The organism is Streptomyces sp. NPDC057271, assembly GCF_042668715.1.
Taxonomy (GTDB): domain Bacteria; phylum Actinomycetota; class Actinomycetes; order Streptomycetales; family Streptomycetaceae; genus Streptomyces.
On record NZ_JBHUYJ010000069.1, the window covers coordinates 1 to 41,784 of the forward strand.

The window sequence follows — 41,784 nt, forward strand, 5'->3', positions numbered from 1 at the left end:
CTTTCGCCCTGGGGGCGAAAGACCGCTCACTGCCCCGCTCCGCAGGGGTTTCGTTTCCTCCCCCACCTGAAGGTGGGGGTATCCACGAAAGGACTCAGATGAAGAGGGGGCTCCTCGTCAGGATTTGTGGGGGGGTTGAGCCTCCGGAAGGAAACTCTCCGGCGGCTGCCTCGAAACCCTTGCTCATTGACGAGTGCAAATCAAGACCTTCATGCATCTGTGATTTACTCAACAAGTCTTCGTAATAATCAATGGGGCGTCTCGTCTCAACTCGGCGCACACGTAAGGCCCCTGGGGCATTCCCAGGGGCCTTGAGCAGGACGCGTCAGGGTAGTTCGGCCTCGATCAGCTCCACCGCTCGCGACGTTCCGCCCTCGTTCGCCATTCGCTCCTGGATCTCCCGCGCGCGGAGGGCCACTTGGGGATCGCCCACGAGGGCGAGGACGGCCTCGCGCAGGCGTTCGGGGGTCACCTCCTCCATCGGCAGACGCCGCGCCACGCCCAGGGACTGGAGCATGTCGGCGTTGGCGAACTGGTCGGTGGCGAGCGGAACGGCGACCATCGGGGTGGCGGTGGCCAGCCCCTCCTGGCTGCCACCCGCCCCGGCGTGGGTGATGAAGGCGTCCGCCTGCCTCAGGATCGCCAACTGGGGCACCCAGGAGTGCACTTCGACGTTGGCGGGGAGCTCGCCCAGCTCGGCCGGGTCGACGAACGCGCCGATCTGGAGCACGACGTGCCAGCCGCGCAGGTCGCCGAACGCGGCGACGCACGCCCGGTAGAAGTCCGGCTGCTTGGTGAAGGCCGAGCCCAGCGAGACCAGGAGGACCTTCTCCGCGCCCGCCGGCCGCCGCCACTCCCCCTGGTCGGCCCGGTCGCCCTGGCAGGCCCCGACGAAGGTGAAGACGGACTCGTCGACCCGGTCGGCGTGCGGCTGGAGGGCGCGCGGGATGAGCACGATCGCCCGGCGGGGGCGGGCGATGAGCCGGTCGGGGTGGGTGTCGACACCGTGCTCGGCCAGCCAGTTCTCGAAGCGGTCGTAGTACGCCTTGCCCCGCTCGGAGGCCTTGAGCTCGGCGAACATGGGCTCGGCCACCTCCTCCTCGTACCCCGTCCACGGAACGAGATTCGGCCAGAGTCCCACGACGGGCACACCCCACCCGTGTGCGAGGACGGGTGCCGGGTAGGCGGTGATGTCGTGGAGGACGAGGTCCGGCCGGTCGTCGCCGAAGGCGGCGGCGAGCTGGGGCAGCGCCTGGATCGCGTCACGGAGGAAGGGCTCGACGTTGTCGATGAGTTCGGTGCCCCATGCCTCCGGGTCCTCGTCGGTGGGGAGCGTGGAGGTGTAGACGACGGGGGTGGCCCCGGTGGCGGCGACCTTGTCGGCGAAGGAGGCGGGGATGGCGTAACTGACGCGGTGCCCGCGGGCGACGAGCTCGCGGATCACTTCGAGGCTCGGGTTCACATGGCCGTGGGCGGCGATGGAGAACATGGCGATGTGGGCGGGGCGCGGGGTCGTGGTCATGCCCCCACCCTAAGCGAGACGAGACGTCTCGTCCACCTCATTGGGCGCGCGAGGGCACCCGGGGGCCCGGGTGGCTCGAAGAGGACCCCTGGGACCCGAGAGTGGCTCAATCGCGCTGGTAGCGGGCGAGGACGAGGTTGCCGTCCCTCTCCAGGCGCCCGCGCAGCTCCGCCGCGTCGATCGCCCCGCTGTAGTACTCCTGGCAGGCCGGGGTGGCGACCTTGTCCTTCCACTCCGGATAGCCGCGGACCGACTGCGCGGGCACGGAGCGCAGATGCTCCGCCACGGCGGCGCCGGTCGCCCAGCCGTCCTTCGGGGTGTGGAGCGAGGGGTCCGCGAGGGCCGCGGTCCCGGTGGGCAGCATCCAGTCGCCCCGGGCGAGGCGGACCATGTTCGCCGGCTGGAGGAAGAAGTCGAGGAACCGCGCCGCCTCCTTCTTGTGCGGGCTGTCCTCGGCGAGGGAGAGCGTCTGCGGGCTGACGCCCTGCGCGAGTCCGTTCGCGCCGGCGGGCGCCGTTCCGCCGGACCGCTTCACCGCGGTCGCCACACTCACGGATCGACCCCTTATGCTCCTTTTGCCACGCTGCACCTGCCTCCGTCGTGGTCCTGACAGGCCGTCGGTCCGTCAAGACAGCCTGCCGGGATGCGAGACTTTGGCCGGTTCGCACACGCATCGGGGACGGCTGGGAGAGAGACGGATGGACGAGGCGCGGGCACGGGAGATCCTGGCCGCCGCGGGGCTGTCGACGGGCGGGGCGGATGGCGGGGCGGACGGCGGCGCGGGCCGGTCGGACGCGCGGCTCCTCGCGCTCGGTGAGAACGCGGTCTTCGCCCTGGGCGGGCTCGTGGTGAAGATCGGCCGGGACGCCGACCTGCTCCCCCGCGCCGAGCGGGAACTCGCGCTCGCGGACTGGCTGGCCGAGACGAACATCCCGGCCGTACGGGCGGCGGAGCCGAAGCCCCGCCTGGTCGACGGCCACCCGGTCACCCTCTGGCACCGCCTCCCCGAGGCCGTGCGCCCCGCCGAACCGCGGGACCTGGCCCCCCTGCTGCGGCGGATCCACGCCCTGCCGGAGCCGGAGGGCCTCACGCTCCCGCGCCGCGACCTGCTGGGCGGGGTCGAGCGGTGGCTGCGGCTCGCGGGCGACGCCGTCGACCCGGCCGACGCGGCGTTCCTGCGCGAGCGGCGGGACGCCTTCGCCCCCGCGGCCGCCGCGCTCACCCCGCACCTCACGCCCGGCCCGATCCACGGCGACGCCCTCCCCCGCAATGTGCATGTCGGCCCGGACGGACCGGTCCTGGTCGACCTGGAGACCTTCTCATCCGATCTGCGCGAGCACGATCTGGTGGTGCTCGCGCTCTCCCGCGACCGGTACGGACTCGACCCCGCCGCGCACGACGCCTTCACCGAGGCGTACGGCTGGGACGTACGGGAGTGGGAGGGGTGCGCGGTGCTCCGCGGGGCTCGGGAGACCGCGAGCTGCGCCTGGGTCGCCCAGCACGCACCGACGAACCCCAAGGCGCTGGCCGAATTCGAGCGGCGGGTGGCCTCGCTGCGAGAGGGTGATCCCGAGGTGCGGTGGTACCCCTTCTGACCTCAGGGGCACCATCGTTCGTATGCCCACTCACGATCGGGGTGTTGTGATGCGTGTGGAACTGTCCGAGGTGACGCTCGACGTCGAGGTGAGCGGCCAGGGCCCGGCCGTTCTGCTGGTGCACGGCTTCCCCGACAGCCACCGTCTCTGGCGCCACCAGGTGCCGGCCCTGACCGCGGCCGGGTACACGTGCGTCGCTCCCACCCTGCGGGGCTTCGGCGCCTCCGGGCGGCCGGAGGGCGGGGCGGAGGCGTACCACCCGGCCAAGCACGTCGGTGATCTGCTGGAGCTGCTCGCCCGGCTGGAGATCGACCGGGTCCATCTCGTCGGGCACGACTGGGGCTCGGGTGTGGTCCAGGGGCTCGCGCAGGCGGCGCCCGAGCGGGTCGCGAGTCTGAGCATCCTGTCGGTCGGGCACTTCGCCGCGATCCGTGACGCGGGCTTCGAGCAGAAGCAGCGGTCCTGGTACATGATCCTTTTCCAGTTCCCGGGCCTCTCCGAGGACTGGCTCGCGCGGGACGACTTCGCCAATCTCCGGGAGATGCTGACCGAGCACCCGGACGCGGAGGCGATCATCGAGCCGCTGCGGGCGCCGGGCGCGCTGACCGCCGCCCTGAACATCTACCGGGCGGGCCTGCCCGCCGAGGTCCAGTTCGGCCCCGCCTTCCCCCTCCCACCGCTGCCGGGCCCCGTCCTGGGCATCTGGTCCACCGGCGACCGCTTCATGACCGAGCAGTCGATGTACGGCACCGGCAAGCACGTGGACGGCACCTGGCGCTACGAGCGCGTCGAGAGTGCGGGCCACTGGCTCCAGCTGGACCAGCCGGACCGGCTCAACACCCTGCTCCTGGACTTCCTGGCGGAGAACCCGATCGGCTGACGGTCCGGCCGCTCCGGGGGGGGTCCGTCAGCCGGCCACCGGCGCGAGTTCGCGCAGTGGCCAGCACGGGTCGACGACCGCCTCCGGGGTGCCCTTGCGGCGCAGGAACTCCTGGAAGTCCTCCGCCCAGGCGCGGTACCAGCCGATCTGACGCTCGTGCAGCTCCGCCGGGGTCAGCGCGGCCACCCGCGCGTGCCGCTCGGCTATCGCGACGGCCACCCGCACGGCGGCGAGCGCGTCGGCGGCCGCCTGGTGGGCCGCGTCGAGGACGACCCCGTACTCGGCGCAGACGGCCTCCAGGGTCCTCTTCCCTCTTCGGTACCGGTCGACGGCCCGGTCGATCGTGTAGGGGTCGACGACAGGGCCTATCGGGGCGCCGCCCAGCCGCTCGCTCAGCGAGGGGAGGCCGTGGCGGCGCAGCTCGGCGGAGAGGAGTGTGAGGTCGAACGAGGCGTTGTACGCCACGACCGGGACGCCCTGGGTCCAGTAGCCGGTGAGCGTCTCGGCGATCTCGTCGGCCACCTCGACGACCGGCCTGCCCTCGGCGGCCGCCCGCTCGCTGCTGATGCCGTGGATCGCGGACGCCTGCGCCGGGATACGGATCCCGGGGTCGGCGAGCCAGTCCCGCTGCCGCACCACCCGCCCGCCGTGGACGCCGACGACCGATGCCGTGACGATCCGCGCCTCCAGCGGTTCGGTGCCGGTCGTCTCCAGGTCGAATCCGACCAGCTCTTCCCCGTGCCAAGCCATCGGGTCCTCCTTACGTGATCTCCCCCGTGGTGCTGAACACCCTCGCACGGGCCACTGACAACGCGCCTCGGGCAGCGGTCCCCGGCCCTCAGGAGACCGGGCGGGAGTCGAGCCAGACCGACTCGAACTCCTCGCGATATGTAGCAAAAAGTCCGTATTCGCCGTCACGCGCCATCTGCCCGGAGCGCACCACGTTCCGGCCGCCCCCGCGCAGCACGAGCACCGGCGCCTCCATCCCCCGCGCCTTCCTCAGGTACGACTGGACGACGGCGAGCCCGTCCGGCCCGTCCCCGTCCACCAGGTACGCCGTGAAGCGCGGCGTCTCGTCGAAGACATGGATCTGGAAGGCGTCCGGGTCGCGCAGCCGGGCACGCACCCGCCGCATATGGAGGATGTTCATCTCCACCGAGCGGCTCAACTCGCCCTTCTTCAGACCCAGTTCCCGCTCCCGGCGCTTGACGGCGCTGCTCGCCGGATTCAGGAACAGCAGGCGTATGCGGCAGCCGGACTCGGCGAGCCGCACCAGCCGCCGCCCGGAGAAGTTCTGTACGAGGAGGTTCAGACCTATGCCCGTGGCGTCGAGGCGGCGCGCCCCGCCGAAGAGGTCCTCGGCCGGCAGCTGGCGCTGCAGCCGCACCCGGTCGGGGTGGACGGAGACCACGTCCGCGTACCGGTCGCCCACCAGGTCCTCGACCGCGTCGACCGGCAGCCGGTCCGCGGACGGCACGCCCGCGCCGCTGCCGAGGATCTCCAGGAGCCGCGCGGAGGCGCGTTCGGACTGCGCGAGGACGGTGGTCGACAGGGCGCGGTTGCGGGAGACGACGTTGCGCGTCACCTCCAGCTCGTCCAAGGCGAGTTCGACCTCGCGCCGGTCGTCGAAGTACGGCTCGAAGCACGGCCAGTGCTGCACCATCAGCTCCCGCAGCTGCGGGAGCGTCAGGAAGCTGAGGACGTTGTCGTCGGCCGGGTCGAGGAGGTAGCCCTTGCGCCGTGAGACCTCGCGGACGGCGACGGCCCGCTGCACCCATTCCTGCCCCGCCGGCCCGGCCGCGGCCACGACCCAGTCCTCGCCGTGAACCGGCTCGTACACCGGCCGCAGCACGGCGGCCACCACGGCACGGAGCCGCTGCTCGACGAGATTCAGCCAGATATAGGCCCGCCCGGCCCGCTGCGCACGGGTACGCACCTCACCCCAGGCCTCGGCGCCCCAGTCGAGCTCCGCCCCGATCTCCATCGGCCTGGCGACGGAGACCGCTCCGGGCGGTACGTCCACGGGGTCGGGCGAACCCCCCTCGTGACCCGCGTCACCTGGGGGCAGCTCCAGACCTCCCGAGCTCACCCGCGCACCGCCTTCTGCTGTTGGACGCCCGATCCCACCGTCTGTCGACGATCAAGGAAGGGTACTCCGCGAGCGGGAGGCGGTGCAGCAGGATCGGCAGGCTGCTTGCTCAACTCCCGCCGATCCGAGTGGCGTTCCGCATGACGTGATGGGGCCGGAGTGAGCGGATTCATACCGGTGAGGCCCCTGCGCGCGAGCGCGGGGCGCCGCCGGCGGACCATCGGCGGCCCCGGCCCCGTCCGGGGCGATGGGACGGAACCCCGGGTTGACCGGGAGTCGGGCGGGGGGGCGGCGAGCGGTCCGTAAACCTTCGACACGCCACACATCCGAGCTGCGTTCGAACACATTACCGATGGGCATACCCCCGGCAGGGCCGGGGCGAAGTCCTAGGAGCTTGCCCCACTTTCGGGCAGGATCTGGCCGGAGTGCACCCCCACACCCGGATCAGAATGGAAGAGTCTTATCTATGCAGGTCTGGCCGGGACAGGCGTATCCCCTGGGCGCCACCTACGACGGCGCCGGAACCAATTTCGCGGTCTTCTCGGAGGCCGCCCACAGGATCGAGCTGTGTCTGATCCATGACGACGGCTCGGAGACGGCGGTGGAGCTGCGCGAGACGGACGCCTTCGTCCGGCACGCCTACCTGCCGGGAGTGATGCCGGGTCAGCGCTACGGGTTCCGGGTCCACGGTCCGTACGCGCCGGAGCGCGGGCAGCGCTGCAACTCGGCGAAGTTGCTCCTGGACCCCTATGCCCGTGCGGTCTCGGGTTCGATCGGGTGGGGCGAGGCGGTGTACGGCTACCACTTCGGGCGGCCGGACTCCCGCAACGACCTCGACTCGGCGCCGCACATGATGACCTCGGTCGTGGTGAACCCGTACTTCGACTGGGGCGACGACCGGCGCCCGCGCACGGACTACCACCGGACCGTGATCTACGAGGCCCATGTGAAGGGCCTGACCATGCTCCACCCGGAGCTGCCGGAGGAGCTGCGCGGCACGTACGCGGGGCTCGCACACCCGGCAGTGATCGGGCATCTGAAGGAACTGGGGGTCACGGCGCTCGAATTGATGCCGGTGCACCAGTTCGTCCACGACCACCGGCTGGTCGACGCGGGGCTCTCCAACTACTGGGGCTACAACACGATCGGCTTCTTCGCCCCGCACAACGCCTACGCCTCCTGGGGCGACCGGGGCCAGCAGGTCCTGGAGTTCAAGTCGGCGGTACGGGCCCTGCACCAGGCGGGGATCGAGGTCATCCTCGACGTGGTCTACAACCACACGGCCGAGGGCAACCACCTTGGCCCCACGCTCTCCTTCCGGGGCTTGGACAACCCCTCGTACTACCGCCTCGCGAACGACCAGCGGTACTACACGGACACCACCGGCACCGGAAACTCGCTGCTCATGCGCTCGCCGCACGTGCTGCAGCTGATCATGGACAGCCTGCGGTACTGGGTGACGGAGATGCACGTCGACGGCTTCCGCTTCGATCTGGCGGCGACGCTGGCCCGCCAGTTCCACGAGGTGGACCGGCTCTCGTCCTTCTTCGACCTGGTGCAGCAGGACCCGGTGGTCAGCCAGGTGAAGCTGATCGCCGAGCCGTGGGACGTCGGCGAGGGCGGCTACCAGGTGGGCAACTTCCCGCCGCTGTGGACCGAGTGGAACGGAAAGTACCGGGACTGCGTACGCGACCTGTGGCGGGGCGAGCCGCGCACGCTCGCCGAGTTCGCGTCCCGGCTCACCGGATCGTCCGACCTGTACCAGGACGACGGCCGCAGGCCGCTGGCCTCGGTCAACTTCGTCACCTGCCACGACGGGTTCACGCTGCGCGACCTCGTCAGTTACGACGGCAAGCACAACGAGGCCAACGGGGAGGGCAACCGGGATGGCGAGAGCTACAACCGCTCCTGGAACTGCGGGGCCGAGGGCGACACGGACGACATCGGGATCCGGGAGCTGCGGGCCCGGCAGATGCGGAACTTCCTCGCGACGCTGATGCTCTCGCAGGGCGTGCCGATGCTCAGCCACGGCGACGAGTTCGGCCGGACGCAGGGCGGCAACAACAACGCCTACTGCCAGGACAACGAGGTGTCGTGGGTGCGCTGGCCCGAGCCGGGCGCCTCGGAGGAGGGCACCCTGCTGGAGTTCACCCGGGCGATGGTCCGGCTCCGGCGCGACCACCCGGTCTTCCGGCGACGCCGCTTCTTCCACGGGCGCCCGGTGGAGGGTACGCACGACGAGCTGACCGACATCGCCTGGTTCACGCCCGAGGGTGAGGAGATGACGGCCCGGGACTGGCAGGCGGCGCACGCACAGGCACTGTCGGTCTTCCTGAACGGCAACGCGATCTCGGAGCCTGGCCTGCAGGGGGAACGGATCGCGGACGACTCGTTCCTGCTGATGTTCAACGCATCGGCGCAGGAGCTGGAGTTCGAGGTCCCGATCAACCACGGCGAGAGCTGGCGGGTGGTCGTCGACACCTCCCACCCTGAGGGCATCCCGCCCCAGGAGGGCCCCAAGGTCGCGGCCGGCGAACGGGTCACGCTGGCGCCGTTGAGCCTGACGGTACTGAAGCGTCCGGCGTAGCCGGGCGGTGGAAGGCCGGGACGGCGGATCAGTGCCGGGCGGGGGCCGTACGGCTCCGCCCGGCCGCGTCCGTCAGGCCTTCGCCCCGGCTTCCGCCCCGGCCGGACGGGGGTCGGCCGCCGGAAGTAGGGTGCGCACCGACCAGGACAGAACCGCGCACAGGACCGCCGCCGCGACCATCAGCGTGAAGGCGGCGCCGGGGCCGTGACGTTCCGCCAGGCTCCCCGCGAGCGCCAGCGCCAGTGCCTGGCCGCCGACGATACCGCTGGTCAGGAAAGCCATGGACTCGGCGAGCCGGACCGCCGGGACCGTCCGTTCGGTGAGGCCGAAGACGGTGATCAGGTGGGGCGCGTAGGCCGCGCCGAGGACGATGACGACCGCGTACAGCGCCACGAGCGAGTCGACGAACAGCAGGGGCAGGGAGAGCACGACCAGCGCGGCGGTGGCGGCCCGCCAGCGGGTCGGCAGGCCGATCCGCGCGGGCACGGCGGCCATCGACAGACCGACGGCGGCGCTCATCACGCCCACGGCCGCGTAGACGAGACCCGTCTGCTCGGGCGCCCCGAGACTCTCGGTGAGCGCGGTGATGCCGGCCTGCGACGCCCCGAACATGGCGCCCTGGAGCACCATCGTGATCCGAAGGGCGTGGGCGGACCCCGGCAGCCGCGCCCGTTCGGCGGCGCCCGTTCGGGTGGTGACGGCCGTGGTCCGGCCCTCGGCCACGCGGGCCGACGGGTGCAGCGCGAACGCCGTGCCGCAGGTCGCGAGGAGGACCGAGGCCGTCAGGAGCGCCGCCGCCGGGTGGGTGAGGGCGGCGGCGAGGCCGACGAGGGCAGGGCCCAGGACGAAGGACACCTCGTCGAGGGTCCCTTCGAACGAGAGGACCGTGCCGACCAGCGTGTCGTCGGCGCCGGAGCGCCGGGCCAGGGCGACCGAGCGGGTCCGGGCGAGCGGTCCGACCTGGGGGACCGTCGCGCCGGCGAGCGCTGCGAGGGCGATCAGCCGGCCGGTCGCCGTGTGGGCGAGCGCCGCGAGGACCAGCGCGGTGACGGCGACCGCGTTGGCGAGGGACGCGAGCAGGACCACCCCGCGCTGCCCACGCCGGTCGGCGAGCCTGCCGATGACCGGCCCCGCGACCGTCTGTCCCGCAGCGAGCGCGCCGCCCGCGAGCCCCGCCGTGGTCAGGGATCCGCTCGTCTCCACGACCAGGATCAGGCTGCCGAGCTGACACATGGCGGTGGGCAGCCGCCCCAGGAACGAGACGACCGGCAGCACCGGCCCGAGCACGGACAGGGTGTCGCGATACCTACGGAGCATCGCGTGAACGTAACGCGATGCACCCGAACGGACGCATGAGGCGATGACACAGAAGCCTCCGTGCCGGGTACGTACGTTCGCATGACGTCCTCGCTCCCGTCCCCGCCCACCGCCCGGACCGTGCCCACCGCCACCTACCGGCTCCAGCTCCAGCCGGAGTTCCCCTTCTCGGCCGCCGAGCGGGCCGTCCCGCATCTCGCCGGACTCGGGGTGTCCCATCTCCATCTCTCCCCCGTCCTGGAGGCCGTGCCCGGCTCGACGCACGGCTACGACGTGACCGACCACCGTGCGATCCGCGCCGAGCTGGGCGGCGAGGAGGGGCTGCGGGCCCTGGCCGCCACCGCCCGGGCGCACGGACTCGGCCTGGTCGTGGACCTGGTGCCCAACCACATGGCCGCGTCACCCACGCACAACCACGCGCTGCGCGAGGTGCTCCGCGAGGGTCCCCGGTCGCCGTACGCCCGCTGGTTCGACATCGACTGGGAGGCGGGGGGCGGCCGGCTCCTGCTGCCCGTGCTGCCGGCCCGGCTCCCGGAGGTACGGGAGCGGATGCGGGTCGCCGACGGCGTACTGCACCTGGACGGCCAGGACTTCCCGCTCCGCGCGGGTACGGAGGAGCTGCCCCTGCCCGAGCTGCTCGACGCCCAGTGGTACCGGCTCGGCTGGTGGCGGCTGGCCCGTACGGAGCTCAACTACCGTCGCTTCTTCACCATTTCGGAGCTGATCGGGCTACGCGTCGAGGACCCCGAGGTCTTCGACGCGACCCACGGCACGATCGTGAGGCTGGTCGAGGACGGGGTGATCGAGGGGCTGAGGATCGACCATCCGGACGGGCTCGCCGATCCCGAGGGATATCTGCGGCGACTGCGGGAGGCGACGGGCGGACGTTGCTGGACGGTCGTGGAGAAGATCCTCACCGGCCCGGAGCCGCTGCCGTCCGCCTGGCCGGTCGCCGGCACGACCGGCTACGACGCGCTGCGGCATGTGGACGGCGTCTTCGTGGACGGCGTCGGAGCCGCCGAACTCTCCGACGTGTACCGGACGTTCGCGGGACGCGCGGCGGACCGGGGCGGCGCCTGGGAGGCGACGGCACGACGGGCCGCGTACGAGGTGGTGACGCACGAACTGGCGGCGGAGACATCCGCGCTGACCCGGATCGCGGAGCGGATCTGCGCCGCCGATCCCGACCTGCGCGACCACGCCGCCTGGGCTCTGACGACCGCGATCCGTGAACTCCTCGTCCGCGTCCCGGTCTACCGCTTCTACCGGGCGGGCGACGAGACGGTGCTGACCCCCGAGGCCGCCCGGGGCGCGACCGCCGCCTTCGCCGCGCCGGAGGAGGCCACGGCCGTCGACACCGTGCGCGACCTGGCGCTCGGGCGACTCGGCGACGGCCCCGAACACCGGGCGTTCCGGGACCGGTTCGCACAGACCTCCTCGGCGCTGCGCGCCAAGTCCGTCGAGGACACCGCCTTCTACCGCTACACCCCGCTCCTGTCGGCGAACGAGGTGGGCGGCGACCCCGGACGTCCGGCGATCGCGCCCGAGGAGTTCCACGCGTACTGCCTGCGGCTCTCCCGGGACTGGCCCGCGACCGGGACCGTGCTGTCCACGCACGACACCAAGCGCAGCGCGGACATCCGGGCCGGGATCGCGGTCCTCACCCAGTGCCCGTCCGTATGGCTGGAGTTGCTGGAGGAGGTGGCCGGAGTTCCGGCGCCGGATCCGCACCTGGCGTGGACGGCGTGGCAGACCGCGTTCGGCTTCGGCACACCGGACCCCGTGCGGCTCGGCCCCGCGGTGCTGAAGTCGGTACGGGAGGCGGGACTGCACACCAGCTGGACCGAGCCGGACCCGGCGTACGAGCGGGCGGTGACCGAGTTCGTGGCGGCCGGCCCCGGCCGGATTCCGCTCCGGGCGGCCTCGGAGGCGGCCTTCGCGCTGGAGCCGCACATCCGCGCCCACCAGCTGGGCGCGACGCTGGTCCAGCTGACGATGCCGGGGGTGCCGGAGCTCTACCAGGGGACCGAGCGGGAGTACCGTGCGCTGGTCGACCCGGACAACCGGGTTCCCTTCGCGGCCGGCGAGGACGACGAGAAGACGGCGGTGGTCCGCGCGGCGCTCGCGCTGCGGCGGCTGCACCCCGAGGCCTTCGCCGCGCCCGACTCGTACACCCCGCTGACGGTGACCGGGGCCGCGGCACCGCACTGTCTGGCCTTCGCCCGCGGCGAGGGCGCCTCGGCGGAGTCGGTCACCGCGGTCACCCGGCTGCCGCTGCGGCTGGCGGAGACAGGCGGCTGGCAGGACACGGAGCTGATCCTGCCGCCCGGCACCTGGTTCGATCTCCTCGACGGAGTACGACGGTTCACCGGCGGGGCGGTGAAGCCGGCCGAGCTCTTCGACGCGCGTCCGGTGGCGCTCCTCGGCCGCCGCCCCGCCCGGGAGAAGTGAGCGGAGCGGATACGGGGGGTCAGCCGCCGGGACGTACGAGCAGGCTCCGCGGGGCGCGGGTGATCAGCCCGGTCCGCTCCGGCCGGAAGCCGTGGGCGAGCCGCAGCCGGGGCATGGCGTCGAGGAGCGCGCGCACGGAGTACTCGGCCTCGAGCCCGGCGAGCAGGACCGCTGGGCAGGCTCCGCTGCCGTAGGTGAGCTGGCCCGGGTCGTCGCGCAGCGGGTCGTAGCGGTCGGGTTCCAGGAAGCGCTCCGGGTCCCGGCAGGCCGCTCCGATCAGCAGGGCCACGGGCTCCCCCGCCGGGATCGCGCCGCCGCTGACGCGTACCTCGGCGGCGGTGCGGCGAACGGCGATCTGCACGGGCGGGTCGTGGCGCAGCGACTCGGTCCAGGCGCGGGCGATCTGTTCCGAGGGTGCGTCGCGGAGCGCCCGTGTGCGCTCCGGGTCGGCGAGGACATGGGCGAGGAAGGAGGCGAGGGCCTTCTCCCGTACCGAGATCTGGCTGGTGCACTGACCGGCGAGCGCGGAGGCGGCGCGGCCGCGGACCAGGCGCATCATGTCCCGGTAGGGCACGCCGACGGCGGCGGCGACGGTACCGGCGGGCAGCCAGTGGCAGAAGTCCGCGACCAGGTCCGCGTTCGGCCGGTCGGCGATCCGGCGGGCGAGGACATGGGCGGTGCGCGCGGTGACGCTGCGCAGTTCTGCCTCGTCGACGTCGACGTGCGTCTGGGCGCAGGGCGGGTCGCCGGGCCGGTGGCCGTGGGTGAACCGGGCGTCGGTGAGGGCGGTGGCGACGTCGGCGTACCGGCTGAGGACCCACGCGCGCAGCAGCGGGTCGAACGTGAGCGGGAACTCCTCGCGCAGTACGCGGTGGACGCGGTACGGGTCCCGGGTGGCGCCGGGGTCGAGGGGGCTGGGCGCGACGGTCCGGCTTCGCGACGGCCCGGCGGCGGGGGGCGCGGTCACCCGCGCGCCGGACGCCTTGGACCCCCGCTCCATCGGCGGCAGCTCCGCCCAGCCGTGACGCCGTATTCCCGAGTTCGACTCGTCGCTCATCGCGTCCCCTGTCGGTCCACCGTGAGTGCGTCTCCCCACCCCACCACCGAGCGGGAGCCGTCGCAGCCCGCATACCGCCGTACGGGTGAAGTCGACTCGCGTCGGCCGCGCTCGTACCTCATGCCGGAGCACGACGTGGCGGCTGGGGCGCCTCCGGTGTGTCACGGTCCGGTGAAACGAGCGAGCAGCAGGGCGATGTCGTCGTCCGCCGAGCCCGGCACGAGCAGTGTGAGGAGGCTGTCGCAGAGTCCGGTCAGGGTCGGGTGGGGCTCGGCGAGGAGATGGACGAGTTCGGCGAGGCGTTCGTCGATGTCGCTGCCCCGGGACTCGATGAGGCCGTCCGTGTACAGAACGAGGATGCTGCCCGGCCGCAGGGTGGTCTCGCTGGTGGTGAAGCGCGTGCCGCCCACGCCGAGCGGGACGCCGGGCGGCAGGTCGAGGAGAGCGGCCGCGCCGTCGGGGCCGACGACGGCGGGCGGCGGGTGACCGGCGCGGATGATGCGGCAGCGGCCGGTTGCCAGGTCGATCACGGCATAGAGGAACGTGGCGAGCATCGGCTCCGCGAGGTCGTCGAGCGCCGCTTCCAACTGATGGACCAGTTCCTCGGGTTCGAGGTCGAGCCTGGCGAGCGCCCGGACGCTGGCGGAGAGCCGTCCCATCACCGCGGCGGCCGGGGTGCCGTGGCCCATGACGTCTCCGATGAGCAGGGCCGCCTTCCCTCCCGGCAGCCTGAGCACGTCGTACCAGTCGCCGCCGACCTCGTTGACATCGCTCGCGGGCAGGTACCGGTGGGCGACTTCGATCCCCGGCGGCGGGGTGATGTGCTGGGGAAGCATGCTCCGTTGCAGGGTCAGCGCGGTGTCGTGCTCGCGGTGGTAGAGCCGGGCGTTGTCGATGCTGAGGGCGGCGCGGGTGGCGAGTTCGCCGGCCAGGCTCACGTCGTCGGAGGTGAAGGGGCCGGCCGGACGGGTTCGGTAGAAGGTCGCCACGCCGAGTACCAGGTCCCGTGCGAAGAGCGGGACCATCATGAACGAGTGCACGCCGAGCCGCAGCAGCTGCGCGGGCCGGCTCGTGTGGCGGGCGGCGGGGGCGATGGTCGCCTCGTCGAGGACGGCCAGCAGGAAGGGCAGACGTCTGGCGAGGGTCTGGGTGTAGGGCGCCGCGGCCGGGAACTCGAGGGTGCGGCCGAGCGGGGCGAGGACATCGGTGACCACGGAGCCGGTCAGCGGGGCCTTTCCCAGGCGGCGCAGGGCGACACCGCCGGCCAGGCCCATGCCGGGGTCGTCGCCGCGGGAGAGGGAGTCCAGGACGTCGACGGTGACCGCGTCGGCAAGGCCGGGAACGGAGAGATCGGCGAGCTCCTGGGCGGTGCGCTCCAGGTCCAGGCTGGAGCCGATCCGGATGGACGCCTCGCTCAGGAGCGCGAGGCGGCGTCGCCCCGCCTCGGCTTCGGTGTGGGCGCGCTGCTGGTCGGTGATGTCGAGCAGGGAGGCGATGACTCCGATCGGCCGGCCGGCCGGGTCCTCCACGCGCACGTAGGAGCACGACCACACCCGGTCGCGGTCGCGGTCGGCCGGGGTGCGGCCGATGCGGCGGCGGTCCAGGACCGGCTCCCCGGTCTCCAGGACCTGCCGCATCGCCGCCTCCATGTCGTCGGCGTTCACCTGGGGCAGCAGCTGGGACAGGCTCCGGCCGACATGGGCCGACTCCGACAGGCCGTTCATCCTCTCCAGCGCCCGGTTGACCCGCAGGAACCGCAGCTGTGTGTCCAGGACGGCGATTCCGACCGGAGAGCGTGCGAACAGTCCGTCCCAGACGGCCGACGATCCACGGATCCGCCGTGCGGCGTGCGCCTCCGCGGCGAAGAGCAGGACCGCGGAGGCATCGTCATGCCGGTCGGGGACGGGGCTTGCCCAGATCTCCACCTCCACCGGGTGCCCGTCACGGTGCCAAGCGGTGACCGTGCCCATGACCCCGCGCCCGCCGGCGGCGGCCTCCCACAAGGACCGGCCCAGACTCCTGTCCGCGTTCGGGTGCAACAGCTCGGCGATGTGCCGTCCGATCACCTGCTGCGGCTTGAAGCCGAGCAGTTCTTCGGCGGCCCGGTTCCAGCGCACGATCGTTCCGTCGGCACTGGTGGCCACCTGCGCCACGGGCAGCGCGCCCAGCCAGCCTCCGGCGTTCTGGGCCGCGCCGCTGACGAGCTCCTCGACCGGGTTCGGCTCGCTCATCCCGCGCCTCTCCGTAGAACTCGCTCACCCCGCGCCTCTCCGTGGAGAAGGTCCCGGCCGTACGGTGCCCTGCCGGCCACGAGCGAGAAGGGCCCTGCTGTGGCTTCCCGGCGCCGCCCGCGCGGGGCGGTCGCCGGATGCGCGTCCTCCACGCTGTCCATGGTCACACCGGCAGCACCGGACCGCCCTCGCACGCATGACCGCAATCACCGCACGAGGCCGGTCGATCACTCGCCGAAGTGGCGCGAGCCCGGCCCCGCAGGTCCCCCGGCGGGGCCGGCGTTCGCCGGTGCCGGACGGAGCTGTTCGGTCAGGGTGTGCCGATCAGCTCACCGAGCCGCATGGCGAGCCACGGCCTGCGGCCACCGGCCCGCATCTGGCCGCGCACGACGGCCTTCCAGATCGGCGTACGCCGGAAGGAGACCAGCAGGAACGCGGCCGGTGTCGCCGTGAGCCTGCAGTCGTAGGCGCGCGGCGGTGCGTCACGGGTCACCGTCATCGCCCCGTCGTCGACGACGATCGCCAACCGCGGACCGCCCCTGACCACGAGGTCGAACGCGATGGCGACACCTCGCGCCTTCTCCGTGTCCAGGGCCAGTGTCATCATCGTCGGCATCGACTGCGCGAGCACCAGGCTCGCCTCGTCGTGGCCGATCGGCCAGGGACGTCGGGCGCCACGAGCGATGTCGAGTCCGTGCACAAGGGTCTCGCTGAGCAGCAGACCGGTCACCGTCGCCAGCGTGATCTCCTGCCCGTACCAGGGCACGACGACGGGAGTGTCAGGTGCGAGGCCCTCGGTGACCCGCAGGAACGTCTCGCCTCGTTCGGCGACGAAGTCGTGCAGACGGGCGCGGTCGTCGCCGCCGAAGAAGCCGATGGACGTGGCGTTCACGGCCGTGATCCGTTCGACGAACGGACCGTCGCCCGGCGGCAGGATGCCGTCCCAGTCCAGGGAATCGTCCGGGGAGACCGTGGAGCAGAACCCGAGGTAGACGGCCGCCAGGTGCGCACCGACGTCGCCCACCGTCCACACGGGGACACCGGAGGGGGCGTCCCGGTCGGGGAGGTCGCGGAGCAGCCGGACCAGTCGCGGGATCGCGGCCCCCAGGGCGGCGCGGGCCCGCTCGTGCTCGGCTACGGGATCGAACCTGTCGGCGCCCATGACACTCCCCCGTGGTGCGGACCGGCTCGCAGACTACCGCCGGGTAGCACGGTGGCGACAGTGCCCGGGCACCGGACGCGAGGAAGCGGGCGCGGCGCGGGCCGGGTTCGGCGATCAGGAGGAGCTCCGGGGGCGCGGGCCCCGCTCCCGCCCCTCCGGAGTCGCCTCGACCCGCGTACGCCGTCATCACGTTCGCCTCTCGCGGGGCGCGGTGCGACACGCGCCCCGCGAGCCGTGCGGGGTGAACGGCTCGCGCCGGGACGACGGTTCAGACGAGGACCTTCCCCTCCGCCACCCCGCCGGACCGCAGCCCCGGCGTCGGCGCCGGCGTCCCGGTCGGCCGCCGCGGCCACCAGACGCGGTCGCCGAGGAGGGCCATCGCCGACGGGAGGATCACCGCCCGCAGCACGATCGCGTCGAGGAGGACCGCGACCGTCAGACCCACCGCGATCTGCTTCATCTCGATGCGGTCGACGAAGAGGAAGCTCACGAAGACCGAGACCATGATCACCGCCGCGCCCGTCACCACACTCGCCGACCCGGCGATCCCGTCGACCACGGCCTCCCTGGTCGGCGCACCCCGCCGTACGGCCTCCCGGATCCGGCTCACGACGAAGATCTGGTAGTCCGTGGAGAGTCCCACCAGGATCGCGAACACCATCAGCGGCGTGCGGGAGCCGACGAAGCCCAGCGACTCGAAGCCCAACAGGCCCTCCGCCCACGTCCCCTGGAAGACCAGGGTGAGCACGCCCCAGGCGGCGAGGACCGCGGCCAGGTTGAGGACCGTGCCGAGCGCCGCCGCCACCACCGAGCGGAACGCGGCGTACATGATCGCCAGCGTGGCGAGCGAGACGAAGAGGATCACCCAGGGGAGCCGCCACTCCTGGTGCGCCGCGTAGTCGGCGCCGGCGGCGATCTCGCCGGAGACGGCCCATTGGAGCCCGGGCGTGCCGTCGACGGCGGCGGGCAGGAGGCGGTCGCGGACCAGGGCCAGGGAGCGGGCGGCCTCGGGCGAGTTCGCCGCGTACGGGACGGGCAGCGCGAGCAGCGCCGTACGCCCGTCCTCCGCGATCCGTACGACCGGCGCCCCGTCCTGGGCGAAGAGGGCGTCGCCGCGCGTCGCCGCGCCCAGCTTCCGCAGGGGCGCGGCCGGATCCTCACCCCGTACGAGAACGAGATGCGCGGGCCCCTCTGACGGGAAGGCCCGCACGAGCCGGTCGTACGCGGCGACGGCCGGGATGCTGTCGGGGAACGTCTCCTTGCCCTCGGTACCGAGCCTCATGCCGAGCGCGGGCGCGGCCAGCGCGACGGTCGCGGCGACGCCCGCCACCAGCGCCACGAGCGGGCGGCGCACGACCGGACGCAGCAGCGCCGCCCACACGCGTCCTTCTCCGCCGCGGCGACGGCGGCGGGCGAGCCGGCCGCCGTCCATCCGGTGTCCCAGCGTGGCGAGCAGTGCGGGCAGTACGGTCAGCGAGCCGCCGACCGCCACCAGCGTGACGAGGATCGCCCCCGTGGCGATCGACGAGAAGATCACGTCCCCGACGAGGTAGAGCCCCGCGAGGGAGAGCGCGACGGCGAACCCGGAGTCGACGACGGCGCGACCCGAGGTCGCCGCGGCCAGCTCGACGGCCCGGGCGTGCGAGAGCGTGCCGCCCGAGCGCTGGCGCTCCTCACGGGCCCGCTTGAGGTAGAAGAGCGAGTAGTCGACGCCGACCGCCATGCCCATCATGAAGATGACGCTGAGCGCCGCGCCGCCCGCGTCCGGGAAGACCCAGGAGGCTAGCCCGTACAGACCGACCGCGCCGGCGAAGGAGAAGAGCGCGAGGAGGACGGGGATTCCGGCGGCGAGGATCGCGCCGAAGACGACGAGGAGGATGAGGAAGGTGACCGGGAGGCTGATCATCTCGGTCCGCCGGAGCTCCTGGCCCTGCCGGTCGTCGACCGCGACGGAGACGGAGGCGCTGCCGGTCTGTTCGATCGTCAGGCCGGGGTGGGCCCGCCGGACCTCGGCGGTCTGGGCGAGCAGCGTCTCGACGTCCTTCTTCGCGGTCTCCCGGTCGCCGCGCAGGGTGACCGCCACACGCACCGCCTCGCCGCCGCGCGAGGCTACCGGCGCGTCGACCTTCTCGACGGACGGGAGCGCCTCCATCCGCCGGCGGATCTCACCGGCCGCGACCGAGGGTTCGTCGCCGGCCGTCCGGGCGGTGCGCTCGATCAGCACCTGCTCGACCGGCGGCTGCGTCAGTCCGCTGCCCGAGGCCATGGCCTCGGCCCGCCCCGCCTCACCGATCCAGAAGTCGGCGAACGTGCCCTTGTTCGTGCCCACGGTCGCCCCGGCGCCGATGCAGACGGCGAGGAGGAGCACCCAGCCGGCGAGCGCCCTGCCCGGGTGCGTCGCACACCACCGAGCCGTTCGGACCGTGACCGGTACCGTGCCCTGGGACCCCGCGGGTGTCGGGGACTGCTGACCTGTTCTTCTCATGGTGGCCAGCCTCCCGTCGGAGGCACCGTGCGGTCACTGGTGGACTCCGGTGGACCACAGGGGGGTTAGCCCCACCGGTAGGGGAATCCCCGTGATACAGAAGGGGGTTCGGACGCGGCGGGGGTTCGGAGGCACGGAGAGCCTCAGCGCACGGAGAGCGTCAGCGCACGGAGAGCCGGAAGGACATCTGTCCGAAGCCGACCATGTCTCCGGCCCGGACGGCCACCGCGCCCGTGACCCGGCGTCCGTTCACGACGGTGCCGTTGGTCGAGCCGAGGTCGCGCAGCACCCAGAGCCCGTCCTGGAGGGAGAGTTCGGCGTGCATCCGGGAGACCGTCTCGTGGCTGAGCCGCAACCCGTTCATCGGATCACGGCCGATCCGCAGCGGGTACGGACCCGGCTCGGGCAGCAGCAGCTTCGGCAACCGCTCGGCGTGCCAGGCCCGGCCGAGCTTGGCCGTGAACGCGGACATCTTCTCCACGGCGCCCACCACGCGCCGTGTCCAGCCGGACTCGGTCCTCAGATCGGCTGTGAGGAGGGCGAGTTCGTCCGGGCTCTGGGCGACGAGCGCCCGCTCCATGCGGAACAGGAAGGTGTCGTGCGAGAGCCTGCCCTGGGCGGCACCCTCACGGAGCAGCACCAGCGCGCGGTCCCGCTCGGCGTCGGAGAGCCGGGCGGGGTGCGTGGAGAACTCGAAGGGCGTCGTCACACCGTGATTGTCGGTCCGGCGGACCCGAAGTGTCCAGAACGGGGCGGCACAGTGCCGACGGGGTCCGCGAACACCCTCCCCACCCGTGACCTGGGCCGGGCCCGACCGGAGAAACCACGTGCCGTCTCGACCAAGATCGCTGCTAGCGGGACCAATCGCGGTGCACCGGGCTTCAGCCCGGTGGTGAAGCGATTCCCGGCACCGCTCTGACGCGCAGGTCACGTCGGACGATTCTGCTGCTCGATGTACTGACGGACGATCGACAGCGGGGCCCCGCCGACCGATCCGGCGAAGTACGAGCCGGACCATAGTCGCTGTGCCCGCCAGTAGTGCCGGACCAGTTCCGGGTACTCCTGGCGGAGCCTGCGTGAGCTGACGCCCTTGAGGCTGTTGACCAGCTTCGACAGGGCCAATTTCGGCGGGAAGTTCACCAGGAGGTGGGCGTGGTTGTTCTCGCCGTTGAACTCGATCAGCTCGCATTCGAAGTCGGTGCAGACGGCGCGCATGATCTCCTCCATGCGCTTGAGGTGGGTGTCGGTGAATACCTTGTGCCGGTATTTCGTCACGAAAACCAAGTGCGCGTGAAGCACGAACGTGCAATGCCTGCCTGTACGGATATTCTGCATGTCAGCCATAAACCAACTGCAGTACGGTGATCGGCATGAAGCTCCGGTATCAGTTCCGGCTGCACCCGAGCGCCCCGCAACGGATCATGCTGGCGAAGGCGTTCGGGTGCGCCCGTGTCGTCTTCAACGACGCTCTTCGCGCCTGTCAGGACGCCTACAGGCAGGGAGTCAAGCGCCCGACCGCGGCGGAACTCTCGAAGCGGTTCGTCACCGACGCCAAGAAGACCGACGAACGGTACTGGCTGGACAACGCGTCGGCCGTAGTGCTCCAGCAGTCCCTCCGGGACCTGGAGACCGCGTACTCCAACTTCTTCGCCTCCAAGAACGGCACCCGCAGGGGACCGAAGATGGGGCCGCCGAAGTTCAGGAAGAAGACCAGCCGCCAGTCCGTCCGCTTCACCGCCAACGCCCGCTTCTCGATCACCGAGAACGGTGCGCTGAGCCTTCCGAAGATCGGCGACGTGAAGGTCAAGTGGTCCCGGAAACTTCCCTCCACCCCGTCGTCCGTGACCGTGGTCAAGGACGCGTCCGGAAGGTACTTCGCCAGCTTCGTGGTGGAGACCGAGGGAAAGCCGCTGCCCGAGCTGGACGTGGACGAGACCGAGACCGGGATCGACCTGGGCCTGTCCACCTACGCCGTTCTGCGGGGCCGGAAGATCAATTCCCCGAAGTTCTTCCGGCGTCAGGAGAAGAAGCTGCGACGTGCGCAGCGCAAGCTTTCCCGGGCTCAGAAAGGCTCGGCCGATCGCCGGAAGGCGAAACTCGTCGTCTCGAAGATCCACGCCAAGATCGCAGACCGGCGTCGCAACTTCATCGAGCAGGAAACCACCAAGATCACGCGCGAGAGCCAAGCCGTGTACCTGGAGGACCTGAACGTGAAGGGCATGGGATCGAAGAAGGGCAAGCGCGCCAACTCCCTCCACGACCAGAGCCTGGGCATGTTCGCCCGCACCCTGGAAGCGAAGTGCGCCCGATACGGGCGCATCTTCGCCAAGGTGGACCGGTTCTTCCCGAGCACTCAGCTCTGCTCAGCGCCAGGCTGCGGAAGCATCGAAGGACCCAAGGGACTGGCAGGGCTCAAGATCCGGAAGTGGACGTGCTCCTGCGGAGCCGTCCACGACCGGGACGAGAACGCCGAACGCAACATCCGCCGTGAAGGACGGCGCATCGTGGCCGAGGGACGCCCGGACACGTAAAACGCCTGTGGAGCCCGCATGAGACCCGGCACGCCGGGCAGTGGGCGATGAAGCAGGAACCACTACGCACGTGCTGGAAACAGCGGCGACACGGTGGGAATCTCCCCCGTTTACGGGGGAGAGCGTCAAATCGACGACATCCTCGCAGAGGGCACACGCGTCCTGGCCGGCCAGGACGTGCCGCGCATCCGTGCGGCGACCGACCTGGGCAACGTACCGATGGCGAGGGCCTTCGCCCGGACGGGGTACGCGACCTTCCAGCGGGCGATCGACTTCGTGTGGGACACGCCGGGCGCGGCCAGGTCCTGACTGCCAGGATGGACGCCGTAGCCGCTGCGCCAGGGTCGCGGCTCACGTTGCGTGTGGTACCCATCGACGAGGGGATCGGCCGGTGCTGTTCGAGGTGTGGGCCCCGCGGGCCCGTGACCGGGTGACGCTGGAGCTGAACGGCACCGGACACCCGCTGGAGCGGGACGCCGAGCGGGACGGCTGGTGGACCGGAGTCGTACCGGCCGGGGACGGCGACCGGTACGGCTACTCCCTGGACGGCGGGCCGGTGCTCCCCGACCCCCGGTCCCGACGTCAGCCGGACGGCCCGGACGGCCTCAGCGCGGTCGTCGACCACTCCGCGTACGTCTGGTTCAACGAGGCACCGCGGCTGCGGCTGCGCGCCGCCGTCCTGTACGAGCTGCACGTCGGGACGTTCACCCCGGACGGCACCCTCGACGCGGCGGCGGAGCGGCTGGGGGAGCTGGCCGGGCTCGGGATCACCCATGTGGAGCTGATGCCGCTCTGCCCCTTCCCGGGAAGGCACGGCTGGGGGTACGACGGCGTGGCGCCGTGGGCGGTCCACGAACCGTACGGCGGGCCGACGGCGCTGAAGCGGTTCGTCGACACGGCGCACGGGCTCGGGATGAGCGTGGTCCTGGACGTGGTCCACAACCATCTCGGGCCGTCCGGCAACCATCTGCCGTCCTTCGGCCCGTACTTCACCGACACCCACCACACGCCGTGGGGAGCCGCGGTGAACCTGGACGCGCCGGGCTCGGACGAGGTCCGCCGCTATCTGCTGGACAGCGCGCTCGCCTGGCTCCAGGACTACCGGATCGACGGGCTCCGGCTTGACGCCGTGCACGCCCTGGTGGACGACCGGGCGCTGACGTTCCTGGAGGAGCTGAGCGAGGCGGTGGACGAGCTGGCCCGGGAGCAGGGCCGCCAGCACTTCCTGATCGCCGAGTCGGACCTCGCCGACCCGCGGACGACGACCCCGCGCGTCGCGGGGGGCCTGGGCGTCCACGCCCAGTGGAACGACGACTTCCACCACGCGCTGCACACGGCGCTGACCGGCGAGTCCCAGGGCTACTACGGCGACTTCGCGCGCGCCCCGCTGGCCGCGCTCGCCAAGACGCTGACTCATGTCTTCTTCCACGACGGCACGTACTCGAGTTTCCGCGGCCGTCACCACGGGCGGCCGGTGGACCGGGTCCGTACACCCGCGCACCGCTTCCTGGGCTACGCCCAGACGCACGACCAGATCGGCAACCGGGCGCAGGGCGACCGGCTCTCGGCGACCCTCTCCCCCGGGCTGCTCGCCTGCGCGGCGACGCTGGTCCTGACGGGGCCCTCGGTGCCGATGCTCTTCATGGGCGAGGAGTGGGGCGCGACCACACCCTGGCAGTACTTCACCGACCACACCGACCCGGAGCTGGCGGAGGCCGTACGGCAGGGCAGGCGGCGGGAGTTCGCGGAGCACGGCTGGGCGGCGGAGGACATCCCCGACCCGCAGGATCCGGCCACCCGGGACCGCTCGGTCCTCGACCGCACGGAGCGCGAGCGCGCCCCGCACAACCGGCTCGCGGCCTGGCACCGCGAGCTGATCGCGCTGCGCCGTACGCTGCCGGACCTCACCGACCCGGACCTGGCCGCGGTGCGGGTCGCGTTCGACGAGGAGGGCCGCTGGCTGGCGTTCCGCCGCGGGGTGCTGCGGATCGCGGTCAACCTGGGCAAGGAGGCGGCGGAGATCCCGCTCGGCACGAACGGCCGCGACCGGGTCCTGGCCTCCTGGAGCCCGGTCGACGCCCCTGGCCCGGACGGCCTGCTGCGCCTCCCGGCGGAGTGCGCGGTGGTCCTGACGGACGGGTGAGCCGGGCCGGGTGAGCCGGGACGGGTGCGCCGGGCCGGGTGCGCCGGGCAGGGCCGCGACCTGGGCCGATCGGATCACCGCCTGGAGACCCTCGCTCCGTCCTGCTGGTCGCGTTCGTCATCGTCGTCGCCGGACGGGGTCCGGGCCGGAGGCGACGAGGACGCCGACGAGTCCGGCGCCGGCGGCCGACTCGGCGGCGCGGTCCATCCGGGCACGGTAGTCGCCGGCGGTGAAGGGCTCGGGCGTACGAAGCTAGCGGGCAGAGGACTCCGGCCTACGGGACTCGCGGGCAGAGGACCCCGGCGTACGCGGCTCGCGGGCAGAGGACCCCGGCCTACGGGACTCAGGCGTACGCGACCTGGGGTCATCCCGCCCGTCGGGGGCGGAGGACGGGACCGATCAGCGCGGTTCCTGGCCGCCGTGTCCGGGCCCCTGGGCGATGAGGCGTTCGAGCAGTTCGTGGAAGTCCTCGCCGACGACGATCCGCAGCTCTCCGCCGTCCTCGTCGTGGTCGCTGAGCTGGGTGAGCCTGCCGCCTCGCCACCAGAAGACGTACGGGCTGATGGCACCGGGGGTGTCCTCGTAGCCCGAGGCGGCGAACGAGGCCATCGCGCCGAGCGCGGGGACGATCGTGGTGTCCCGGATCGGGTGGAACGCCAGCTGGTGCCGGAACGGCATGGCGACCAGGGCCCCGTGCTCGCCGAGCGGCCGCCCGGTCACGCGCCGGACCACGGCGTCCAGGTCGAGGACGCGGCTCGCGGTGTAGAAGGAGTCGCCGAGGATCACCTCGAAGCTCATGCCGTCGGCGTCCCGTACCGTCTCGTGGGCCTCGACGGGCAGCCCGCGCAGGTTGGCGAGGGCCCGGTCGCGCAGCTCCCCGACGTCGCCGAGCGGTTCGAGCGCCTCGTCCGTCAGCATCATGACGCTCTCAGGGAGGTCGAGGGCGAGGATCTCGTACAGTCCGGGCGCGACGCTGCGGGCGTACCCGAAGGTCCCCGGGTCGATGCCTTCGCCGCTGACCACCCGGGGGTAGAGCTGGGCACGGATCTGCTCGGGCCGGAGGGTGTCGAGCGCGGAGGGGCCGTCCATGGTACGCAGCACCAGGCCGACATGGCGGCGGATCAGCGTGGGCCAGACGCGTGATCCGCGCCGGTCGTTGTGGCAGACGGCGGCGAGGTTGCCGAGACCGAAGGCGCGGCCGTCGGAGTCGCGCACCGAGTCGGCGTAGACGGTGACCTCGAGCCCGAGTTCGGCGAAGGCCTCGCGGACGCGGCTGCGGAAGAGAGCGGCCTCGCGCTGCGAGAAGTACGTGAACTCGGGGTCCCTCGGCGCCTCGTCACCGTCACGCCTGGGTCCTCGCCGGAACAGCCCCACGTCCGCCCACCTTCCTGCTCGCCGTGGGTCCAGCCTAGGGGGTGTCCCCGGTCATGCGGCGAGCTGTCCGGCCAACTCTGCGGCCGGGCCACAGGGTTCGGGGCCGGTGTGGAGGAGTTCGACACGGTGGACGAGGCGCGGGGCGCTCAGCGGTACGGCGACGGCTCCGGCGATCGTCGCGGCGAGGGAGACGGGGAGCAGGGTCAGGCCGTGCCCGGCGGCTGCCAGGGCCCCGAGGACGCGTGAGTCGGTGCCCTCGTGGCGCAGGGCGGTGCGGAAGCCGTGGCCGGTGGGGCCGCCGTGCGCGGAGCGCAGCCGGTCGAGCGGGACGCCCGCGTCGGGGGCGTCGAGCCAGCGGGCGTCGACGAGGTCGGCGAGCCGAAGGCCGGAGCGGCCGGCGAGCGGGTGCCCGGCGGGCAGGACCACGGCGACCGGCTCCTCGGCGACGCGGACGGCGGTGAGCGGGGCGACGTCGGGCAGCCGCAACGGGTCGCTGGGGGCGGCGAGTCCGTCGACCAGGCCGAGGTCGGCCGTTCCTGTCGCGACGGCGACGGGCACCTCGTCGCGGGCCAGGGTGCGCAGGGTGACTCCGGCGGCGGGCAGGGCGGCGAGGGTACGGGGGTGCAGGGCGAGCGGTGAGGCGGCGAGGGTCAGCGTCTCGCGGGGCGCGGCGGCGAACCGGGCGAGGTCGGCGCGGGCTGCGTCGAGCCGGAGGAGAAGCGAGCCGGCGTGTTCGAGCAGCCGCTCTCCCGCCGCCGTGGGCACGACGGGCCGGCGCCCGAGGAGCGGCTGGCCGAGGTCGTTCTCCAAGGCGGCGATGTGCTGGGAGACGGCGGACTGGGTGTAGCCGAGCGCGCGGGCGGCCTCGGAGAAGGAGGCGAACCGGACGACGGTGACGAAGGTACGGAGGTGGTGCGGATCCATGGGATCCCGAGCGTAGACGTGCCCGGGGCCGGAGGCCGAACCGCCGACGGCTGCCTCCGTACGTCCGCCACTCCCATCAGCGATCGCGATCGCGGGTGCAGGAATCCTCGTTGGACGTGAACCCGCGGCTCCGACCAGCATGGTCGGCATGACGCACACCCCTTGCGTCGCCCTCGTCGGCGACCGTTCTCCGCATGTGAAGTCCCATGTCCGCGTACCCGCCCTGCTCGACGCGCTGGCCGAGCGGGACGGCCTTGTCCTCGACGCGTACTGGATCCCGACCGGCGACGCGGAGGCGCCGGGCGCGGTCAAGGACTTCGACGCGGTGTGGGTGCTGCCGGGGAGTCCGTACGCGAGTGAGGCGGGCGCGCTGGCGGCGATCCGCACCGCCCGCGAGGAAGGCATCCCGTTCCTCGGCACCTGCGCCGGATTCCAGCACACACTCCTCGAGTTCGCCCGTGACGTCTGCGGTCTGACCTCCGCCGCGCATGCCGAGAACGACCCCGCGGCAGCCGGCGACGACCTGCTGATCGCGCCCCTCGCCTGTTCGCTGGTCGGCCACGAGGGACCGGTGCGCGTGACGCCGGGATCGCTCGCCGAGTCGGTGCTCGGCGCCGAACGGACGACGGAGCGCTACCACTGCGACTACGGACCGGACAGCCGCCATCTGGAGACTCTGCAGGCCCATGGTCTGCGGTTCACGGGCGAGGACGAGGGCGGTCACGTCCGCATCGCGGAACTGCCCGGCCACCCCTTCTTCCTGGCCACGCTCTTCCAGCCGGAGCTGGCGAGCGACGGGACACAGCCGCACCCGATCGTACGGGCGTTGGCGAGGGCGGCCACGGACCACGCCCGCCGAACCCGCTGACACGGCCTAGCCCATGGGGACGACGCGGTGGGCGCGGTCCCTGCCGCGGGCGACGAGGCGGGCGTTGGACTCGTCGGATTCGCGGACCCAACGCTCGGCGTGGGCACGGTCCTTGCCGAAGCGGACATGCCGTTCGACGAGCCGGGGCACCCGGCGGTTGTCGTCGAGCTCCAGGAACCAGGCCTCGTCGAGCAGGGGCAGGACACAGGCCCACGGCCCCTCGTCGTGGAGCAGGTAGTTCCCCTCGGTGACGACGAGCGGGACCTCCGGCGCGACCGGAATCGCTCCGGCGACCGGCTCCTCCAGGGCCCGGTCGAAGGCGGGGGCGTAGACCGTGGTGCCGGGCTCGGGGGCGCGGAGCCGGAGGAGCAGGGCGGCGTACCCGGCGGCGTCGAAGGTGTCCGGCGCCCCCTTGCGCTCCGCGCGGCCGAGCCGCTCCAGCTCCTCTTGCGCCAGGTGGAAACCGTCCATCGGCACCAGGGCTGCGAGCCCGTCGAGCCGGGCGACGAGCCGGGCCGCGAGTGTGGACTTCCCCGCTCCGGGCGCCCCGGCGAGCCCCAGGATCCGCCGCTCCCCGGCGAGGGCGAGGTGCCTGGCGCGGTCGGTGAGCTCGGCGAGCAGCTGGGCGTCCATGCGGTGCATTGTCGCACCGCGTGGCACCTCTCCGGTCATACGTATAACCTGGACGTATGTCCCTCATCGCTCTCGTCACTCTCGTCGTCCGTGACTACGACGAGGCCCTCGCCTTCTACACGGGCCCTCTCGGTTTCGACCTCGTCGACGACACCGCCCGCGACGACGGCTCCCGCTGGATCGTCGTCCGCCCCGCCGGGGCCGCCGCCGGCACGGGCCTGCTCCTGGCCCGTGCGAAGAGCCCGGAGGAGGAGTCCGCCGTGGGCCGCCAGACGGGCGGGCGGGTCGGCTTCTTCCTCCACACCGACGACTTCGCCCGCGACCACGCCCGCATGACCGCGGCCGGCGTCCGCTTCCTGGAGGAACCGCGCCACGAGCCGTACGGCACGGTGGCGGTCTTCGAGGACCTGTACGGCAACCGCTGGGACCTGCTGCAGCCGAAGGGCTGAGGGAGAGCGGGCACCCGGGGCGGGAGGGGGCGTGACGGCCGGTGGCGTCACGCCGGGAGGCGTGCCGGCCGGCGGTGGGAACGGCACCCGCGCCGAGGCCTGGACCCTCCCTTGATCTCCCTTGATCGTTTCCCCTCCCCGAAGTGGATCACTCCTGGTCTTGCGGCCATCGCGGCCCACGGGACAAGGCCTGTGGAAAACTCGCTGTGGCCGGGCACGCGCGATGTGCCACGATTCCCTGGCCATGGCTTTCCTACGACACGTCCAGTCCGCCGCGCCCGTCTCCGCCGTCGCCGCCGGATTCCTCGCCGTACTCATCGGCGTCACCAGCTCCGTGGCCGTCGTCTTCACGGCGGCCAAGGCGGCCGGGGCGACCTCCGCCCAGCTCACCTCGTGGGTCTTCGCCCTCGGCATCGGCATGGGCGTCACCTGCATCGGCCTGTCCCTGCGCCATCGGGCCCCGGTCGTGACGGCCTGGTCGACTCCCGGCGCCGCCCTGCTCGCCACCGGGCTGCAGGGCGTGACGATGGCACAGGCGGTCGGGGCGTTCCTGCTGTCCGCCGTCCTCATCGTGGTCAGCGGGGTCACCGGCTTCTTCGAGCGGATCATGAACCGGATTCCCGTGCCGCTCGCCTCGGCGCTGCTCGCCGGGGTCCTTCTCCAGTTCGGCACCGAGCTGTTCACGCAGATGGAAAGGGACGGCGCCATCGCCGTCCCGATGTTCCTGGCGTATCTCGTCGGCCGACGCTGGCTCCCCCGGTACGCGGTCGTCGCCGCGCTCGCCGTCGGTGTCGCGGCGACCGCGTGGCAGGGCTCCTGGAAACTGGACGGCTTCGCCCTCACCCTCGCCGCACCGTCCTTCGTACGCCCCGAGTTCGACTGGCAGGTCCTCGTCGGCGTCGGTCTGCCGCTCTACGCCGTGACGATGGCGTCCCAGAACCTGCCGGGGGTCGCGGTGCTGCGCAACGCCGGCTACTCCACACCGGTCTCACCGCTGCTGACCTGGACGGGATCGGTCAACGCCGTTCTCGCGCCCTTCGGTTGCTTCGGCCTGAACCTGGCCGCGATCACCGCGGCGATCTGCAGCGGCGAGGCCGCTCACCCGGATCCCCGGAAGCGGTACGTCGCCGGCGTCTGGACCGGCGTCTTCTATCTCCTGGTCGGCCTCTTCGGCGGAACGGTCGGCTGGCTGCTGACCGCGATGCCGCCCGCCCTGGTCCTGGGCATCGCGGGCATCGGCCTGCTGGGCACGATCGGCGGCTCCCTCACCTCGGCCCTGAAGGACGACCGCCTCCGCGAGCCGGCCGTGGTCACCCTGCTCGCGACGGCGTCCGGGTTCACGCTCTTCGGTATCGGCTCGACCTTCTGGGGCCTCCTGGCGGGCGTCCTCACCCTCGCCGTCACCGACCTCGCCCGGCGCGGGAGGCGCTCCGACGAGCCGAGGGCCGACGCCGTCCCCGAGGAGACACCGGCGGCCGCGAGGACCGGTTGAGACTCGCCCCCCGACAAGCCGCGACGACCACGAAGAGCAGCTGAGGGTCATCACCTCTCGGGGCGACGGACAGCGGTGGACGGCGGGTTGAGGCCTGATCTGTTCGTGACAGGTTCCACCGGGCCTGACGCAGGAGTCGAGAGGTCATCACCGTCCGTGACGTCCGTGGTGGGATGGTGAGACTTCCCTGGTCCTTGCCGCGGATCACACATGGAGGGTGCTCGCGCATGGCGCTCGTCGGCTATTGGCTGGCGAGGTGCCTGGCTGCCGCGGCGGCCCGCGCGTGTGGGCCGACCCAGGACGACTCCGATCAGGACTAGTGCAAGCCCGCACAGTTGCTGAACAGTCAGGATCTCACCGGCAACTGCTGTGCCGAGCAGCACACCCGTGACAGGATTGAGCAGCCCGATCAGCCCCACTGTCCCCGTGGGCAAGTGCCGCAGCCCGGTGAACCAGGCGGCGAAGGCTAGCGCAGTCGCGACCAGGGCGGCGTAGCCGAACGCGAGGAGCGCCGAAGGGGAGAGCTGGGGTGGAGGGCCCTCCACCCCAGCAGCGACTGGCAGCAGGAACAGGCCTCCGGCGGTGAGCTGCCAGGCGGTCGAGGCGAGCACATCGACATCCGCACTCCACCGCTTGGCCAGGATGTGGCCGAAGGACGACACCAGCATGGCTGCGGCCGAGGCGAAGACTCCTGGCACACTCACCCCTTCCACCCCAGTGAAAAGCATGAGATAGACCCCGCCGAGTCCGATGGCGGCGCCGGTCATGTGCGCAAGGCCGGGCCGCTCGGACACCAGGGGCCAGGCAATGAGCATCATCGTCAGCGGAGACAGTGCCATGACGGTCGCGGCGACGCTCGTCGGAAGCAGCTGGGAGGCGGCATAGACGAGCACGAAGAACACGCTCACATTGAGCAGCCCGAGCACCGAGGACCGCCACCACCACTGGCCGCGCGGCCGCTTCCTGCACAAGGCCAGCAGGACGAGGCCGGCGGGCAGCGCCCTCAGCGCAGCTCCGTACAGCGGGCGGTCCGTGGGCAGAAACTCGTGTGTGACGAAGTAGTTGGTCCCCCAGGCCACCGGTGCGACAGCGGTCAATGCCCCCCAACGCATATTAGCTTCCATGGAACCTAATATACCTTCCAAGGAAGCTAACATGGTGTTCATGGAGCACCGTCACCCGCTGGACCACGTCGCTCGCATCCAGGCCGACTGGCGTCGCGAACGACCGGACGTCGACATCACCCCACAAGGAGTGATCGGCCGACTGCACCGCCTAGCCGATCGACTCACAGAGGAGCTTTGTCTCGTCTACCGTCGCTACGGTCTCAGTGAGGGAGAGTTCGACGTTCTTTGCGCTCTGCGCCGTGCAGGGGATCCCTACGAACGGGCACCCGGTGAGCTTGCCGCCCACACCATGGTCACCACTGGTGCGATGACGAAGAGAATCGACCGCTTGGAGCGAGCCGGCCTCGTCACCCGCCGCCGGTCGGGTGGCGACCAGCGTGGGCGGATTGTCGCCCTCACCCGACCTGGGCGCGAGCTGATCGACCGAGCGTTCACCGACCACATGCACAATGAACGTCACCTGCTGGATCTGCTGACGCCCGCCGAGGCCGAGGCACTCGAAGGGCTGCTCACGAACTGGCTCTCCCGCATGGAGCCGCGCCCTTCGAGCAGTGAGTGACGAGGCTCCGGGCTGTGACCAGGAACCTCGGCCGCTCAGACAAGAGTCATGGGAAGCAGAGCGGAACTGTCTGCGCAGGAGGTCCAAGTCAGCCTGGCCGAGCCCCGACCGTCAGCCCCGCCAGGATTGCCCCCGATGGTTCTCAGGCGACTTCCCCACGGCGAGAGCGGCATCCCATCGTCACTCACCGTGCCGGAAGTGAGCCAGAACCCGAACGTGCTCACCGTTCCGCCCGCAGGGCCCGCCAGGCCGTTGACCAAGGGGGCGATGGCATCAGCTCTGCCAGCCTGAGGAGCTGTTGTCTTTCCGGGCTTGAGGACAACGTTTTCGCTGGTCGGGCATAGGGTCGGTGATCCTGTGGGAGTGGTGGTCTGCTGTGTCGCCGCTGCTGTGGAGGTCGTGGATGCCGTCGGTCGTGGGGCTGCTGGAACAGCGTGAGCTCGTCGCCCGCCGTCGCGTGGACGAGCTGCGGGAGGAGGCCGACCGCATCCAGGGCTGAACCGGCCGTGGCTGAGCGGGACTGGAAGGAATGGGTCCTCGCTCGCTCACGGGTGGGCGAGGTGCTTGCCCCGGCGGGTGAGACCGGGCATGGCCACGACCAGGCCGACCGGACAGCACCGGCTGCCGACGGGCAGGCCGGGGAGGTATCGCCGACGCCGGAGGCGGCGAAGACGAAGTCGCAGGTGCCGGTGTGGCGTGACGGGCTTGCGTGGTCGGCGTTGTCGGTGGACTACCAGCGCATCCTCACCGCGCTCGCGGAGCGGGCCCGGCTCGGGCAGGAGCCGATGACCTGCCAGGAGATGGCCGCCTTGTTCGGCATGGACGTGGTTCCGGCGCGGGTGGAGGCGCTGCGGCCGAAGGCGAAACGCCTGGTCGCGCGGGGCTGTCTGGCCGAGTCGGCGCCGGGCCGGTTCACGCCCGCCCGCGGCGTGAGCGGGTCAGGCGGCGGGTCATGACCATGATCATCGACCAGTAGATCATCGCCTCGGCGCTGGTGGTGCGGCGTTCGAAGTCACGGGCCAGGCGGCGGGTGCGCATGAGGTGGGCGAAGAAACGCTCGACGATCCACCGCTTGGGCAGCACCACGAAGCCACGCATGTCGTCGCTGCGTCTGACGATCGCCAGGACCAGCGCGAACGTGGCCAGGCAGTACTCGACGAGGCTGCCGGTGTAGCCGCCGTCGGCCCAGAGCAGCTCCAATTGGTGGTGGGCGTCAGCGACTTGACGCAGGAGGACCTGGGCGGCGGCTCGGTCGCCGACATTCGCGCTCGTGACCATCACGCCCAGCAGCAGGCCGAGAGTGTCGACCACGACGTGCCGCTTGCGGCCGTTGATCTGCTTGCCGCCGTCGAAGCCACGGCTGTCGGCGCCGATGACGGCGTCCGCCCTTGACCGACTGCGAATCGATCACACCTGCACTCGGCTCCGCGTCGCGGCCCAGCCGCTCGCGGACCCGGGCGCGCAGCCGGAGGGCGGCGGCAAGGGCAGGATTCGAACCTACGTCCACCCGGAGATCGAGCCGGGCGCTCCACCGCAGAGCTTCCTCGCCGCCTGTGTACATCCTCACCAGCCGGTGCCGCACCGGTCAACTCGTTTCCGGCGCCCCGCTGCGCGGCCGACGTGCCGGGTAGGGGTATCGCCGAGATACGGGTCAAAGGCAATGAGTTGATCTTGAAGCCCTGATGGCCGTTCAACTCTCCGCTTCATCCTCGGCAAGGATGCGGTAGACGGTGGCGACCGAGGGGCGCTCGCCCTGGTTCTTGCCCGAGGTGATGACGAGCTTGCGGGCGATCTCGGGGACGGGCACACCGTTGGTCCGCAGACTGCGGGCGTATGCGGCCATGTCGTCGTCGACGACCTTGGGGCGTCCGCCGTGCCGGCCGCGCTCGCGGGCGGACGCCTGGCCTTCGAGGGACTTCTCCCGGATGTAGTCGCGCTCGGACTCGGCCATGCCGGCGAAGAACGCGAACAGGACGGCGCCGTGCCCGGACGGGTCGTAGACCCCTTGGAGGGGGCCAGTGAGGAGTTCGAGCTGGATGTGGTGGTGGCGTAGGTCCTCGGCGATGGTCAGCAGCTCGGCGGCGCCGCGACCGAGGCGCTTCATCTCGTGCACGGTGAAGATGACCCGCTGGTGGGGGACGGCCTTCTTGATGGTGCGGGCGAAGCCCATCGCCTGACGAACTCGGGCCGGACCGTGATCCGGGTGCTGATCTTCTCGGAGAAGCCCGGGTCGCATCCGGCTTCCGTCAGGGCGTCGAGCTGGCTCTGGAGTTCTTGCTGGGCGGCGCTGCACCTCGCGTAGCCCACTCTCGTGGGCTACGTCGCGGCTTCGGGTGCGGCGGCCTTGATGGCCGGGCCCATCTCCCACGCACGGCCGGGGCCGCGGTCGGCGGGCGTCTTCACCTCCAGCTCGGCGCGGAGCCGGGGGACGAGCATGAAGCGCGGGGTGTGGTACTTCGGGGCGACCTTGCCGCCGCGGGTGCGGCAGGCGCTTCCGGCGGGTGCTTCACAGGTGGAGCAGTCGAACTGTTCGACGGCGGCGGCCGGTTCGGCGAGGTCTGGCATGTCGCAGAACCTATCGCGATGGGCTTTGTGCGAAAGCTGTTCTGCGAGAGGTTGCGAGAACGAAGATCAGGGGCAAACCGGACACGGTCCGGCGGGGGCCTCCGGCCTCTCAGAACTACTCATTTCCGAGAGCACGGAGAGTGACGACATTCGCTGGAGGTGATCAGGGGGCTGGGTCGGTCGGTGCGTGAGCGGCGACGACGCGGCGGAAGAGGGCTTGGACTGCTGTGGTGATGTCGGTGTCGGTCTGGGTGTGGTGGCAGGGGCCGGCGTAGGCGTGGGTGAGGAAGTCTGCGGTGAGTTCGGGGTCGGGGACGTCGAACTCGCCTGCCGCATGACCTTGCGTGAGGAGGGTGACGAGCAGGTCGCGGGCGGCGGTCATGGGTTCCTCGCCGGCGGTGCCGCCGGGTTCGTGGAAGAGCCGGTGGTAGAGCTCGTGGCGGTCCTGTTCGGCGGCGATCCAGGCGGCGACGAGCCCGTCGAGACGTTCGGTCCAGGTCAGGCCGGGCTGTTCCAGGAGGGTGGCGGGCTGCTGGAGCATGCGGTCCCACATCTCGGCCTGGAGTGCGGCCAGGAGTTGCTGCTTGGAGTCGAAGTAGAGGTAGACCGTGCCCTTGGCGACCCCGGCGCGGGCGGCGACCTTGCTGACGGTCAGCGCCTCGTAGCCGTCGTCCAGGAGCAGGGCGGCCGTGGCGTCGAGGATCTGGCGGCGGCGGACGTCCGGGGGCTGGAAGCGGCCGGTCGGCTGGGCGGTTGCGGACCTCTCCGCGGGCACGGGCTCTCCTCGGTGGTGTGGGCTGCCGTGGGCCGGTCAGCGTGTGGTCTCCAGGGTGTCATGCGGCTTGCGCGCGATCACGATCACGGCGTGATCCTGGGCGGGGTCCTGCTCGTGGCCGGGGTGCTGGTGCACGGGGACCGGCCTACGTTCGGCTCGCAGGATCTCCAGGCCGAGACGGGCGAAGGCTTCGGTCAGCTCCTGGAGCGCGACCAGGTCCCCGGGCGCCCCCCAAGCGCAGGCTTCCTCGTCCCATTCGCCGAGGGCCAGGATCCCGCCTGGGGCGAGGGCGGTGGCCAAGGTGGCGAGGGTGGCGGTACGGCCGGGGCCGCGGGGCGGCAGGGCGTAGGAGCTGAGGGCGAAGTCGTAGGTGGTCTCGGGATGCCAGGTGGCGCTGTCGGCGACGGTGAGTTCGATCCGGTCGTCCAGGCTCCGGGCGCAGGCGGTGGCTTTGGTGCTGGCGATGGCTCGGGGGGAGAGGTCCACGCCGGTCACGCGCCAGCCGTGCTCCGCGAGGGCGAGGGTGTTGCCGCCGGCGCCGCAGCCCAGGTCCAGAGCCCGTCTCGGCGTGAGGCTCTCCGCCGGGGCGAGCAGGAGTGGATCGGGGGCTGCGGTGTCGCTGCCGTCACCACGGTAGATGTCATTCCAGTCGAAGTCGGTGTGCGGGGCGGCGGGCCGGGCGGGGGTTGGGGGTGTGTGCTGCGTCACGGTTCCTCCTGGGGAATGGAAACGATCGAATGACCGTTGGTCAGTAGTATGACCGCTGGTCATTCGCTTTCGTCAAGCCCGCCCTGGAGACGCCCCATGAACCACACCGCCGCGCAGTACGACACCGTGATCGTCGGAGGCGGCCCGGCAGGACTCACCGCCGCCCTGGCCCTGACCCGATACCGCCACCGCACCCTGGTCGCGGAGTCCCCGGCCGCTCCCCGTAACGCGGCCTCCCGCGGAGTCCACGGCATGATCGGGCTGGAGGGCGCCACACCGACCGAGGTCCGTGCGCGGGCCTGGGCCGAGCTGGACGCCTACGGCCTGGCCGAGCGCGGGGACATCACCGCCGACGACATCGCACCCGCGCCGGAGGGCGGATTCCGTACGGTGCTCGGCGACGGCACACAGGTGTGGTCCCGGACCGTCCTGCTCGCCACCGGCGTCATCGACATCCACCCGGAAGGTGTCGAGGGCTTCGCCGCGTGCTGGGGCCGCACCGTCATCCACTGCCCGTTCTGCATCGGCTGGGAGAACGCGGAGCGCACCTGGGGCCTGGTCGCCGACGACCCCGGCTACGCCGAGATGGCCGCCACCGGATTCAGTGCCTGGTCCGCCGACGTCATCGCCATCGCCCCGCCCGGCATGGACCGTGCGGAGGAGACCCGCCGAGCCCTGCGGGCCGCCGGCAGCGATCTCGTGCAGGGGGAGATCACCCGGCTGCATCACCACGACGGCGATCTGTACGCGGTGGAGATGGCCGACGGCACCGTAATCGACCGGCAGACCCTGCTGTGGGCCCCGCCGCAGCGCCAGGTCCCGCTCGTCACCCGCCTCGCCGGCACCCTCGGCCTCGCCCTCGACGACGACGGCTTCGTCACCGTCGAAGCCGACCAGCAGACCAGCGTCCCCGGCCTGTACGCGGCGGGCGACCTCACCACCGCCTGGGAACAAGGCGCCATGAACGCCGCCGGAGCCGGCGCCAAAGCCGCCGACGCCATCCACTTCGCCCACCCGGCGTGACCGCCCCGACCCACCGGAGCCCTCCGTGTCCGAGCAGACCTTCACCGACTACATCGGCCGCATCGGCGACCGCACCACCCTCTACCAGGCCGTGGCCGCCCACACCGGAGCCCGCCGCGTCCTGTACCCCGGCAGCTACCTCGACCTCGCCCCCTCCCACATCTGGCCCGACGTCACCTACCTCGACGCCGACGCCCGCGCCCGCAAAGCCTTCCAGGGCCCCGACGCCACCACCCTCGCCGCCCGGCACAAGCAGTACCCCGAACACCCCCGCATCGCGTTCGTACCCGGCGACTACACCCGCACCCTCGCGGAACTACCTGCGGCCGAGTGGGATCTGGTGATCTCCCTGTACGCGGGCCCCGTCTCCGAACACGCCACCCGCTGCCTGCGCCCGCAAGGCTGGCTCCTGGCCAACAACAGCCACGCCGACGCCGGCCTCGCCCACCTCGACCCCCGCTACCGGCTCGCCGCCGTCCTCCACCACCGCTCCGGCCACTACCACCTCACCACCGACGACCTCGACCGCTACCTGCAGCCCAGACGCCCGCCCCACCCCACCCGCGAACAACTCCACGCCGCGGGCAGAGGCACCGCCTACACCCATCCGGCCACCGCCTACCTCTTCCGCCTCCACCCTCATACGCGCGAACGGTAGGCCCGACCCGGAATTTCACCGGAACCCGGCAGGCCAGCACCCCTGACCGGGCCCGTGCGCGCCAGGCGCCCGGGCGGGGAGAGTGACGGCCGCACAGCGGGCGCCTGGGACGTCCACCTCACCCACTCGTACTCGTCGTCCTCTCCGGCGTCGCGGCCGTCGCCGTCGAGCAGGTCGTGCACCGCGTCCTCGGTGAGTTCGCGCCTCTCGTCCATGACCCTCATGATGCCGACCCGCCCGACGCCGGCTCAGGCGGCTTGGCCGAGGCCGGCGGCGGTCAGGTCCCGCTCGCGGAGCTGGGTGAAGTCGACGTCCAGCTTCGTCTCGTACGCGTCGGGCTGGATGCCGAGCTCATGCGTGGAGTACTGGCCGAAGCGATTGATGTGCTCGGTCAGGTACGGCGAGATGTGGGCCAGGTCCTCCGGCTCGATCGTCCAGCCCTCTTCCAGCATCTGCCGCACGATCTCCGCGATGTCCAGGGCGTTATGAAAAATGACCGTTCGTGAGCAGGGCGTTGAACTTCATCGACTTCTCCTGCTCGACCGGGTCGTTGTCCGCGATGACGCCGCGGTTGCCGAAGCCGATCCCCTGCGAGAAGCCGTTGAACGCTTCGGTCTTGTTCGTCGCCGCGGTCACCCGACGGCGAAGCGCCGGATCGGAAAGGTAGCGCAGCAGCTGGACGGTGCGGATCACGCGGCCGACCTCGCGGAAGGCGGCGTAGGTGGCGTTCTTCTCGGAGCCCGAGCGCAGCCGCTTGGGCAGCGTGGACGAGGAGATCGCCCCCTCCCGTACGGAGACCGCGACCTTCATCAGATGCTTGAACTGGGACTCGACCAGGTCCCAGTCGATGGCGTTCTTCCCCACCTCTCCGAACAGCGCGTCGATGTGCACGTACCCGGTGGTCTTGCCGGGCCGGTAGAAGGTCAGGCCTTTCCGGTTCCTGATCCTGGGCATGAGATCGAAGCCCAGCAGGCGCGCGAGCGCGAACACCGGCTGGGACTGGCCCTGGGTGTCCGCGTGCACGGTGGTCGGCTTCACCTCGGAGGAGTTCTTCAGCAGGCCCTCGATGATGTAGACGGCCTCCCACACCCCGCACGGGATGAAGTGCGTGAACAGCGCGACATAGGTGTCGGAGATATCCCGCCCGGCTTGCCGTACCGCACGGACGTCTCGGCGAGCAGGTTGTCGAGGTAGGTGTCCATATGGGTGCCGTCGGCCGCCACGGTGGTGCCGTCGCCCCACGCCTGGGGGATGTCCAGGCGGGCGTGTGCGTTGACCAGGTCGGCGATCGCCTCGTTCAGCAGCACGATGGAGAAGTGCCGGTTCACCGTGTACGCCAGCTCGTGGCCCGAGACTCCGGGGATGCGCCGGGCGGCCTCGTACGGGCCCATGTTGGTGCCCTTCACGAACGTCGTGATCACGTAGCGGCCGAAGGGATCGTCCAGCTTCGGCTTGTTGCCGGACGCCGGACCGAAGCGCTGCCACCAGTCCACCCAGTACGCGGTCCGGGCCACGATCCCCATGAGGGACCGCTCCGGCATCCTGGCCTTGACCTCCTGCTCCAGGCGCCTCGCCGACGGCCGCTGTCCCTCCGAGCGGTGCGGCTTCAGCGACGGGATGCCGGTCTCGGGGTCGATGACCAGGCCCTCGTTGTCCGGGTACCCGGCATCCGCCGCCGCGGCGGCCGCGGTGAGCTTGTCCTGAAGCTGCCGGCGGAAACAGACCGCGTCGAATCCGTCGGTCTCGCCCTCCTCGCACAGGCCCACCTCGACCAGGTAAGTGCCCAGCTTCTCCTGCACGACCTCCCAGTCCAGCAGCCGCTGGGACCAGTCCGCGTACTCCTCCGAGCCGACGACCGCGACATCGCCGGTGCGCAGTTCCTCGGCGAGCGCGGTGAAGACCATCGCTTCGAAGTGCTTGCGCACGAACTGCCCCGTACGGGTCTTGTCGAGTACGGCCTTGCGCCAGTTCTGCGTGGCGAAGGAGATGTCCACCTCCTTGCCCTCCTCGTCGAAGGCGGTGATGTACTCGCCACGGGCGCCCTGGTGCCGCATCGCGTGCGCGAGCGCGTCCAAGACCCGCCGGTCCTCGGACGTCTCGGTGAACTCCAGCTTCTCGGCCCGGTCGAACATCACCGCGCGGTCCCGGCCGATCTGCCCGTACAGCAGCACCTCCCAGAAGTTGCCGTGATGGGCCGAGACCTTCTCGATCTGCTCGTACTGCTCGAACCCGCCGAGCTCCTCCACCGCCTTCGTGACGGCGCCGAGCCCGCCGGCCTGCACCAGCAGGGCCTGGCCATCGCCAGGACCGCCGGAGAGACCTGGCCGCCCAGCCGCTGGGCGACCTCGTCCACCGGCGCCTCATCATCCAGGCCCTCCAGAGCATGGCGGACCTCGGCGGTCATGGCCGCGGCCTTCTGAACCGCCTCCTGGGCGGGGCCACCGTCGTCGATGTTCTTGAGCACGGTGCGGTAGTTCCCGATCAGGGCCTCGACGATCTCCCGCTCGGCGAGCCGGATCGCCTCCAGCTCCTCCTTGGCCCTCTTGATCTTCGTTGCGACACGCTTGGTGAACATCGTCGCCAGGTCGTCGCGGACCCGCGTCCTCGCCTTGTGCGTCAGGCACGCGATCAGCGCGATCTGCTTGATGGGCGCGTAGTCCCGCAGCTCCGAGGCGTCCGCCGCGTCCGCTTCCCCGGCAAAGTCGGTGATCTTCCCCGTGGCCACCGACTCCATCCACACCGACGTGTCGCCGAGCTCGTCCAGCCACTCCAGACGCTTGGCCAGGTTCTTGAAGTGCGACCAGGTCGGCCCCTTGGCAGGCTTCTTCAACCGGTTGAACAGCGTCGTGCCGTCCGAGTCGCGCTCCTCCAGCAGCCGCAGCAGCCCGGCCCGCTGGGCCGGGGTCATCCGGTCGTGGATGCCCTCGCGGATCGAGGCGTTCACCTCGGTGCGGATCTTCGAGGCCATCTTGTCGAAGGTGGAGAACCCTGGCAGTTCCAGCCCGGCCTCCACGACCTTCTCCAGCGCGATGCTGATGAGATCCGCGGGCCGGTTCTTCGCCGCAGCCTCCTTGCGGATCGACCGCTCGACAATCCGCCGGGCCTCGCCCTGGTCGTACTTCACGCCGACCTTCTTGCGGACCAGACCCCGGTGGTGCTTGGCCGTGCGCTCCGCCCGGTACAGCGGCAGCGTGCCCTCCGGGAGCTCCACCTGGCGCCGTACGAACTACACCACCCCGAGGCGTTCAGGACTCCAAGATCAACTCATTGCCCCTTTGACCCGTATCTCGGCGACACCCCGGGTACCGCCCCCTCAGAGCCACTCCCCCGCCGCGGCGCGCCGGCCCTTGCCCGAGAACACGCCGGCGGACCGCAGGGCGCTCGCCATGAGCGGATCCACGACCTGGACGCCGTGCACGAGTTCCGGTGTACGGCGGTAGCCGACGGGTTCGGCGGCGGGGCGCGGCGCGGTCCAGCCTCCCGCCCCCGGGTCCACACCGTGCCGCGCGCAGACCTGCTCGACGAGGGAGCGCGTGCACTCCTCCTCGCCGCGCAGCACCTTCCAGGGCAGCGGAAGGTCCGCCCACACGGAGGTGTCGGGGTGCAGGCCGCCACCGCTCTTCCGGTGCCAGTAGGCGACGTCGGCCGCCATCAGCCGGGGTACCTTCCCCGGGCACACGCGGTCGAGGAAGTCCTCCCGCCCCAGCTCGGTGAGGAGCGCGAACCAGTGCGCGCGGGCCGTACTCCAGGCCTGCGCGGCCTGGTTCCACGTCGACGAGTCGTTCCCCGGCCGGACGATCATGGTGTCGCGTTCCAGGGCGCACCTGTTCCAGGCGTCCTCCAGCAGCTCGGCCACCGTCCGCAGGAAGCGGCTCCAGCGGGCGAGCAGCAGGGAGAGCTCCTCGTCGGAGAGGTGTCCGAGGACCTCCGCCGTGGGATGCGCGTGGGCGACCACGTACCAGTCGGTGCGCTCGGGCTCCGCGCGCAGCCGCTGGAACAGGGCGTCGGCCACCTCGTCGTACGGCCGGCGCTGGCGGCCGTCGGTGAAGACGCTGCGCATGTATCCGCGGGCGGTGAGGTACGCGACGAAGGCCGCGGTTCCGGGGTCGGTGGCGAACGACTCGTACGGCAGGGTGTGGGCGATCGCCCCCTTGCCGGTCATGACGACCTCGTAGCGGCGCTGTTCGTGGACGATCCTCGCCAGCTTGGCCTCCATGCGGCGCAACAGCCGGAAGCGCTTGTTGTACTGACGCCCGGACAGCTCGCCGATGCCCGCCTGGGCGCGCTCGGCCCGGTTGAGCCGGTCCATGCCGAAGTCGTTCTCGCCGTACGCCCGGCCGATCTCCTCGCCCGCCCGGCGGATCACCGCCTCGATCCGTCGGGGGTCGTCGCCCGCGTCCGCCGCGTGTTCCGGAACGCTTCCGAACAGCTCGGCGGCGCGGCCGAGTTGCCGCTGCGCTCCGACGGGCCGGGCGAACTCCTCCCGCGTGACTCCTCCACCCCCTGAAGGGGGTGGCTTCTCGCTATGCCGGTTGGGCGTCGCGACGGACCAGCCCGGCCCGTAGAGCGTTGAGTGCTC

The 41,784-nt window shown here is 71.6% G+C and carries 34 protein-coding genes, 1 tRNA gene and 5 pseudogenes; 14 read left to right on the top strand and 26 right to left on the bottom strand.

Annotated elements, in window-relative coordinates:
- Positions 1 to 325 precede the first annotated feature (325 nt).
- Both mgt and ACFUJR_RS26560 read right to left on the bottom strand, forming a co-directional pair.
- On the bottom strand, positions 326 to 1,522 hold the full coding sequence (gene mgt / locus ACFUJR_RS26555; RefSeq protein WP_383169494.1) for a macrolide-inactivating glycosyltransferase: 1,197 nt from the start codon (positions 1,520 to 1,522) through the stop codon (positions 326 to 328).
- A 106-nt stretch (positions 1,523 to 1,628) separates the two neighbouring features.
- Positions 1,629 to 2,036: pseudogene (locus ACFUJR_RS26560) on the bottom strand (sugar ABC transporter substrate-binding protein); the annotation flags it as partial.
- 184 nt (positions 2,037 to 2,220) lie between these two features.
- Here ACFUJR_RS26560 and ACFUJR_RS26565 point away from each other — a divergent pair.
- Together ACFUJR_RS26565 and ACFUJR_RS26570 are read left to right on the top strand one after the other, a co-directional pair.
- Positions 2,221 to 3,117 carry a phosphotransferase enzyme family protein gene (locus ACFUJR_RS26565; protein ID WP_383169496.1) on the top strand — a complete coding sequence of 299 codons (897 nt, stop codon included), beginning with the start codon at positions 2,221 to 2,223 and terminating at the stop codon, positions 3,115 to 3,117.
- Between the two features lie 49 nt (positions 3,118 to 3,166).
- The gene (locus ACFUJR_RS26570) at positions 3,167 to 3,997 is read left to right on the top strand and encodes an alpha/beta fold hydrolase (protein ID WP_383450783.1); all 831 of its coding nucleotides are present in this window, start codon (positions 3,167 to 3,169) and stop codon (positions 3,995 to 3,997) included.
- Between the two features lie 27 nt (positions 3,998 to 4,024).
- Here the strand turns inward: ACFUJR_RS26570 and ACFUJR_RS26575 are convergent, their stop codons facing one another.
- Positions 4,025 to 4,747 (bottom strand): exonuclease domain-containing protein, encoded by a 723-nt coding sequence (locus ACFUJR_RS26575; protein ID WP_383169500.1) that lies wholly within the window; start codon positions 4,745 to 4,747, stop codon positions 4,025 to 4,027.
- An 88-nt stretch (positions 4,748 to 4,835) separates the two neighbouring features.
- A complete protein-coding gene (locus ACFUJR_RS26580; RefSeq protein ID WP_383169502.1) occupies positions 4,836 to 6,086 on the bottom strand; it encodes an SAV2148 family HEPN domain-containing protein in 1,251 nt (416 codons plus the stop codon).
- Between the two features lie 466 nt (positions 6,087 to 6,552).
- Between ACFUJR_RS26580 and glgX the strand changes: the two genes are divergently transcribed.
- Positions 6,553 to 8,673, top strand: coding sequence for a glycogen debranching protein GlgX (gene glgX, locus ACFUJR_RS26585; protein WP_383169503.1), 2,121 nt, complete (start codon positions 6,553 to 6,555; stop codon positions 8,671 to 8,673).
- Between the two features lie 72 nt (positions 8,674 to 8,745).
- Here glgX and ACFUJR_RS26590 read toward each other — a convergent pair whose 3' ends face one another.
- On the bottom strand, positions 8,746 to 9,990 hold the full coding sequence (locus ACFUJR_RS26590) for an MFS transporter (protein ID WP_383169505.1): 1,245 nt from the start codon (positions 9,988 to 9,990) through the stop codon (positions 8,746 to 8,748).
- A gap of 81 nt (positions 9,991 to 10,071) precedes the next feature.
- Between ACFUJR_RS26590 and treY the strand changes: the two genes are divergently transcribed.
- Entirely contained in the window at positions 10,072 to 12,441 is a 2,370-nt protein-coding gene (gene treY / locus ACFUJR_RS26595) for a malto-oligosyltrehalose synthase (protein ID WP_383169507.1), read from the top strand.
- A 19-nt stretch (positions 12,442 to 12,460) separates the two neighbouring features.
- On the opposite strand, the gene ACFUJR_RS26600 is transcribed toward treY, so the two are convergent.
- From ACFUJR_RS26600 to tnpA, 6 genes are all read right to left on the bottom strand, one after another.
- Positions 12,461 to 13,498 carry a cytochrome P450 gene (locus tag ACFUJR_RS26600; protein ID WP_383169509.1) on the bottom strand — a complete coding sequence of 346 codons (1,038 nt, stop codon included), beginning with the start codon at positions 13,496 to 13,498 and terminating at the stop codon, positions 12,461 to 12,463.
- Positions 13,499 to 13,659: 161 nt separating this feature from the next.
- On the bottom strand, positions 13,660 to 15,729 hold the full coding sequence (locus ACFUJR_RS26605) for a SpoIIE family protein phosphatase (RefSeq protein ID WP_383169511.1): 2,070 nt from the start codon (positions 15,727 to 15,729) through the stop codon (positions 13,660 to 13,662).
- A 310-nt stretch (positions 15,730 to 16,039) separates the two neighbouring features.
- Positions 16,040 to 16,891 (bottom strand): maleylpyruvate isomerase N-terminal domain-containing protein, encoded by an 852-nt coding sequence (locus ACFUJR_RS26610; protein WP_383169513.1) that lies wholly within the window; start codon positions 16,889 to 16,891, stop codon positions 16,040 to 16,042.
- 268 nt (positions 16,892 to 17,159) lie between these two features.
- Positions 17,160 to 19,376 (bottom strand): MMPL family transporter, encoded by a 2,217-nt coding sequence (locus ACFUJR_RS26615; RefSeq protein ID WP_383169515.1) that lies wholly within the window; start codon positions 19,374 to 19,376, stop codon positions 17,160 to 17,162.
- A 160-nt stretch (positions 19,377 to 19,536) separates the two neighbouring features.
- Complete coding sequence (locus ACFUJR_RS26620) at positions 19,537 to 20,085, bottom strand: DUF1707 and FHA domain-containing protein (protein WP_383169517.1); 549 nt, start codon at positions 20,083 to 20,085, stop codon at positions 19,537 to 19,539.
- A gap of 218 nt (positions 20,086 to 20,303) precedes the next feature.
- A complete protein-coding gene (gene tnpA, locus ACFUJR_RS26625; RefSeq protein WP_383169519.1) occupies positions 20,304 to 20,720 on the bottom strand; it encodes an IS200/IS605 family transposase in 417 nt (138 codons plus the stop codon).
- Between the two features lie 26 nt (positions 20,721 to 20,746).
- Here tnpA and ACFUJR_RS26630 point away from each other — a divergent pair, with 26 nt between their 5' ends.
- The 3 genes and pseudogenes from ACFUJR_RS26630 to treZ all read left to right on the top strand — a co-directional run bounded on the left by ACFUJR_RS26630 (position 20,747) and on the right by treZ (position 24,050).
- Positions 20,747 to 21,907, top strand: a complete 1,161-nt coding sequence (locus ACFUJR_RS26630) for an RNA-guided endonuclease InsQ/TnpB family protein (protein ID WP_383169521.1) — start codon at positions 20,747 to 20,749, stop codon at positions 21,905 to 21,907.
- Positions 21,908 to 22,030: 123 nt separating this feature from the next.
- Positions 22,031 to 22,216, top strand: a pseudogene (locus ACFUJR_RS26635) (GNAT family N-acetyltransferase); the annotation flags it as partial.
- A gap of 82 nt (positions 22,217 to 22,298) precedes the next feature.
- Positions 22,299 to 24,050 carry a malto-oligosyltrehalose trehalohydrolase gene (gene treZ, locus ACFUJR_RS26640; RefSeq protein WP_383169522.1) on the top strand — a complete coding sequence of 584 codons (1,752 nt, stop codon included), beginning with the start codon at positions 22,299 to 22,301 and terminating at the stop codon, positions 24,048 to 24,050.
- Between the two features lie 399 nt (positions 24,051 to 24,449).
- Here treZ and ACFUJR_RS26645 read toward each other — a convergent pair whose 3' ends face one another.
- Together ACFUJR_RS26645 and ACFUJR_RS26650 are read right to left on the bottom strand one after the other, a co-directional pair.
- On the bottom strand, positions 24,450 to 25,424 hold the full coding sequence (locus tag ACFUJR_RS26645) for a hypothetical protein (RefSeq protein ID WP_383169524.1): 975 nt from the start codon (positions 25,422 to 25,424) through the stop codon (positions 24,450 to 24,452).
- Between the two features lie 51 nt (positions 25,425 to 25,475).
- Entirely contained in the window at positions 25,476 to 26,348 is an 873-nt protein-coding gene (locus ACFUJR_RS26650) for a LysR family transcriptional regulator (RefSeq protein ID WP_383169526.1), read from the bottom strand.
- A 148-nt stretch (positions 26,349 to 26,496) separates the two neighbouring features.
- Here ACFUJR_RS26650 and ACFUJR_RS26655 point away from each other — a divergent pair, with 148 nt between their 5' ends.
- Positions 26,497 to 27,216: a hypothetical protein gene (locus ACFUJR_RS26655; protein ID WP_383169528.1), complete on the top strand. Its 720-nt coding sequence runs from the start codon at positions 26,497 to 26,499 to the stop codon at positions 27,214 to 27,216.
- A 6-nt stretch (positions 27,217 to 27,222) separates the two neighbouring features.
- On the opposite strand, the gene ACFUJR_RS26660 is transcribed toward ACFUJR_RS26655, so the two are convergent.
- Positions 27,223 to 27,858 (bottom strand): nucleoside/nucleotide kinase family protein, encoded by a 636-nt coding sequence (locus tag ACFUJR_RS26660; protein ID WP_383169530.1) that lies wholly within the window; start codon positions 27,856 to 27,858, stop codon positions 27,223 to 27,225.
- Positions 27,859 to 27,905: 47 nt separating this feature from the next.
- Here ACFUJR_RS26660 and ACFUJR_RS26665 point away from each other — a divergent pair, with 47 nt between their 5' ends.
- Together ACFUJR_RS26665 and ACFUJR_RS26670 are read left to right on the top strand one after the other, a co-directional pair.
- Positions 27,906 to 28,298, top strand: coding sequence for a VOC family protein (locus tag ACFUJR_RS26665; RefSeq protein ID WP_383169532.1), 393 nt, complete (start codon positions 27,906 to 27,908; stop codon positions 28,296 to 28,298).
- A gap of 244 nt (positions 28,299 to 28,542) precedes the next feature.
- Complete coding sequence (locus tag ACFUJR_RS26670) at positions 28,543 to 29,790, top strand: benzoate/H(+) symporter BenE family transporter (RefSeq protein WP_383169534.1); 1,248 nt, start codon at positions 28,543 to 28,545, stop codon at positions 29,788 to 29,790.
- Positions 29,791 to 29,840: 50 nt separating this feature from the next.
- Here the strand turns inward: ACFUJR_RS26670 and ACFUJR_RS26675 are convergent, their stop codons facing one another.
- On the bottom strand, positions 29,841 to 30,914 hold the full coding sequence (locus tag ACFUJR_RS26675; RefSeq protein ID WP_383169535.1) for a DMT family transporter: 1,074 nt from the start codon (positions 30,912 to 30,914) through the stop codon (positions 29,841 to 29,843).
- Positions 30,915 to 30,954: 40 nt separating this feature from the next.
- Between ACFUJR_RS26675 and ACFUJR_RS26680 the strand changes: the two genes are divergently transcribed.
- Positions 30,955 to 31,476 (top strand): MarR family winged helix-turn-helix transcriptional regulator, encoded by a 522-nt coding sequence (locus tag ACFUJR_RS26680; RefSeq protein WP_383169556.1) that lies wholly within the window; start codon positions 30,955 to 30,957, stop codon positions 31,474 to 31,476.
- Between the two features lie 403 nt (positions 31,477 to 31,879).
- A pseudogene (locus ACFUJR_RS26685) lies at positions 31,880 to 32,432 on the top strand (hypothetical protein).
- Here the strand turns inward: ACFUJR_RS26685 and ACFUJR_RS26690 are convergent.
- The 7 genes from ACFUJR_RS26690 to ACFUJR_RS26720 form a co-directional block, all read right to left on the bottom strand.
- On the bottom strand, positions 32,389 to 32,787 hold the full coding sequence (locus ACFUJR_RS26690; RefSeq protein WP_383169537.1) for a transposase: 399 nt from the start codon (positions 32,785 to 32,787) through the stop codon (positions 32,389 to 32,391). The pseudogene ACFUJR_RS26685 and the gene ACFUJR_RS26690 sit on opposite strands and share 44 nt — an antisense overlap.
- A gap of 165 nt (positions 32,788 to 32,952) precedes the next feature.
- Positions 32,953 to 33,025, bottom strand: a tRNA-Ser gene (locus ACFUJR_RS26695).
- A gap of 141 nt (positions 33,026 to 33,166) precedes the next feature.
- Positions 33,167 to 33,646, bottom strand: a complete 480-nt coding sequence (locus ACFUJR_RS26700) for a recombinase family protein (protein ID WP_383169539.1) — start codon at positions 33,644 to 33,646, stop codon at positions 33,167 to 33,169.
- The gene (locus tag ACFUJR_RS26705; RefSeq protein WP_383169541.1) at positions 33,577 to 33,783 is read right to left on the bottom strand and encodes a recombinase family protein; all 207 of its coding nucleotides are present in this window, start codon (positions 33,781 to 33,783) and stop codon (positions 33,577 to 33,579) included. The genes ACFUJR_RS26700 and ACFUJR_RS26705 overlap by 70 nt, the downstream gene beginning before the upstream one ends.
- A gap of 9 nt (positions 33,784 to 33,792) precedes the next feature.
- A complete protein-coding gene (locus tag ACFUJR_RS26710; RefSeq protein ID WP_383169542.1) occupies positions 33,793 to 34,041 on the bottom strand; it encodes a hypothetical protein in 249 nt (82 codons plus the stop codon).
- 163 nt (positions 34,042 to 34,204) lie between these two features.
- Positions 34,205 to 34,816, bottom strand: a complete 612-nt coding sequence (locus ACFUJR_RS26715) for a TetR/AcrR family transcriptional regulator (RefSeq protein WP_383169544.1) — start codon at positions 34,814 to 34,816, stop codon at positions 34,205 to 34,207.
- Positions 34,817 to 34,852: 36 nt separating this feature from the next.
- Positions 34,853 to 35,524, bottom strand: coding sequence for a class I SAM-dependent methyltransferase (locus tag ACFUJR_RS26720; RefSeq protein WP_383169546.1), 672 nt, complete (start codon positions 35,522 to 35,524; stop codon positions 34,853 to 34,855).
- 96 nt (positions 35,525 to 35,620) lie between these two features.
- Between ACFUJR_RS26720 and ACFUJR_RS26725 the strand changes: the two genes are divergently transcribed.
- Positions 35,621 to 36,547, top strand: a complete 927-nt coding sequence (locus tag ACFUJR_RS26725) for an NAD(P)/FAD-dependent oxidoreductase (protein WP_383169548.1) — start codon at positions 35,621 to 35,623, stop codon at positions 36,545 to 36,547.
- 25 nt (positions 36,548 to 36,572) lie between these two features.
- Positions 36,573 to 37,205, top strand: a complete 633-nt coding sequence (locus ACFUJR_RS26730) for a hypothetical protein (RefSeq protein ID WP_383169550.1) — start codon at positions 36,573 to 36,575, stop codon at positions 37,203 to 37,205.
- Here the strand turns inward: ACFUJR_RS26730 and ACFUJR_RS26735 are convergent.
- From ACFUJR_RS26735 to ACFUJR_RS26750, 4 genes and pseudogenes are all read right to left on the bottom strand, one after another.
- Positions 37,187 to 37,420 carry a hypothetical protein gene (locus ACFUJR_RS26735; RefSeq protein ID WP_383169552.1) on the bottom strand — a complete coding sequence of 78 codons (234 nt, stop codon included), beginning with the start codon at positions 37,418 to 37,420 and terminating at the stop codon, positions 37,187 to 37,189. The genes ACFUJR_RS26730 and ACFUJR_RS26735 overlap by 19 nt on opposite strands.
- A gap of 33 nt (positions 37,421 to 37,453) precedes the next feature.
- A pseudogene (locus ACFUJR_RS26740) lies at positions 37,454 to 39,337 on the bottom strand (transposase).
- Positions 39,337 to 40,419: pseudogene (locus ACFUJR_RS26745) on the bottom strand (DUF4158 domain-containing protein); the annotation flags it as partial. The pseudogenes ACFUJR_RS26740 and ACFUJR_RS26745, both read right to left, overlap by 1 nt.
- A 99-nt stretch (positions 40,420 to 40,518) precedes the next feature.
- Positions 40,519 to 41,784 (bottom strand): hypothetical protein (locus ACFUJR_RS26750; protein WP_383450787.1); only part of this gene is annotated, 1,266 nt, incomplete at its 5' end.

Coding starts and splice junctions, on each gene's coding strand:
- mgt (WP_383169494.1), bottom strand. CDS start 1,522: ATGACCACGACCCCGCGCCCCGCCCACATCGCCATGTTCTCCATCGCC.
- ACFUJR_RS26565 (WP_383169496.1), top strand. CDS start 2,221: ATGGACGAGGCGCGGGCACGGGAGATCCTGGCCGCCGCGGGGCTGTCG.
- ACFUJR_RS26570 (WP_383450783.1), top strand. CDS start 3,167: ATGCGTGTGGAACTGTCCGAGGTGACGCTCGACGTCGAGGTGAGCGGC.
- ACFUJR_RS26575 (WP_383169500.1), bottom strand. CDS start 4,747: ATGGCTTGGCACGGGGAAGAGCTGGTCGGATTCGACCTGGAGACGACC.
- glgX (WP_383169503.1), top strand. CDS start 6,553: ATGCAGGTCTGGCCGGGACAGGCGTATCCCCTGGGCGCCACCTACGAC.
- ACFUJR_RS26590 (WP_383169505.1), bottom strand. CDS start 9,990: ATGCTCCGTAGGTATCGCGACACCCTGTCCGTGCTCGGGCCGGTGCTG.
- treY (WP_383169507.1), top strand. CDS start 10,072: ATGACGTCCTCGCTCCCGTCCCCGCCCACCGCCCGGACCGTGCCCACC.
- ACFUJR_RS26600 (WP_383169509.1), bottom strand. CDS start 13,498: ATGAGCGACGAGTCGAACTCGGGAATACGGCGTCACGGCTGGGCGGAG.
- ACFUJR_RS26605 (WP_383169511.1), bottom strand. CDS start 15,729: ATGAGCGAGCCGAACCCGGTCGAGGAGCTCGTCAGCGGCGCGGCCCAG.
- ACFUJR_RS26610 (WP_383169513.1), bottom strand. CDS start 16,891: ATGGGCGCCGACAGGTTCGATCCCGTAGCCGAGCACGAGCGGGCCCGC.
- ACFUJR_RS26615 (WP_383169515.1), bottom strand. CDS start 19,376: ATGAGAAGAACAGGTCAGCAGTCCCCGACACCCGCGGGGTCCCAGGGC.
- tnpA (WP_383169519.1), bottom strand. CDS start 20,720: ATGGCTGACATGCAGAATATCCGTACAGGCAGGCATTGCACGTTCGTG.
- ACFUJR_RS26630 (WP_383169521.1), top strand. CDS start 20,747: ATGAAGCTCCGGTATCAGTTCCGGCTGCACCCGAGCGCCCCGCAACGG.
- ACFUJR_RS26650 (WP_383169526.1), bottom strand. CDS start 26,348: ATGGATCCGCACCACCTCCGTACCTTCGTCACCGTCGTCCGGTTCGCC.
- ACFUJR_RS26655 (WP_383169528.1), top strand. CDS start 26,497: ATGACGCACACCCCTTGCGTCGCCCTCGTCGGCGACCGTTCTCCGCAT.
- ACFUJR_RS26660 (WP_383169530.1), bottom strand. CDS start 27,858: ATGCACCGCATGGACGCCCAGCTGCTCGCCGAGCTCACCGACCGCGCC.
- ACFUJR_RS26665 (WP_383169532.1), top strand. CDS start 27,906: ATGTCCCTCATCGCTCTCGTCACTCTCGTCGTCCGTGACTACGACGAG.
- ACFUJR_RS26670 (WP_383169534.1), top strand. CDS start 28,543: ATGGCTTTCCTACGACACGTCCAGTCCGCCGCGCCCGTCTCCGCCGTC.
- ACFUJR_RS26675 (WP_383169535.1), bottom strand. CDS start 30,914: ATGGAAGCTAATATGCGTTGGGGGGCATTGACCGCTGTCGCACCGGTG.
- ACFUJR_RS26680 (WP_383169556.1), top strand. CDS start 30,955: ATGGAGCACCGTCACCCGCTGGACCACGTCGCTCGCATCCAGGCCGAC.
- ACFUJR_RS26700 (WP_383169539.1), bottom strand. CDS start 33,646: ATGGGCTTCGCCCGCACCATCAAGAAGGCCGTCCCCCACCAGCGGGTC.
- ACFUJR_RS26710 (WP_383169542.1), bottom strand. CDS start 34,041: ATGCCAGACCTCGCCGAACCGGCCGCCGCCGTCGAACAGTTCGACTGC.
- ACFUJR_RS26725 (WP_383169548.1), top strand. CDS start 35,621: ATGAACCACACCGCCGCGCAGTACGACACCGTGATCGTCGGAGGCGGC.
- ACFUJR_RS26735 (WP_383169552.1), bottom strand. CDS start 37,420: ATGGACGAGAGGCGCGAACTCACCGAGGACGCGGTGCACGACCTGCTC.